53 protein-coding genes and 1 pseudogene (1 of these 54 running past the window's edge) are annotated in these 57671 nt (G+C 72.2%); 41 read left to right on the top strand and 13 right to left on the bottom strand.

What is annotated here, in order from left to right:
* The 8 genes from AB0C25_RS21410 to AB0C25_RS21375 all read left to right on the top strand — a co-directional run.
* Positions 1-1377 carry the 3' portion of an ammonium transporter gene (locus tag AB0C25_RS21410; RefSeq protein WP_357375683.1) on the top strand. Its footprint begins 36 nt before the window's first position, so only the last 1377 of its 1413 coding nucleotides appear in the window; its start codon lies beyond the left edge, outside the window; the stop codon is at positions 1375-1377.
* A 25-nt stretch (positions 1378-1402) separates the two neighbouring features.
* A complete protein-coding gene (locus AB0C25_RS21405) occupies positions 1403-1741 on the top strand; it encodes a P-II family nitrogen regulator (protein ID WP_208648869.1) in 339 nt (112 codons plus the stop codon).
* 19 nt (positions 1742-1760) lie between these two features.
* Positions 1761-4037, top strand: a complete 2277-nt coding sequence (locus AB0C25_RS21400; protein ID WP_357375681.1) for a [protein-PII] uridylyltransferase — start codon at positions 1761-1763, stop codon at positions 4035-4037.
* 147 nt (positions 4038-4184) lie between these two features.
* The gene (locus AB0C25_RS21395; RefSeq protein ID WP_357375679.1) at positions 4185-5336 is read left to right on the top strand and encodes a sensor histidine kinase; all 1152 of its coding nucleotides are present in this window, start codon (positions 4185-4187) and stop codon (positions 5334-5336) included.
* Positions 5333-5989, top strand: a complete 657-nt coding sequence (locus AB0C25_RS21390; RefSeq protein WP_357375677.1) for a response regulator transcription factor — start codon at positions 5333-5335, stop codon at positions 5987-5989. Before AB0C25_RS21395 ends, AB0C25_RS21390 begins: the two co-directional genes overlap by 4 nt.
* A gap of 114 nt (positions 5990-6103) precedes the next feature.
* Positions 6104-7663, top strand: a complete 1560-nt coding sequence (gene ffh, locus AB0C25_RS21385; RefSeq protein WP_357375675.1) for a signal recognition particle protein — start codon at positions 6104-6106, stop codon at positions 7661-7663.
* Between the two features lie 48 nt (positions 7664-7711).
* The gene (locus AB0C25_RS21380) at positions 7712-8149 is read left to right on the top strand and encodes a Uma2 family endonuclease (protein ID WP_357375673.1); all 438 of its coding nucleotides are present in this window, start codon (positions 7712-7714) and stop codon (positions 8147-8149) included.
* Positions 8150-8308: 159 nt separating this feature from the next.
* Positions 8309-9388, top strand: a complete 1080-nt coding sequence (locus AB0C25_RS21375; protein ID WP_357375671.1) for an amidohydrolase family protein — start codon at positions 8309-8311, stop codon at positions 9386-9388.
* Between the two features lie 447 nt (positions 9389-9835).
* Here AB0C25_RS21375 and AB0C25_RS21370 read toward each other — a convergent pair whose 3' ends face one another.
* Together AB0C25_RS21370 and AB0C25_RS21365 are read right to left on the bottom strand one after the other, a co-directional pair.
* On the bottom strand, positions 9836-10432 hold the full coding sequence (locus AB0C25_RS21370) for a TetR family transcriptional regulator (protein WP_357375669.1): 597 nt from the start codon (positions 10430-10432) through the stop codon (positions 9836-9838).
* A 21-nt stretch (positions 10433-10453) separates the two neighbouring features.
* Complete coding sequence (locus AB0C25_RS21365) at positions 10454-11011, bottom strand: hypothetical protein (RefSeq protein WP_357375667.1); 558 nt, start codon at positions 11009-11011, stop codon at positions 10454-10456.
* 69 nt (positions 11012-11080) lie between these two features.
* On the opposite strand from AB0C25_RS21365, the gene proS reads away from it, so the two are divergent.
* From proS to AB0C25_RS21275, 18 genes and pseudogenes are all read left to right on the top strand, one after another.
* Positions 11081-12487, top strand: coding sequence for a proline--tRNA ligase (gene proS / locus AB0C25_RS21360; RefSeq protein ID WP_357375665.1), 1407 nt, complete (start codon positions 11081-11083; stop codon positions 12485-12487).
* Between the two features lie 13 nt (positions 12488-12500).
* Positions 12501-13148: a DUF402 domain-containing protein gene (locus tag AB0C25_RS21355; protein WP_357375663.1), complete on the top strand. Its 648-nt coding sequence runs from the start codon at positions 12501-12503 to the stop codon at positions 13146-13148.
* Positions 13149-13250: 102 nt separating this feature from the next.
* On the top strand, positions 13251-13832 hold the full coding sequence (locus tag AB0C25_RS21350; protein WP_357375661.1) for a hypothetical protein: 582 nt from the start codon (positions 13251-13253) through the stop codon (positions 13830-13832).
* Between the two features lie 106 nt (positions 13833-13938).
* On the top strand, positions 13939-17700 hold the full coding sequence (locus AB0C25_RS21345) for a PKD domain-containing protein (RefSeq protein ID WP_357375659.1): 3762 nt from the start codon (positions 13939-13941) through the stop codon (positions 17698-17700).
* On the top strand, positions 17693-17929 hold the full coding sequence (locus AB0C25_RS21340) for a hypothetical protein (protein ID WP_357375657.1): 237 nt from the start codon (positions 17693-17695) through the stop codon (positions 17927-17929). Before AB0C25_RS21345 ends, AB0C25_RS21340 begins: the two co-directional genes overlap by 8 nt.
* A gap of 33 nt (positions 17930-17962) precedes the next feature.
* Positions 17963-19543 (top strand): hypothetical protein, encoded by a 1581-nt coding sequence (locus AB0C25_RS21335; protein WP_357375655.1) that lies wholly within the window; start codon positions 17963-17965, stop codon positions 19541-19543.
* On the top strand, positions 19540-20529 hold the full coding sequence (locus AB0C25_RS21330) for a polyprenyl synthetase family protein (RefSeq protein WP_357375653.1): 990 nt from the start codon (positions 19540-19542) through the stop codon (positions 20527-20529). Before AB0C25_RS21335 ends, AB0C25_RS21330 begins: the two co-directional genes overlap by 4 nt.
* A 1-nt stretch (position 20530) precedes the next feature.
* Positions 20531-22618: a geranylgeranyl reductase family protein gene (locus AB0C25_RS21325; protein WP_357375651.1), complete on the top strand. Its 2088-nt coding sequence runs from the start codon at positions 20531-20533 to the stop codon at positions 22616-22618.
* A gap of 219 nt (positions 22619-22837) precedes the next feature.
* Positions 22838-23326 (top strand): 30S ribosomal protein S16, encoded by a 489-nt coding sequence (gene rpsP, locus AB0C25_RS21320; RefSeq protein WP_357375649.1) that lies wholly within the window; start codon positions 22838-22840, stop codon positions 23324-23326.
* Positions 23301-23561: an RNA-binding protein gene (locus AB0C25_RS21315; protein ID WP_172862164.1), complete on the top strand. Its 261-nt coding sequence runs from the start codon at positions 23301-23303 to the stop codon at positions 23559-23561. Before rpsP ends, AB0C25_RS21315 begins: the two co-directional genes overlap by 26 nt.
* Positions 23561-24121: a ribosome maturation factor RimM gene (gene rimM, locus AB0C25_RS21310; protein ID WP_357375647.1), complete on the top strand. Its 561-nt coding sequence runs from the start codon at positions 23561-23563 to the stop codon at positions 24119-24121. Before AB0C25_RS21315 ends, rimM begins: the two co-directional genes overlap by 1 nt.
* Before the next feature lie 10 nt (positions 24122-24131).
* Positions 24132-24904, top strand: a pseudogene (gene trmD / locus AB0C25_RS21305) (tRNA (guanosine(37)-N1)-methyltransferase TrmD).
* Between the two features lie 143 nt (positions 24905-25047).
* Positions 25048-25404, top strand: coding sequence for a 50S ribosomal protein L19 (gene rplS, locus AB0C25_RS21300; RefSeq protein WP_030335223.1), 357 nt, complete (start codon positions 25048-25050; stop codon positions 25402-25404).
* A gap of 183 nt (positions 25405-25587) precedes the next feature.
* A complete protein-coding gene (gene lepB / locus AB0C25_RS21295; RefSeq protein ID WP_357375645.1) occupies positions 25588-26457 on the top strand; it encodes a signal peptidase I in 870 nt (289 codons plus the stop codon).
* Between the two features lie 10 nt (positions 26458-26467).
* Complete coding sequence (gene lepB / locus AB0C25_RS21290; protein WP_357375643.1) at positions 26468-27103, top strand: signal peptidase I; 636 nt, start codon at positions 26468-26470, stop codon at positions 27101-27103.
* Positions 27104-27150: 47 nt separating this feature from the next.
* On the top strand, positions 27151-27690 hold the full coding sequence (locus AB0C25_RS21285) for an NUDIX domain-containing protein (RefSeq protein ID WP_357375641.1): 540 nt from the start codon (positions 27151-27153) through the stop codon (positions 27688-27690).
* Complete coding sequence (locus AB0C25_RS21280) at positions 27684-28496, top strand: ribonuclease HII (protein WP_357250378.1); 813 nt, start codon at positions 27684-27686, stop codon at positions 28494-28496. The genes AB0C25_RS21285 and AB0C25_RS21280 overlap by 7 nt, the downstream gene beginning before the upstream one ends.
* Entirely contained in the window at positions 28493-28816 is a 324-nt protein-coding gene (locus AB0C25_RS21275) for a DUF2469 domain-containing protein (RefSeq protein ID WP_007075222.1), read from the top strand. Before AB0C25_RS21280 ends, AB0C25_RS21275 begins: the two co-directional genes overlap by 4 nt.
* A 73-nt stretch (positions 28817-28889) precedes the next feature.
* Here the strand turns inward: AB0C25_RS21275 and AB0C25_RS21270 are convergent, their stop codons facing one another.
* Positions 28890-30017, bottom strand: a complete 1128-nt coding sequence (locus AB0C25_RS21270; protein WP_357375639.1) for a sulfite oxidase — start codon at positions 30015-30017, stop codon at positions 28890-28892.
* 327 nt (positions 30018-30344) lie between these two features.
* Between AB0C25_RS21270 and AB0C25_RS21265 the strand changes: the two genes are divergently transcribed.
* Positions 30345-31031 (top strand): M23 family metallopeptidase, encoded by a 687-nt coding sequence (locus AB0C25_RS21265; RefSeq protein ID WP_357375637.1) that lies wholly within the window; start codon positions 30345-30347, stop codon positions 31029-31031.
* On the opposite strand, the gene AB0C25_RS21260 is transcribed toward AB0C25_RS21265, so the two are convergent.
* Together AB0C25_RS21260 and AB0C25_RS21255 are read right to left on the bottom strand one after the other, a co-directional pair.
* Positions 30952-32133, bottom strand: coding sequence for an aminotransferase class V-fold PLP-dependent enzyme (locus AB0C25_RS21260; RefSeq protein ID WP_357375635.1), 1182 nt, complete (start codon positions 32131-32133; stop codon positions 30952-30954). The genes AB0C25_RS21265 and AB0C25_RS21260 overlap by 80 nt on opposite strands.
* A gap of 92 nt (positions 32134-32225) precedes the next feature.
* Positions 32226-33311: a tyrosine-type recombinase/integrase gene (locus AB0C25_RS21255; protein ID WP_357375633.1), complete on the bottom strand. Its 1086-nt coding sequence runs from the start codon at positions 33309-33311 to the stop codon at positions 32226-32228.
* A 224-nt stretch (positions 33312-33535) separates the two neighbouring features.
* Between AB0C25_RS21255 and AB0C25_RS21250 the strand changes: the two genes are divergently transcribed.
* Positions 33536-34120 carry a hypothetical protein gene (locus AB0C25_RS21250; RefSeq protein ID WP_357375631.1) on the top strand — a complete coding sequence of 195 codons (585 nt, stop codon included), beginning with the start codon at positions 33536-33538 and terminating at the stop codon, positions 34118-34120.
* Here AB0C25_RS21250 and dprA read toward each other — a convergent pair.
* Genes dprA through AB0C25_RS21235 form a run of 3 tightly spaced genes read right to left on the bottom strand, consistent with a single transcriptional unit; the run spans position 34095 to position 37202 of the window.
* Entirely contained in the window at positions 34095-35294 is a 1200-nt protein-coding gene (gene dprA / locus AB0C25_RS21245; RefSeq protein WP_357375629.1) for a DNA-processing protein DprA, read from the bottom strand. The two genes, AB0C25_RS21250 and dprA, sit on opposite strands and share 26 nt — an antisense overlap.
* Complete coding sequence (locus AB0C25_RS21240; RefSeq protein ID WP_357375627.1) at positions 35291-36811, bottom strand: YifB family Mg chelatase-like AAA ATPase; 1521 nt, start codon at positions 36809-36811, stop codon at positions 35291-35293. Before AB0C25_RS21240 ends, dprA begins: the two co-directional genes overlap by 4 nt.
* A gap of 31 nt (positions 36812-36842) precedes the next feature.
* Positions 36843-37202 (bottom strand): YraN family protein, encoded by a 360-nt coding sequence (locus AB0C25_RS21235; RefSeq protein ID WP_357375625.1) that lies wholly within the window; start codon positions 37200-37202, stop codon positions 36843-36845.
* A 245-nt stretch (positions 37203-37447) separates the two neighbouring features.
* On the opposite strand from AB0C25_RS21235, the gene AB0C25_RS21230 reads away from it, so the two are divergent.
* The 5 genes from AB0C25_RS21230 to frr all read left to right on the top strand — a co-directional run bounded on the left by AB0C25_RS21230 (position 37448) and on the right by frr (position 42388).
* Positions 37448-38560 carry a hypothetical protein gene (locus tag AB0C25_RS21230; protein WP_357375623.1) on the top strand — a complete coding sequence of 371 codons (1113 nt, stop codon included), beginning with the start codon at positions 37448-37450 and terminating at the stop codon, positions 38558-38560.
* A gap of 367 nt (positions 38561-38927) precedes the next feature.
* Positions 38928-39860: a 30S ribosomal protein S2 gene (gene rpsB, locus AB0C25_RS21225; protein ID WP_357375621.1), complete on the top strand. Its 933-nt coding sequence runs from the start codon at positions 38928-38930 to the stop codon at positions 39858-39860.
* 130 nt (positions 39861-39990) lie between these two features.
* On the top strand, positions 39991-40818 hold the full coding sequence (tsf, locus tag AB0C25_RS21220) for a translation elongation factor Ts (protein ID WP_357250343.1): 828 nt from the start codon (positions 39991-39993) through the stop codon (positions 40816-40818).
* Between the two features lie 161 nt (positions 40819-40979).
* Positions 40980-41747, top strand: a complete 768-nt coding sequence (gene pyrH / locus AB0C25_RS21215; RefSeq protein WP_030487501.1) for a UMP kinase — start codon at positions 40980-40982, stop codon at positions 41745-41747.
* Positions 41748-41830: 83 nt separating this feature from the next.
* On the top strand, positions 41831-42388 hold the full coding sequence (gene frr / locus AB0C25_RS21210) for a ribosome recycling factor (RefSeq protein ID WP_357375619.1): 558 nt from the start codon (positions 41831-41833) through the stop codon (positions 42386-42388).
* Between the two features lie 52 nt (positions 42389-42440).
* On the opposite strand, the gene AB0C25_RS21205 is transcribed toward frr, so the two are convergent.
* Positions 42441-42884, bottom strand: coding sequence for a hypothetical protein (locus AB0C25_RS21205; protein ID WP_357375617.1), 444 nt, complete (start codon positions 42882-42884; stop codon positions 42441-42443).
* A 372-nt stretch (positions 42885-43256) separates the two neighbouring features.
* Here AB0C25_RS21205 and AB0C25_RS21200 point away from each other — a divergent pair, with 372 nt between their 5' ends.
* From AB0C25_RS21200 to AB0C25_RS21190, 3 genes are all read left to right on the top strand, one after another.
* Positions 43257-44735, top strand: coding sequence for a phosphatidate cytidylyltransferase (locus AB0C25_RS21200; protein ID WP_357375615.1), 1479 nt, complete (start codon positions 43257-43259; stop codon positions 44733-44735).
* A 104-nt stretch (positions 44736-44839) separates the two neighbouring features.
* A complete protein-coding gene (gene rlmN, locus AB0C25_RS21195) occupies positions 44840-45997 on the top strand; it encodes a 23S rRNA (adenine(2503)-C(2))-methyltransferase RlmN (protein ID WP_357250332.1) in 1158 nt (385 codons plus the stop codon).
* Positions 45998-46028: 31 nt separating this feature from the next.
* Positions 46029-47348 (top strand): DivIVA domain-containing protein, encoded by a 1320-nt coding sequence (locus tag AB0C25_RS21190; RefSeq protein WP_357375613.1) that lies wholly within the window; start codon positions 46029-46031, stop codon positions 47346-47348.
* Between the two features lie 76 nt (positions 47349-47424).
* Here the strand turns inward: AB0C25_RS21190 and AB0C25_RS21185 are convergent, their stop codons facing one another.
* Complete coding sequence (locus AB0C25_RS21185; protein ID WP_124776315.1) at positions 47425-47646, bottom strand: DUF2631 domain-containing protein; 222 nt, start codon at positions 47644-47646, stop codon at positions 47425-47427.
* A gap of 290 nt (positions 47647-47936) precedes the next feature.
* On the opposite strand from AB0C25_RS21185, the gene AB0C25_RS21180 reads away from it, so the two are divergent.
* Positions 47937-49517, top strand: a complete 1581-nt coding sequence (locus AB0C25_RS21180) for a Rieske 2Fe-2S domain-containing protein (protein ID WP_357375610.1) — start codon at positions 47937-47939, stop codon at positions 49515-49517.
* A gap of 136 nt (positions 49518-49653) precedes the next feature.
* On the opposite strand, the gene AB0C25_RS21175 is transcribed toward AB0C25_RS21180, so the two are convergent.
* The 3 genes from AB0C25_RS21175 to AB0C25_RS21165 are packed head-to-tail and all read right to left on the bottom strand — an operon-like array spanning position 49654 to position 53832.
* The gene (locus AB0C25_RS21175) at positions 49654-51249 is read right to left on the bottom strand and encodes an NAD(P)/FAD-dependent oxidoreductase (RefSeq protein WP_357375608.1); all 1596 of its coding nucleotides are present in this window, start codon (positions 51247-51249) and stop codon (positions 49654-49656) included.
* 11 nt (positions 51250-51260) lie between these two features.
* Positions 51261-53141 carry a HAMP domain-containing sensor histidine kinase gene (locus tag AB0C25_RS21170; RefSeq protein ID WP_357375606.1) on the bottom strand — a complete coding sequence of 627 codons (1881 nt, stop codon included), beginning with the start codon at positions 53139-53141 and terminating at the stop codon, positions 51261-51263.
* Entirely contained in the window at positions 53131-53832 is a 702-nt protein-coding gene (locus AB0C25_RS21165; protein ID WP_357375604.1) for a response regulator transcription factor, read from the bottom strand. Before AB0C25_RS21165 ends, AB0C25_RS21170 begins: the two co-directional genes overlap by 11 nt.
* Before the next feature lie 112 nt (positions 53833-53944).
* Between AB0C25_RS21165 and AB0C25_RS21160 the strand changes: the two genes are divergently transcribed.
* From AB0C25_RS21160 to AB0C25_RS21145, 4 genes are read left to right on the top strand one after another with little or no spacing between them, the layout of a single operon-like run.
* Positions 53945-54559 carry a hypothetical protein gene (locus AB0C25_RS21160; protein ID WP_357375602.1) on the top strand — a complete coding sequence of 205 codons (615 nt, stop codon included), beginning with the start codon at positions 53945-53947 and terminating at the stop codon, positions 54557-54559.
* Positions 54546-55679 (top strand): peptidoglycan-binding domain-containing protein, encoded by a 1134-nt coding sequence (locus AB0C25_RS21155; RefSeq protein ID WP_357375600.1) that lies wholly within the window; start codon positions 54546-54548, stop codon positions 55677-55679. Before AB0C25_RS21160 ends, AB0C25_RS21155 begins: the two co-directional genes overlap by 14 nt.
* Positions 55680-55684: 5 nt before the next feature.
* Complete coding sequence (locus AB0C25_RS21150) at positions 55685-56374, top strand: ABC transporter ATP-binding protein (RefSeq protein WP_357376005.1); 690 nt, start codon at positions 55685-55687, stop codon at positions 56372-56374.
* Positions 56371-57582 carry an ABC transporter permease gene (locus AB0C25_RS21145; protein ID WP_357375598.1) on the top strand — a complete coding sequence of 404 codons (1212 nt, stop codon included), beginning with the start codon at positions 56371-56373 and terminating at the stop codon, positions 57580-57582. The genes AB0C25_RS21150 and AB0C25_RS21145 overlap by 4 nt, the downstream gene beginning before the upstream one ends.
* Positions 57583-57671: the final 89 nt, after the last annotated feature.

Genomic DNA, 57671 nt, shown 5'->3' with positions numbered 1-57671 from the left:
ACGTGGCTGCTGGTTTCGACCGCGCTCGTGCTGCTCATGACCCCCGGACTGGCGCTGTTCTACGGCGGCCTCAACCGGGCCAAGGGCGTACTCAACATGATGATGATGAGCTTCTCCGCCATCGGGCTCATCTCTATTCTGTGGTGGTTCTACGGTTTCAGCGTCGCCTTCGGGACCGACGTGAACGGCTTCTGGGGTGACCCGGGCGCGTACCTCGGCACCAAGACCTTCCTCGCCGAGACCGACCTGTGGGGTGCCACGGCGGAGAACCCCAGCGGCATCGGGGTTCCGCTCTACGTGTTCATGGCCTTCCAGATGGTCTTCGCGGTGATCACCGTCGCGCTGATCAGTGGTGCCATCGCCGACCGGGCCAAGTTCGCCGGCTGGCTGCTGTTCGCCTTCGGGTGGGCCACCCTGGTCTACTTCCCGGTCGCGCACTGGGTGTGGGGCGGCGGCATCATCGGCGGTGACATCCACGCGCTGGACTTCGCCGGTGGCACCGCGGTGCACATCAACGCCGGTGCGGCGGCCCTGGCCGTGGCGCTGGTGCTCGGTAAGCGGCTCGGTTGGCCGCGCGAGGGCATGAAGCCGCACAACATCCCGCTCGTCGCGCTCGGTGCGGGTCTGCTGTGGTTCGGTTGGTTCGGGTTCAACGCCGGTTCGGAGTTGACCGTCGACTCCGTCGCCGGTCTCGCCTTCATCAACACCCAGCTCGCCACGGCGGCGGCGGTGCTCGGCTGGATCGCGGTCGAGTGGGTCAAGGACCGCAAGCCGACGATGGTCGGTGCCTCGTCCGGCGCCGTCGCCGGTCTGGTCGCCATCACCCCGGCCTGTGGTTTCATCGCACCGTGGGCGTCCGTCCTGCTCGGCATCGTCGCCGGTGTGGTGTGTGCGCTCGCCGTCAGCCTCAAGTACAAGCTGGGCTACGACGACTCCCTCGACGTGGTCGGCGTGCACTTCGTCGGTGGTTGGATCGGCTCGCTCTGGCTGGGCCTCTTCGCCACCAACTCGGTGAACGCCGCGATCACCGACGTGGTGGGTGGCTCCGACGGCCTCTTCTACGGCGGCGGCGTCACCCAGCTCGGGCGGCAGGCCCTCGCCGGCCTGATCGTGACGGCATGGTCGTTCGGCATCGCCTGGGTGCTCGCCTTCGTCATCGAGAAGACGATCGGGTTCCGGGTGAAGGCCGAGGCCGAGGTCGAGGGCATCGACATCGGCGAGCACGCCGAGAGCAGCTACGACCTGTCCCCGGCCGGTGGCGGCACGGGCGGCGCGTTCGCGATGGCCGGCATCGGCACCCCCGGTGGCGGCACGACGAGTGGCGCCAAGCCGGAGGCGGAGCCCGCCGAGCCGGTAAGCGAAAAGGTCGCCGGTTAACGTTCCAGGGATGGAGGGGTTGGACATGAAGCTGGTGACCGCGGTCATCAAGCCGTACCAGCTGGACGCGGTGAAGGAGGCCCTGCACGCCCTCGGCGTGGCCGGGCTGACCGTCAGCGAGGTTCAGGGGTACGGGCGGCAGAAGGGGCACACCGAGGTCTACCGGGGTGCCGAGTACACGGTCGAGTTCCTGCCCAAGATCCGGGTAGAGGTGCTCACCGACGAGATCGACGTGGAAAAGGTGGTGGACGCCATCGTCGGGGCGGCCCGCACGGGCAAGATCGGTGACGGCAAGGTCTGGGTCACCGGTGTCGAAGAGGTCGTCCGGGTGCGTACCGGCGAACGCGGCCTCGACGCACTCTGATCTGGAGACCACGACCGACATGACCTCGTTGATCAAGAAGGACGCGTCAGGCAACACCGGTGACGGTGACGCGAACCCCTTGATCAACGAGGTCGTCGGCGTTCCCGGGGGGATCGGCGAGGCCGCCCGGCTGGCCCGGGCGGCCTCGTACGACACCTTTCTGCGCGGGTTGCTGCCGGCGCAGGACGGAGTGGCACTGCTGGCGGTCGGGGGGTTGGGTCGACGCCAGTGCGCCCCGTACAGCGACCTCGACCTGGTGTTGCTGCACGCCGGGGTGCCCGGCACGAACGAGTTGGCCGCCTCGATCTGGTACCCGATCTGGGACGCGGGCCTGCGACTCGACCATTCCGTACGCACCGTCGCCGAGGCGCTCTCGGTTGCCCAGGACGACGTCAAGGTCGCCCTCGGGCTGCTCGACGCCCGCCTGGTGGTGGGTGACCAGACGCTGGCCGACGCGCTCAGCCGCACCGCCGCCGATCACTGGCGGCGCACCGCCGTACGGCACCTGCCCGGCCTGCGGGAGGTCACCACCGCGCGCTGGCAGGCGCACGGTGAGCTGGCGTTCCTGCTGGAGGGCGACCTCAAGGAGGCCGCCGGGGGGCTGCGCGACGTGGGCCTGCTGCGGGCGATCTCCGCAGCCGGTATCACCGATGCGCTACGTCCCGCCGTGCGTGCCGCCCACCTTCGCCTGCTGGACACCCGGGACGCCCTGCACCAGCAGGTCGGCCGCCGGGTCGACCGGTTGGTCGCCCAGGAACGCGACGGGGTGGCCGCCCTGCTCGGTCTGGAGGACGGCGACGCCCTCCTGCGCCGGGTCGCCGGTGACGCCCGCACGGTCAGCCACGCTCTGGATGACGCGTTCCGCGCCGCCGACCGGTTGCGCTCCGACCGGTCCCGAGGCGGCAACGGCCGCTCGGCGCGTCGACCGGTGGCACGTGACGTGGTCGAGCACGACGGCGAGCTGGTGCTGGCCCGGACGGCGATCGGGGCACGCCCCGACCCGAGCCTCTCGTTGCGGGTGGCCGCCGCGGCGGCCACGACCCGCCTGCCGATCGCACGGGCCACCTGCGAGTGGCTGGCGGCGTACTGCCCGCCGCTGCCCGCGCCCTGGCCGGCCGAGGCCCGGGCCGCGCTGACCACCCTGCTCGGCGCCGGTGCCGGCCTGGTGCCCGCCTGGGAGACCTGCGACCGGTACGGCCTGGTCGACGGCTGGCTGCCGGAGTGGACCCGACTGCGCAGCCTGCCCCAGCACAACCCGGTGCACCGTTACACCCTCGACCGGCACCTCGTGCAGGCCGCGCACGAGGCAAGCCGGCACGCCCGTGAGGTGGAGCGCCCCGACCTGCTGCTCATCGGTGCTCTCCTGCACGACGTCGGCAAGGGCCTTCCCGGCGATCACAGCACCGTCGGGGTGCCACTGGCCCAGGCGGTGGCGACCCGGATCGGTCTGCCCCCCAGCGAGGTGGAGCTGATCGGCACGCTGGTCCGTCTGCACCTGCTGCTGCCCGACGTGGCCACCCGCCGGGACCTGTCCGACCCGGTCACCATCGCCTCGGTGGCCGAGGCGGTCGGTAACACCGGCACCCTCGACCTGCTGCACGCACTGGTCCGGGCCGACGCGGCGGCGACCGGGCCGGCGGCCTGGTCGGACTGGAAGGGTCGACTCGTCGCCGAGCTGGTCGCCCGGGTCCGCACCGCACTCGACACCGGCGTACTGCCCGAGCCGCCGGCACCCGATCCGGCACTGCTGGCCGGGCCACTGCCGGTCGTCCACCTGACCGGCGACCGGGTGTCGGTCGCCGCAGCCGACCGGCGGGGCCTGCTCGCCACGGTTGCCGGCTGCCTGGCCCTGCACCGGCTGGAAGTGATCTCCGCAGACGCGTCGGTGGTCGACGGCCGGGCGCTGGTCGAGTGCCGGGTGCAGCCCCGCTACGGCCTGCCGCCGGATCCGGTACCGCTCCGTGCCGACCTGCGCCGGGCGGTCGGCGGTGACGTGTCGGTCACCCAGCGACTGCGCGGCCGTGCGCTCGCCGCCCGGGGCAGCGGCGCCGCTCCCCGGGTTGTCTGGCACCGCGAGGCGGCCACCGACGCCGTGCTGCTGGAGCTACGCGCGGCCGACGCGGCCGGCCTGCTCTACCGGGTCGCCTGCGCGCTCGACGAGGCGGGCGCCCTGGTCCGCGCGGCGCGCATCTCCACTCTCGGCGCCGACGTGGTGGACGCCTTCTACCTGGTCGGCGGTTGGCCGGACGACGAGACCCGAGCGCGCCTGGAGGAAGCGGTCCTGGCCGCCGTCTGACCACGGCTGCCGTCTTGGCTGGCGCTGTGGTTTGGGGATTGGGGTTCTCACCTGGGGGTGGGAGCGGGCGGGTACGTCCGGGGGCGTAGGGGCGGTGTCGCTCGTGGGCGCACGTCGGGGGGCGTCGGCGCGGGCAGAATGACGGCCATGCGCTGGGACGGGCAGTGGGCGAGGCGAGCGGCTCCGGATGCCGTGCTCGCCCTGGCGCTGCTCGGGTTCGGACTGCTGGCCACCGATCTGGCCGGGGACAACCAGCCGGGGTCGAGGACGGTGGACGGGGTCTGCCGGGTGCTGATCGTGGTCGCCGCGCTCGTCCTGCTGGCCCGTCGGCGCGCCCCGGTCACCACCCTCGCCCTGGTCGGCGTGGTCACCGCGACGTACCTGGTGCTCGGCTACCCGTACGGGCCGATCCTGCTCACGTTCCTGGTCGCGGTGTACACGGTGGCGGTGCGGCTGCCGGTGCGTCCGGCTGCGCTCGCCGCCGGTGGCGCGTTCGTGGTGTTGCTGACGCACGTCTTCTGGTCCCGGGGTCCGGCCCCGGGCTGGACCGGGGTGCTCCCGGCGTCGGCCTGGGTCGCCGTACCGTTCGCGGTGGGCGTTGTGGTGCGGGTCAACCGTGAGGTGGCGGCGCGCAGCCGGGCCGAGGAGGCCCGCGGTCGCGCCGAGGAGGCCCGGCGGCGGGCCGACGAGGAGCGGTTGCGGATCGCGCAGGAGGTGCACGACGTGGTGGGGCACGGGCTGGCCGCGATCAGCATGCAGGCGGAGATCGCCCTGCATCTGCTGCCGAAACGACCCGAGCAGGCCGAGACCGCGCTGACCGCGATCAGCCGGACCAGCCGTGAGGCGCTGGACGAGCTCCGGGTCACGCTGGGCGCGGTGCGGCAGGGGGCGGAGCGCGAGCCGGTACCCGGCCTGGCCCGGCTGCCGGCACTACGCGATCGGCTCGCCGGGGCCGGGCTCGCCGTCGACGTACGCGTCGTCGGTGCCCCCCGGGAGCTGCCGGCCGCGCTGGACCTGGCCGCGTACCGGGTGGTGCAGGAGGCGTTGACGAACGTGCTGCGCCACGCGGGGGTGGCGAACGCGGAGGTGACGGTGGACTACCGCGCCGACGAGGTGACCGTCGAGGTCGTCGACCAGGGAAGGGGCGCCGGGGCGGCGCCGGCCGACGACGAGCGCGGGCACGGTCTGGCCGGGATGCGGGAGCGGGTCGCGGCGCTGGGCGGGTGGTTGACCACCGGGCCGCACGCCGGTGGCGGCTTCCGGGTGTACGCCCGGCTGCCCGCGGAGGAGACCCCGTGATCCGGGTGCTGATCGCCGACGACCAGGACCTGGTCCGGCTCGGTCTCTGCGCGCTCGTGGAGAGCGAGGACGACCTGGCGCTGGCCGGCGAGGCGGCCGACGGGCTGCGGGCGGTCGAGCTGGCGCGTCGGGAGCGACCGGACGTGGTGCTGATGGACATCCGGATGCCCGGCATCGACGGCATCGAGGCGACCCGGCGAATCGTCGCGGACCCCGAACTGACAGGTACGCGGGTGGTGGTGCTGACCACCTTCGAGCTGGACGAATACGTCTTCGACGCGCTGCGGCACGGCGCGAGCGGGTTCCTCACCAAGGACACCCGACCGACCGAGCTGCTGCGCGCGATCCGGCTGGTCGCCGAGGGGGAGGCACTGCTCTCGCCGTCGGTGACCCGTCGGGTGGTGCGGGAGTTCGCCACCCGACCGTCGCGGGTGCCGCGCCCGCACCCTCGGCTGGACACGCTCACCGACCGGGAGCGCCAGGTGGTCGGCCTGGTCGGTGAGGGATTGAACAACGAGGAGATCGCCGCCCGGCTGGTGGTCAGTCCGGCGACCGCGCGCACGCACGTCAGCCGGGCGATGGGCAAGCTGGGAGCCCGGGACCGGGCCCAGCTCGTCGTGTTCGCGTACCAGTCGGGGTTGGTGTCGGGGTGAGGCCCGGGCCGGGCGACAGCGGCCTTGCGGCGGGGCGGCTACCCTAGCGGTGGCCGGACTCCGCAGTGCCGGCCGCGTTGTGCCCGCCGGAACACTGACAAACGGGATGTTCGCGTGTTTGACACCTTGAGTGACCGCCTGTCCGGGATCTTCACCAAGCTCCGCGGCAAGGGACGGCTCACCGACGCCGACATCGACGCCACCGCGCGCGAGATCCGCCTCGCGCTGCTGGAGGCGGACGTCGCGCTGCCGGTGGTCAAGGGCTTCATCGCGGCCGTCAAGGAGCGGGCGCGCAGCTCCGAGGTCTCCCAGGCGCTCAACCCCGCCCAGCAGATCATCAAAATCGTCAACGAAGAGCTGATCACCGTGCTCGGCGGCGAGGGTCGGCGGCTCCAGTTCGCCAAGCAGCCGCCGACCGTGATCATGCTGGCCGGCCTCCAGGGTTCCGGTAAGACGACCCTGGCCGGCAAGCTGGCCCGCTGGCTCAAGGGTCAGGGGCACCAGCCGCTACTCGTCGCCGCCGACCTCCAGCGCCCCAACGCCGTCGGGCAGCTCCAGGTGCTCGGTGGCCGGGCCGGTGTCGAGGTGTACGCCCCGGAGCCCGGCAACGGCACCGGTGACCCGGTGCAGGTGGCGCGCGCGTCGATCGAGCACGCGAAGCGGGCGGCCCGCGACATCGTCATCGTCGACACCGCCGGCCGGCTCGGCATCGACGCCGAGATGATGCAGCAGGCCGCCGACATTCGCGACGCGGTCCAGCCGGACGAGGTCATCTTCGTCATCGACGCGATGGTCGGTCAGGATGCCGTCCGCACCGCCGAGGCGTTCCGCGACGGCGTCGGCATCACCGGTGTGGTGCTCTCCAAGCTCGACGGCGACGCCCGTGGTGGCGCCGCCCTGTCGGTGCGCGAAGTGACCGGGCAACCGATCCTGTTCGCGTCCACCGGCGAGAAGTTGGAGGACTTCGACGTCTTCCACCCCGACCGGATGGCCAGCCGGATCCTCGGCATGGGCGACGTCCTCACTCTGATCGAGCAGGCCGAGCAGGCCTTCGACTCGGATCAGAAGGAGAAGATGACCGCCAAGCTGATGGGCGGCGAGCAGTTCACCCTGGACGACTTCCTCGACCAGCTCATCGCGGTGCGGCGGATGGGTCCGATCGCCAACGTGCTGGCCATGATGCCGGGCATGGGGCAGATGAAGGACCAGCTCTCCGAGTTGGACGACAGCCACTTCGACCGGGTCACCGCGATCATCCGGTCGATGACCCCGGGCGAGCGCACCAACCCGAAGATCATCAACGGTTCCCGCCGGGCGCGCATCGCCAACGGCTCCGGGGTCACCGTGATGGACGTCAACCAGCTGCTCAACCGCTTCGCCGACGCGCAGAAGATGATGAAGCAGATGGGCGGCATGATGGGTCTGCCCGGCGGTGGCCGCCGCAAGGCGACCAAGTCGCCGAAGAACAAGCGCAAGGGCACCAAGGGCGGCGGTCGTCCGCGTACCGGGGCCGGTGCCGGAATGCCGGCCGGTTTCCCGGGTGGCATGCCGCAGCTCCCGCCGGGGATGGACCCGAACGACCTCGCCGGTGGCCAGGGCCTTCCGCCCGGCTTCAAGCTTCCGAAGATCGACTTCAACAAGCTCGGCAAGGGCGGCGACAAGGGCCCGCGCTGACGCGTGTCGGTGACGGCAGGCGACGTCACCCTTTCTTAGGGTGACGTCATGGTTGCAGCCCCGATCCTGCCGGAGCGGCACGAGTGGACGGTCGACGATCTCGGCGAGCTGCCGAAGGACCTTCCGTACGAACTGATCAACGGAAGGTTGATCCTGCCGTCGCCAACTGCCGTGCACCAGGATCTCTGCGTCCGACTGTTACTCACGCTTCGTCTCAGCTGCCCGCCGGAATACCTGGTCAGCATCGACCTGTCGATGCGCGTTGACCGGCGCAACGAGCCACGCCCCGACGTGGTGGTCATCCGCCGCAGGCACGCCGGCCGGTCGCCCGTCCCGGTCGAGGACACCCTGCTCGCCGTCGAGGTCGTCGCACCGCCCTTCAGCTTCCGCGACATGTACGACAAGGCGAAGGTCTACGCGCACGCTGGCGTCCGGTCGTACTGGGTGGTGGACCCGCTCCAGGAGCGCGTCATGCTCACCGAGTAAACCCTCGGGGCCAACCGGGAGTACGAGCAGGTCGCCCACACCGAGGACCTGTTCGTCACCGAGTGGCCATGGAAGGTCTCCGTCGACCTGCCCGCCCTGACCTCTCGGAAGAACGACCTGCTCGCCCCCGACGAGGAGTGATCGGGTAGGACTGTGCGCATGGCTCTTCACGTGCGCGGCGTACTGCTCCCCGACGACGAGGTCCGGGATCTCTGGCTGGTCGGCGACCGGGTGACCTTCACCCCGGTGCCCGGCGCGGAGACCGTCGTGGACGGCGGGTTCGTCCTGCCGGGGCTTGTCGACGCGCACTGCCACATCGGCATCGCCCGCGGTGGCGCCCCGATCACCTCGCTCGACCAGGCCCGCGAGCTGGCCCACGTCGACCGGGACGCCGGTGTGTTGGCGATCCGCGACGCCGGCTCGCCGTACCCGTACCCCGAACTCGACGACGAGCCGGACCTGCCGCGACTGGCCCGCGCGGGCCGGCATGTCGCCCCGCCGAAGCGCTACCTGCGCGACATCGGCGTGGAGGTCGACGCGACCGAGGTGGCCGCTACGGTGGCCGCGCAGGCGAAGACCGGCAACGGCTGGATCAAGCTGGTCGGCGACTGGATCGACCGGGGCGTGGGTGACCTGGCGCCGGCCTGGGACGCGGACACCCTCACCGCCGCCGTGCGGGCCGCGCACGACGCCGGGGTACGCGCCGCGGTGCACACCTTCTCCGAGTCGGCCGTCGAGATCATGGTGCGTGCCGGGGTGGACTCGGTGGAGCACGGCACCGGCCTCAGCCTCGACCTGATCGACGAGATGGCCCGACAGGGCACCGCGCTGATCCCCACGATGATCAACATCGCCACCTTCGGCGGCATCGCCGAGCAGGCGCGGGGCAAGTTCCCCGGGTACGCCGACCACATGCTCGCGCTGCGCGACGGGTTCCCCGAGGTGGTGCGCGCCGCGTACGAGGCGGGCGTGCCGATCTACGTGGGTACCGACGCCGGCGGCGGCATCGATCACGGACTGGCCGCCGAGGAGATGATGCTGCTGCACGAACGAGCCGGCATGGCACCGATCGACGTGCTGGCCGCCGCCTCCTGGGCCGCCCGGGAGTGGCTCGGCTTCCCCGGCCTGGTCGAGGGTGGCCTCGCCGACCTGACCGTCTACCCCGAGGACCCCCGCCGCGACCTACGGGTGGTCCGCGCCCCGTCCCGCACGATCCTGCGCGGCCGAGTGCTGCGCTGATCCGGCGCCCGCGCCCCGCGCCGGGTTGTCGTGGTGAGGCCGGGCTGTCGTGGTGAGGCCGGGCTGTCGTGGTGACGGCGGGTCTTCGCTTCCCTGCGCCCCAGGTCTTCGTGCTCCCGCGGCTCGCCGCCTGGGACGTGTCGGCCCGCAAGATCGCGCTCGATCCTGGATCCGGTGGTGTCCGACAACGTTGACTCCACTACATCCCGGATCGAGCACGATCTTGGACGGGCGAGCGGCTAGCGGGCGGCGGACGGGCGAGCGGCGGGCGGGCGGCGGACGGGCGAGCGGCGGGCGGGGGCGGGCGCAGGACGGCGGGCGGCGGGCCCGCCTTGGCGAGGAAGATCCGCGCAACATCGGGGCTGTTGCTGCCTCCCGTGCCCCGGAGGCAGCAACAACAGGGAAGTTGCGGGGTGGGGCAGGGGCTCAGGGGTCCGGGAGGTTGGGTCAGGGGGCTGGGCGGACGGCGGCGCTGAAGAGGCGTACGGCAAGGTCGGCGAGCGCCTCGGCGGTGTGGTCGATCGGGGAACGGGGGAGCACGATGTGGCTCACCACCAGCCGGACGATCGTGTCGGCGGCGAACGCCAGCGCCGCCTGGTCCGCTCCGGGCAGGTGGTCGTCGGCCCACTCGACCAGCGCGCCGGACGCCTCGTTGAGCACCACCTCGGCGCGGGTGGTGAGGTACGGCAGTAGCTCGTCCGAGCCACCACGGGTGCTGGTCAGGATGGCCTTGACCAGGGGGTTTTCCGCCGCTGTGGTGAGGGTGTGCGCGATAGCCGCGTACGCGCCGGCCCGTACGTCGGTGCCGTGGGCGAGCAGAGCGGCCCGGACGGCGCCGACGAACCGGTCCACCTCGGCGCGGGCGAGCGCCTCGGCCAGCCCTGCCTTGCTGCCGAACTCGTTGTAGACGGTCTGCCGGCTCACCCCGGCGGCGTTCGCGACGGCACCCATCCGGACGCCGTCCCATCCGGTCGCGACGGTCAGCGAGCGGGCGGCGTCGACGATGCCGGTCCGTACCGGCGTGGGGCCTCTCTGCTCAATCATGGTGGCCGAAGTGTAGGTCGTTCAGCGCACCTCGATCTGGTACTGCGCCTCGACCCAGAACCGCCCGCCGTCGGTGCCACCGAAGTGCAGCTTGTGCCGGCCGGGGCCGGGCGGCGGGATCAGCGCCCACAGCCCCCAGCAGGAGACCGGAACGGACCACGGCCACATGGTGACGACGTTGTTGAAGAAGCCGCGGACCGGGAACGGCTCGGCCGAACCGGCCGGTGTCAGCGCGATCGGCAGTCCGTCGAGCTGCGCGTGCCCGGTCGCGCCGAGGTCGGCCTCGGCCGGGCCGGTTCCGCCGCCGACCTGCCACCAGCAGAACGCCGGGAAGAAGAGCGGCCGTCCGGAGGGAACCACGCAGCTCCGTTGCACAGAGCCACCGTGCGTACCCGCGAGGAACCACACGTCGGCGGGCTGGTGACGCCCGGCGTGCCGGCCGGACCGGTCGGCGATCGGGCTGGTCGGCTGCCGGTGTCGGGCCACCCAGCGCACCCATCTCGCGGCCAGGTGTGCCAGGTCTGGGGCCTCGGGCTCGGGGGTGGGAGCCGCTCCGGTGGGCGGATTGAGGAAGGTCATGGCGGCAGATGCTAACGATGCCGCGCCCGAGCGCACTGCCCTGAGGGAGGGCGCATAGGATGTGCGGTCATGGCTCGTGTGCTCACTCCCCGTGCGGAGGATTTCCCCCGCTGGTACCAGGACCTGATCGCCAAGGCGAAGCTGGCCGACAACGGCCCGGTTCGCGGCACCATGGTCATCCGACCGGCCGGCTACGCCATCTGGGAGCGCATGCAGCTCGAGATGGACGCCCGGATCAAGGCGGCGGGTGCGGAGAACGCGTACTTCCCGCTGTTCATCCCGGAGAGCTACCTCAAGCGGGAGGCGCAGCACGTCGAGGGCTTCTCGCCGGAGCTGGCGGTCGTCACCCACGGTGGTGGCAAGCCGCTCGCCGAGCCGGTGGTGGTGCGTCCCACCAGCGAGACGGTCATCGGCGAGTTCATGGCCAAGTGGATCGACTCGTACCGGGACCTGCCGCTGCTGCTCAACCAGTGGGCGAACGTGGTCCGGTGGGAGCTGCGTCCGCGGATCTTCCTGCGGACCAGTGAGTTCCTCTGGCAGGAGGGGCACACCGCGCACGCCACGCGTGAGGACGCCCGGGCGTACGCGCGGCGGATCCTGCACGAGGCGTACGAGGATCTGATGGTCAACGTGATCGGCATTCCGGTCGTGGTGGGCCTGAAGACGACGCGTGAGCGGTTCGCCGGGGCGACGGCCACGTACACCTGCGAAGGCATGATGGGCGACGGCAAGGCGCTGCAGTTGGGCACCAGCCACGAGCTGGGCCAGAACTTCGCCAAGGCGTTCGACATCAGCTACTCCTCGAAGGAGGGCGGCCGGGAACACGCCTGGACCACCTCCTGGGGCACGTCCACGCGGATGCTCGGCGGCCTGATCATGGCGCACGGCGACGACAACGGTCTGCGCGTGCCGCCGAGGTTGGCCCCGATCCAGGCGTACGTCATGATCGTCAAGGACGGCGAGGGCGTCGCGGAGGCGGCGGCCAAGCTGCGCGACGGCCTGCGCGACACCGGTGTCCGGGTCGCGCTCGACGACCGGACCGACACCCCGTTCGGCCGCCGGGCCGTCGACGCCGAGCTGCGTGGTTATCCGGTACGCGTCGAGGTCGGCCCCCGTGACCTGGCCGCCGGTAACGCGGTGGTGGTGCGTCGTACGGACGGCTCGAAGTCCCCGACGCCGGTGGCGGACGTGGTCGCCGCGGTGCTGGCCGCGCTGGAGACCGACCAGCAGGTGCTGCACGACCAGGCTCTGGCCAACCGCGAGTCGCGCACGGTGGAGGTGGCGACCTTGGCCGAGGCGATCGAGGCCGCCGCGACCGGCTGGGCCCGGGTGCCGTGGTCGGCGGTCGGCGTGGCCGGCGAGGCCGAGGCGAACGGGCAGGGCGTCACGGTGCGGTGCCTGCTGCGCGCCGACGGTTCGGTGCCGGACTCGGAGGACGAGCCCGACCTGGTCGCCATCCTCGCCCGCGCCTACTGAGCGTAGGAAGGCAGTGCGCTTCGCGCCGGGTCGGCTGGTCATGGACCGCAACGTGCGGCACGGTCGGATCGGGTGGGTCCGACCGGGCCGCGTGGTCAGCGACGACGAGCGTGGTCTGCTGGTGTGGATCGCCCGGGACTCGCCGGTGGCCCACGAGGTGACCGAGGCGGGGCTGGGGATGCGGGCGATGCCGTTCGCCCAGTGGGTCTCGTCGTCGTACCGGTTGGCGCACGGCCGCTGGAACGGGCCGCCGCTGCTGAAGTTCCTGCCCACCGGGGCGGCGCACTCCGTCTGGTGGTTCCGCGACGCGCAGGGGCGCTTCCTGAACTGGTACGTCAACCTGGAGGAGCCGGGCGTCCGCTGGGACGACGGCTCGGTGGCCGGTGTCGACGTGGTGGACCAGGACCTGGACGTGGTCGTCCACCCGGACCTCAGTTGGCAGTGGAAGGACGAGGACGAGTTCGTCGAGCGGCTTGCCTTCGGTGCCGACTACTGGGTGACCGACGAGAAGGCGGTCCGTGCCGAGGGGGAGCGGGTGATCGCGCTCGCCGAGACCGGCGCGTTCCCGTTCGACGGCACCTGGTGTGACTATGCCCCGCCGTCGGACTGGGGCGTACCGGACGGGTTGCCCGCCGGCTGGGATCGTCCACCAGTCCGCTGACCTCCCGCGATTACTCTGTGTCGTCCTGCGGACATCGGGCGTGCGTGCGCGGCTTGGCGGCCTAGGGTTCAGGCAACGTCACCACCAGTAATGGGAGGCCCGATGGCCGACCAGATCAACACCTTCGCTGACCTACAGGCCCGCGCCGGCGTGATCCTCGCCAGGCTGAGTGCCGCTCCCGCCGTCGCGATCGCGGCAGCCACGAATCCGCTGCTGGCTGTCGAGCACCTCGGCTACGAGTTCAACCCCGACACCCGTACCGGCATCGGCGACCGCATCCGACTCGGACCGTCCGCCGCCGAGAAGCTCGCCGAGCTGCGTACCGCGATCGCCCGGCTGGTCGATCGCCAGGTCGACCCCGACGATGGCCACGCCGTCCGTCGGCTCCTGACCGACCTGGGCGTGCTCCCGCCCCGCTCCGACGACGATGAGCCGGACACCGACCCGCCGCGCTGGCAGCCCGGCGGTGCCGGCCCCGACCCGCTGGAACCGTTCCGGGACCGGCACCCGGTAATGGAGCCGCTGCTGGAGTATCGGCGGATCTCCGCCCGCCGGCCGAGGTTCGCGCCCCCGCAGGCCTTCGCCGCGATCCTCAGCGGTGCGGTGACCACACCGTTGACGGCCGTGCGTGGCCGGCTCCAGGCACCACCGTCGGACCCGCAGCCCGACGCCCATCCTCGCTGATCAGCCGGTGGCCCGTCCCGCGGCCACGAACACCTCCTGACGTCCGGCCCGGCAACCGGCGTCCCCACCCTCCGGCCTCCACCACACCGGCCCCGAAGGGGGACCAATGGCCGACACCCATGGCTTCGAGGTCGTCATCGAGGCGACCCCACCCGTCCTCCGCAAGGCCCTCCAGGGTGCCTGGAAGTCGGCCGAATGCGGCGACACCAGCACCGACGAGGGACGGATCCCGCAGTACCTGCCGGTCCCCGCCGGCCTCGGCATCGGCGGGTTCACCACGGCCGGCGGCCAGGTGGAGATCCCCCGGGACCAGCTCGACGCCACTCCACGACCCGACATCGACGGGTGCGACCTCACCTTCGGCCTGGTCATCCAGGTGATCGTCGCCGATCCGCCGGTGCCATCCGCGCAACTGCTGGACCTCACCGCCACCGCGCATGCCGTCGCGCCGATCGGGGTGCTGCCCGGAACGAAGAACGTGGGGTTGCGTTTCGACGGCCTGCCCCGCAGTGCGGTCACCGCGACCCTGACCAGCGGCGACCCTCTCGCCCCGAAGCTCGTCCAGATCCTCGGCGAGTACGTCCACTTCGCCTACGAGAACGGCGGCCTCGGGGGCGTGCTGCATCCCGGTATCCCGGCGATCCCGCACGAGCAGGACGACACCGGGCTGGTGCTGGGCCTGGGCGTCGGCAGTTACACCCTCGACACCCACCTGGAGATCTACGACGACCAGGCCGACCCGGCCCACCGGATCGACGTCAGTCAACCCGATCCGGGGCATGTCCTCATCAGCATGCCGATCTACCTGCGGATGTTCCACATCGTGGGTGGTGGCGCGGCGCCTTCGCTGGCCGACCCGATGGCTGTGGAAACCCGGCTCGCCATCACCGTGCCGTTGGAGACCCCGCCGGGGTCGTACACGTTGCGGTTCGACACGGCGACCGTGGTCGCGGGACCGATCGACCCGGCGCCCGGCATCGAGGGCGCCCACTTCACCACCAACAACGCCACCCTCTTCGGGTTCCTCGACAACGCGCTGCAGGCCCAGCTCAACCAGCAGGGGGCGGCGCTGGTGCACGGCTTCGGGGCGCAGAGCATCGTGGTGCCGACCGTGGCGCAGATCGAGACGGCCATCGGCGACCTGCTCTTCGACAACCTGGCCGGGCGGGGCTTCCTGGCACTGTGGACGCCGGAGGTCGGGGGCGAGGTGTTCGAGGCCGACAACGTCGCCACCCGGGTCTTCGCGGATCTGCTGGTGATCGCGATCAACGCCGGCGCGGGCGCCGACATCGGGGCGATGACCAACGTCGTACCGGCCGGTCGGGACTTCGCCATCCTGCTCGACGGGACGATCGTGCAGGAGAACATCGACTCCGCCCGGGTCACCAACGGTTGGGCGGACAGCGACCTGCCGCGCCGCGTCGACCAGGGCGACGACGAGGCGGACGTCCGTGAGTTGGACGTCGTACTTCGCGACGGGTCGATCCGGATGACCGGAGAGCTGACCGTCATCGACGCGATCCTCGGCAGCATCGACGTCGATGCCAGCTTCCGGGCGGACGTGGGACTCCACTGGACCCCGAGCGGCGACCTCGATCCCGACGGTGTCCAGCGGATGGACAACCACCTGATCGGCGAGCCGGACGTCGACCCCGAGGAGTCGGTCCTGTTCTGGGTCATCGCCATCATCTTGGCGATCATCAGCTTCGGCGCCGGGAGCATCCTGATCGGGATCATCATCATCGTGGTCGCCGCGGTGATCACGGCCGTGGTCAACAACATCGGCGGGGCGCGTCTCGTCGACCCGATCACCGGAGCGGTCAGCGGCATCACCGGCTGGCCGCCCGAGTTGGCCCGCATCGGTCGGGTCAGGGCGGTCTTCTTCGACCCGATCGTGATCAACGCCGACGGGCTCCTCCTCAGCGGTGACCTGGAGGTGCTCAGCTCCTGCGAGAGCACCGAGGTGCTCGCCGCCCGCAGCAGTGGGCCGTACACCGGGACGGCCCAGTCGGCCCTGCTGTTGGCCGCTGGGCACACCAGCGCCGCGGCCGGCTACACCTGGCTGACCGGCGACGGCGCGGCACCGGCCGCCACCGCGGACGTCAACCACGTCTACGCGGCCAGCGGCACCTACCTGGCGGCGCACTCGTTGACGATCAACCAGCCCGGCGGCGCCACCAGCCGCCACTTCGCGCTGGTGTACGTCGCCAACGTGCCGCCCACGGTCGACGCCGGCCCGGACCTCACCGTCGACGAGGGTGAGGTGGTGACGCTCGTGGGGCGGTTCAGCGACGTCGAGTACGTCGACACCCACGAGACCACCTGGAACTTCGGCGACGCCCAACCCACCGAGCCGGGCACGGTCGTGGAGACCAACACCCCGCCCCGGGCCGAGGGCACCAGCACGGTGCGCCACGCCTGGTGCGACAACGGTGTGTACGAGGTGACCCTGCGGGTCCGGGACCAGAACGGTGGGATGGCCACCGACACCCGGACCGTGACGGTGCGCAACGTCCCGCCCGTGGTCGATGCCGGCCCCGATCTGTTCACCTACCCCTGCACGGTCCTGACCCTCACCGCCCGGTTCACCGATCCCGGCTGGTGCGACACGCACACCGCGGTCTGGGATTTCGGCGACTGCACACCGCCGCTGCCGGCCGTGATCGACGAGACGCACGAGCCGCCGGCCGGCCGGGGGACCGCTGTGGTGTCCCACCGTTACCCGGACTGCGGAACGTTCCTGGCCCGGTGCACGGTGATCGACGACGACGGCGGGACAGGTGTCGACGAGGTGGTGGTCCGTGCCGTCGACGTGGTCAACCGGCATTTCGAGGACGGGTTCGCCCAGCGCACCACCGGACAGGTCGCCAACGGCTGGGAGCCGTACGTGCTGGCCGGCTCGGCGGCCGGCGGCACCGGCCAGCACGCCGCGAGCAACTTCGTGGTGCACGGTGGTCGTCGGGCACAGGGGCTGGTGCCCGGCCCGCAGCAACGGATCGGCGTCCGGCAGCAGATCGGGGCCAACCCGGGCTGGGCCTACCAGCTCACCGCCTGGTACGACCTCGACCAGGCCGACCCCTCGACCGCGCGACTGGGCGTCGACCCCACCGGCGGCACCGACCCGACCTCCGCCGCCGTCGTCTGGAGCGACGGCACGAGCGCCCAGCGGTGGAGCCCGCTGACGGTACGCGTCACCGCCCAGGCTGCCGCGCTGACCGTCTTCCTGGAGGCGGCACCCGACGGGCGTGAACCCCGAAGGGGCGGCGGGCGGGTGTGGTTCGACGACGTGGACCTGCTGGCCGTGCAGCCGTACTGCCCGGCGGAGCCGCCGCCACCACGGCCGCGCGACTGCCTCGACTTCGCCGGCCGTCAGCCCGGTACGCAGTTCCCGGCGGAGTGGACGGACCACGGGTTCCTCATCCGTTCCGTGGACGGCGTCGGCCGGGTGGTCGTCGCGGTCGGGCCGCCCACCGGAGGTGCGGCCCTGCAACTCGGCGCCGGCGTCCAGGTCGAACTGCCCCACCCGGCGGACCGGGTCGTCGTCACCCTGGTCAACCAGGGCGGTAAACCGGTCGGGCTGACCGCGCTCGACGACGACGGTGCGTCACTCGACCACGTCGACGTGCCGGCGAACTCACCACCGGATGCGGCGACGGTGACTCTCACCGGTCCCGGCATCGTCTCCGTCCGGATCGTCGGGCGGTCGGCGGAAGGGCTGCTGGTCCGGCTCTGCGCCGAGTACGCCGACGACACCGGGCCGGACGGCGAACGCGGCGAGCCCACGTCGCACCCGGTTCCGATCGACCCCGGTGCCACCGGCCCGACGCGCCGATCCGACCCGCCGTTTCGTGGTGGTTGCTGTGGCTGAGCCCGGCTCGCTCGACGCCGTCCGTGCCGTGCTGGCCGCGCACCGAGCCGACCTCACCCGGCGGTTCACCGCCGTCGGCACCGGCATCGGCCGGCCCGACCCGGCGGGCCCGTACGTCATCACCGTCTACGTCACCGACCCCGGGTTGGTGGCCGTCACCAGCGAGCGCGTCGACGGTGTCGCGCTGCGCTTCGTGCTCACCGGGCCGTTCGAGGCCCGCCGAACCTGATCCATCACCCCGTTCCACCGGCAGGAGGCGGCCATGTCCAATCCAATCGACGACAGTTACGTCAAGGCCCGTGCGTTGGCCCGGGCGGCCCGTCAAGGACCACTGGCCGGGCTGCTCGGCGACCCGAACGTCAGCGGGCTCGCCTACGGCCGACGGGAGGTCAGCGGCCGCCGCACGGAGGAGCCGGCCCTGGTGGTGTACGTGGTCCGCAAGGTGCCGAGGCAGTTCCTACCGACCACCCGGCTGCTGCCGCGGCGGGTCTACTTCGGGTCCGACTTCGTCGAGGTCGACGTGGTGGAGACCGGCCCGTTCTTCGCCCAGGAGTTCACCGCTCGGGAACGCCCGGCGCCCAACGGGGTGAGTGTCGCGCACATCGACGTCTCGGCCGGCACGCTCGGCGCGCTGGTCACCGACAACACCGACGGGTCGCTCTGCATCCTGAGCAACAACCACGTGCTGGCCAACTCCAACGCCGGGGCGATCGGCGACGCGATCGTGCAGCCCGGCCCGGCCGACGGCGGCACCGCGCCGGCCGACACCATCGCCACGCTCAAGCGATTCGTCATGATCAACGCGGCCGGCAACCGGGTGGACTGCGCGATCGGCCAGGTCTCCCAGCCCAACGACGTGGTCGACCGGGTGAAGGACGACATCTTTCCGGTGGCCAACAGCGGCCACCCGGCAATCGGTCTGCTCTTCGCCGGCTCGTGCAACCGGACCCTGATCAACCCCATCGACGACGTGCTGGGCCAGCTCGACGTGACGTTCCTGAGCGGTGCGAATGCCATCGCCGGTGTCGACATCGGCAGCAACGTCGAGAAGGTCGGCCGGACCACGGAGTACACCACCTCCACGGTGACCGAGGTGGATGTCAGCGCGAGCATCGACTACGGCCCCGGCGTCGGCGTGTTGAGCTTCGAGGGCCAGATCGCGACCGCCCACATGTCCGAGGGCGGTGACTCCGGGTCGGTCGTCTACCTGGGCGGCGAAGGCGGCAACGAGAGCGCCTGCGGCTGCGCCTCCAGCAGCACCGCCCGCCGGGTCCTGGACCGGGACGTCGACCTCGACGTCGCGGTCGAGAAGGAGTTCCGGCAGCGCTACCTGCAGCAGACCCGGGTCGGCCGGTTCGCCGTCGACACCTACTTCGCCAACGAGGACCGGCTGGTCGCGAGGGCCCGGTCGACGAAGCTCTCCGACGCCGACCGGCGGCACCTGCAGAAGCTCTACGACACCTACGCCGAGACGGCCCGCGCGGCACTGCTCCAGCCGCAGCGGTCCGAGGCGACGCTCACCAGCGAGCACCTCGACGAGGCGCGCAAGACGCTGCGCCGCTTCGCGGACCGGTTGACCGCCGAGGAACTCTCCGCCGCCGAGGAGGTGCTGGCGCTGGCGAACGACGCTGTTGGTCGTACTCCCGTGGAGATCCTGCGGATGCTCGACGACGAGCAACTGCTGCACAAGGCACAGGAGTTGGTCGAGCGGGTGCCCACTCTGTGCGCTCCGGGCAGTGGGCGGCGCGGCGACGGTGGCTGTGGCTGCGGTGGGAGCAGCGGTGACGCCGGCCAACCGGCGGCCGAGAAGCCCACCAAGTCGAAGCCGAAGCGGAAGCGGTGACGGTGGACAACGCACCCGATCCGGACTGGCTGGCCAGCGCCCGTACCCGGGAGGCGCTGGCCGGCCTGGACCGGCGGATGCGGGAGGCCGTCGCCGCGTCGGACCCGGCGTTGTGGGCGATGGCGACGGCGCTGCAGCGCCGGGGCGGCAAACGGATCCGTCCCGCGCTGCTGCTGGTCGCGGCGGAATTCGGCACCGTCCGTCCGGCACATCTGCTCGACGCCGCCGCGGCGTTGGAGCTGCTGCACCTCGCCTCGCTCTACCACGACGACGTGATGGACCGGGCCGTCACCCGGCGGCACGGCCCCAGCGTCAACGCCGAGTGGGGCGAGCCGGCGGCCGTGGTCGCCGGGACCTTCCTGGTGGCCCGGGCGATCGCCCTGCTCGCCGCCTTCGACGACAGGTACGGCCGGGAGGCGGCCGCCGCGCTTGTCGCGCTCTGCACCGGGCAGCTCCGCGAGACGGAGAACGCGTTCTACACCGGCCTGACCGAGGCGGAGCACCTGGAGATCATCGCGGGCAAGACGGCGACCCTGTTCGAGTTGCCCTGCCGGTTGGGCGCGCTGCTCGCCGGGGCGCCGCCGGCGACCGTCGAGGCGCTGGCCGGGTACGGCCACGACCTCGGTGTCGCCTTCCAACTCGCCGACGATGCGCTCGACGTGCGCGGCAGCTACGAGGCGCTCGGCAAGCGGCCGCTGACGGACGTGCGGGAAGGGGTCTACACCCTGTCGGTGCTGCGGCTGCTGGCCCGCGACACACCGGCCGCCGGCCGGCTACGCGACCTGCTGGAGGTACGCGAACCCACCCCGGTGGAACTGGCCGAGGTGGCCGAGCTGGTCGTCGCCTCGGGAGCCGTGGACGAGGTCCTCGCCGAGGCCCGCAGCCGGGCCGCCCAGGCCGCCCGACGGCTGGACCCGCTGCCTCCCGGGCCGGCCCGGGACTCGCTGGTCCGGCTCGCCGACTACGCCGTCACCAGGGCGGGTTGAGATGGATACGCCGGACCCGCCGATGGTCCCGGACCGGCTGGACGGCTTCGACGCGGTCGTCGTGGGCGCCGGCCCGGGTGGCGCGGCCGCGGCCTACCGGCTGGCGACGTTGGGTCGCCGGGTTCTGCTGGTGGACCGGCGCGAGTTCCCCCGCGACAAGTGCTGCGGCGACGGCCTGACCCGCAGCGCCGTGCGTCTGCTCGCGGAGCTGGGAGTGCTCGACGAGCTGACGGGTGCCCAGCGGGTCGGCGGGGTGCGGATTCGGATGCGTGGGCGCGGCGGTCGCGACTTCCACTACGAGGACCCCGACGGCACCGGGTACGGCATTGTGGTGCCCCGGCTCGAGTTGGACGCGGTGCTGTGCCGGCGGGCGGTGCGCGCCGGTGCGGTCCTCTGGACCGGGGCCCGCGCCACCGGGCTGCTCGGCGGCCCCGCCGGGGTCCACGGCGTGCAGGTCGAGTACGCCGGCCGACGTTTTTCGCTGCGTACCCCGGCTGTGGTCGCCGCCGACGGGGCCTCCTCGCGGCTGGCTCACCAGGCCGGGTTGCGCAGCCCGGACCGGGAGTGGACCGGGTTCGCCGCCCGGGGCTACTTCACGCACATCGCGGACCTCGACGAGTTGCTGGAGATCCACCTTCCGCTGGCGGATGTCACGGACCGGCGGGTGCTGCCCTCCTACGGCTGGGTGTTTCCGGTCGGCGACGGGACGGCCAACGTCGGCGTGGGCCTCTTCGACCCGGCCCACCGGGAGAACGTCCGACTGCTGTACGAGCGTTTCGTCACCGACCTGATGGCGACCGACCACCGGTTCCGGGCGGCCCGTCCGGCCGGACCGATGACCGGTGCGCCGCTGCGGCTGGACTTCGACCCGTCCCGGTGCGGTGTGCCAGGGCTGCTGCTGGTCGGTGACGCGGCGGGGCTGGTGAGCCCGTTCACCGGCGAGGGCATCAGCTTCGCACTGGAATCGGGCCTGCTCGCCGCCGACCGGATCGACACGGCACGTCGCCGCACCGAGACGGGACCGGTGGACCCGGCCCCGTACGCCCGGCAGTTGGCCGCCCGGCAGTCCGGCTACTTCGAGACCGGCCGACACTCCGTGCGCCGATACCTGCTCGCCTGGCGGGTGCTCGACGCCACCTTCGACGACGACCGGCCACTGTTCGCCCTCTGCCGCCGGCTGGCGCTCTTCCCGGACGGGGCACGGGCGGGTGTCCTGCTGGACCCGTTGCCCCAGCCGGCACCGGAGCTGGCCCGCGACCTGCGGCGCGATCTGATGGCGGTGGGCGAGCTGCTCGCCGGCTGCGTACGCGAGGACTGGCCGATGTTCGTCCGGCTCGGCGGGGTGGACGAGGACCTGTCGACCCTCTCGCTGCGTCCGGCGGTGCTGCTGCTGGTCGCCGCGGCGGTCGGGGGCCGTGAGCATCCGCTTCGGCACGCCCTCGCCGCGGCGGTCGACCTGGGTCTGCTCGCCGGGCTGGCGGTGGACAGCGCCCGGGAGGAGCCCCGGTCCACCGGGCCACGACCGACGCCGTGGGGCAACCGGTTCGCGGTGCTGGTCGCGGACTTCCTGTTGGCCCGTGCGTACGAGTTCGCGGCTCAGGGCGGCGGCCCGGTGGTCGCCGAGTTCGCCGAGGCGTTGACCGTGGCCTGTGAGGGGCGGGCTCAGGAGTTGCGCGACGATCCGTCGTCGGGCGGCGGAGCCGGCGGCGCCGTCCTGGTCGGGCGCGCCGCCATCGCGTTCGAGTTGCCGTGTCGGCTCGGCGGCCGGCTCGGCGGCGCCCGGGTTCCGGTGGTGAACGCGCTGGCCACGTACGGTCGTGAGGTCGGCGCGGCCCATGCCCTCGGCGAGCAGCTTCGGGAGCTGGCCGGGGCATCCCGGTGGGGTGGGTCGACGCAGCCCGGGGCGGTCGCGCCCGACGACCCACGGGTGGCCGGTCTGCTCGGCCTCATCGCCGAGCACGCCCAACGGGCGCGAGAGGCGTTGCGGATCGTGCCCGCCGGTCCGGCCCGCGAGCTGCTGGCTCGGCTGGCCACCCCCGGGTTGCCGGGCACCGTGGATCCCGACGGCAGGGTGATGTCGGTCACGTAGTGGCGACGGGCGGGCGGGTCCGGGGCTCCGGTGTGAGTGATCGGCGCTTCATCTGGCAGAATGGGTCGCTGGTATCCGGCGCGCGTCCGGCGCCCTCTAACCCGGGCACGTCGCTAGTCCACCGAGTAGTCTCCGGCCCAACCCCACGGGTCCGGTCGGCGCTCACCCATGCACACCGCCCGCACGGGCCGGTGAGATCGCAACAGGAGCGAAACAACTGTGGCCGTAAAGATCCGGCTCCTGCGGATGGGCAAGATCCGCAACCCGCAGTACCGCATCGTCATCGCCGACTCGCGCACCAAGCGCGACGGCCGGGCGATCGAGTTCGTCGGGATTTACCAGCCCAAGGAAGACCCCTCGATCATCGAGGTCAAGTCGGAGCGGGTCCAGTACTGGCTGTCGGTCGGCGCTCAGCCGAGCGAGGCGGTGCAGCGCCTGCTGGAGCTGACCGGTGACTGGCAGAAGTACAAGGGCCTGCCGGCCCCGCCGCCGCTGCTCGTCGCCCCCGAGCGGGCCGACCGCAAGGCGACGTACGAGGCTGAGGCGAAGGCCGCCGCCGGGCTCGCCCCGGAGACCCCGGCCAAGCCGGCCAAGAAGGCCGCCAAGGCCGCCGAGGCTCCGAAGACCGAGGCTGCGGCCGAGGCGCCGAAGACCGAGGCCCCGGCCGAGGCTCCCGCCGCCACTGCCGACGCCGGTGAGCAGGCCTGACATGCCTCTGCGTCCGGCGTTGGAGCACCTGGTCAAGGGCATCGTCGACCACCCGGACGACGTCCGGGTGCGGATGGTCGATTCCCGTCGGGGCAAGCGGCTCGAAGTCCGCGTGCACCCGGAGGACCTCGGCACGGTGATCGGGCGGTCCGGCCGGACCGCCAAGGCGCTGCGCCAGGTGATCGGCTCCATCGGCGGGCGCGGGGTACGCGTCGACATCGTCGACTCGTACTGATGCAGCTCGTCATCGGAAGGATCGGCAAGCCGCACGGCGTCCGCGGTGAGGTCACCGTGGAAGTGCGGACCGACGAGCCCGAGGCACGGTTCGCCCCGGGTTCGGTGCTGCGCACCGAACCCGGGGTGACACCCCCGGCTCCCGCCACGGCGGACGAGCCCGGGGTGCCGTTCCGGCTCCCGGCGGAGCTGACCATCGAGGAAGCCCGCTTCCACCAGGGTCGGGTGCTCATCGCGTTCGAGGGCATCCTGGACCGCAACACCGCCGAGGCGCTGCGCGGGACGCTGCTCGTGGTGGACAGCGCCGACGTGGACCCGCCGGATGACCCGGAGGAGTTCCACGACCACCAGTTGGTCGGGCTGGCCGTGGTGACCCCGGCCGGCGAACGGCTGGGCGACGTGGTCCGGATCGACCACGCACCCTCCTCGGACCTGCTGGTGCTGCGACGCCCGGAGGGGCGCACCGCGTTGATCCCGTTCGTCCGGGCGATCGTTCCGGAGGTCGACCTGGCCGGTGGACGTGTGATCGTCGACCCGCCGGCCGGACTGCTCGATCTTTAGGAACACCCCCATGCGCGTCGACGTCGTGTCGATCTTTCCGGAGTACTTCGCCCCGCTCGATCTGTCGCTGATCGGGCGGGCGCGGGCCAACGGCGTACTCCAGCTTGCCGTGCACGACCTGCGGACCTGGACCCACGACGTGCACCGCACGGTCGACGACACCCCCTACGGTGGCGGGCCGGGAATGGTGATGCGCCCGGAGCCGTGGGGTGAGGCGCTGGACGCCCTCGCGCCGGTCGACGCCCCGCCACCAAGGCTGCTGGTGCCGTCGCCGGCCGGTGCCCCGTTCACGCAGGCCATGGCTCACGAGCTGGCGGCGGAGTCGCATCTGCTCTCGCCTGCGGCCGGTACGAGGGCATCGACCAGCGGGTGTTGGCGCACGCCGCCACCCGGATGCCGGTCACCGAGGTGTCGCTCGGTGACTACGTGCTCTTCGGCGGCGAGGTCGCGGTCCTGGTGATGCTGGAGGCGGTGACCCGGCTGCTGCCGGGGGTGCTGGGCAACGCGGGCTCGCTGGACGAGGAGTCGCACGCGCACGGGCTGCTGGAGGCCCCGATCTACACCAAGCCGCCGAGCTGGCGTGGGCACGAGGTGCCGGAGGTGCTCCGCTCCGGTGACCACGGCAAGATCGCCCGCTGGCGGCGCGAGGAGGGTCTGCTGCGGACCGCCGCCCGGCGTCCGGACCTGCTCGCCGCGCTGCCCGCCGATCGGCTCGACAAACGGGACATCACGGCCCTGGACCGGGCCGGATTTCAGTCGCCACCGGGGGATGTGGCAAAGTAGGGGGGTTGCCGCATCCGTCCGCTCCCGCGGGCGGCTGCGAGGATCACCGACCGGGGTCGGTCCGCCGACCACCACCCGGGGATCAGAATCACCCACCCGCGCACCGAGTGACGGTGCGCCGTGAGCCTTACGAGGACGCAGCGATGAACATCCTGGACGCCCTTGACGCCCAGTCGAAGCGGACCGACCTTCCCGACTTCCGGGCCGGTGACACCGTCAAGGTGCACGCCCGCGTCGTCGAGGGCAACCGCTCCCGTGTCCAGATCTTCCAGGGCGTCGTGATCCGCCGCCAGGGTGACGGTCTGCGCGAGACCTTCTCGGTCCGCAAGGTCAGCTTCGGTGTCGGTGTCGAGCGGACCTACCCGCTCAACGGCCCGGGCATCGACCGGATCGAGGTCGTGACCCGCGGTGACGTGCGTCGCGCCAAGCTGTACTACCTGCGCGAGCTGCGCGGCAAGAAGGCCAAGATCAAGGAGAAGCGGGAGAAGCAGCCCAGCTGACTTCCCGCTCGCCACGCCGCCTGAGCTGCGCGTATGCCGTAACGACCAGACCGCACTACCCTGGTCGTCACGGGCGCAGCGCGGCGGCGGACCCGCCCACGTGGGCGGGTAGCCGTCCACTGCCGCCCGTGGAGCCTCGACGAGGCTCCCGGGCGGTGGTGTTTCTGCGGACCGGGGAGTGGCGTGGTGCAGACGCTTGACGAGGACGGCACCGTCGATCCGTGGCGCCGACGGGCTCGCCGCACCCGCCGGCAGATGCCGCTCTGGCAGGAGCTTCCGCTGCTGCTGGTGGTGGCGTTCTGCCTCGCGGTGCTGATCCGCACCTTCCTGCTCCAGGCGTTCTACATCCCGTCCGGCTCGATGGAGGACACGCTTCTCGTCGATGATCGGGTGCTGGTCAACAAGGTCGTCTACGACGTCCGTGACCCGGTCCGCGGCGAGGTGGTGGTCTTCCGGGGCACCGACCGGTGGGCGCCGCAGGTCGACGAGCAGCCGGAGCCGGGCTTCGTCGGCAAGGTGACCCGGACCGTCGGCGACCTGATCGGGGTGAGTCGTCCCGGTGAGAAGGACTTCATCAAGCGGGTGATCGGTCTCCCCGGCGACCGGGTCAGGTGCTGCGACAGTCAGGGCCGGGTGACTGTCAACGGCACGCCCCTCGACGAGCCGTACGTCCTGCGGGACTCCCCGCTGGACCTGCCGCCGAACCCCTCGGAGTGCCGCTCCCGGCGCTTCGACGAGGTCGTCGTACCGCCAGGTCAGATCTTCGTGATGGGCGACCACCGGGAGGTCTCCCAGGACGCGCGTTGCCAGGGCCCGGTGCCGATCGACAACGTGATCGGCCGGGCCTTCATGGTGGTCTGGCCCTCGTCGCGGTGGCACTCGCTGCCGGTGCCGTCGACGTTCGACGACGTTTCCGGGCCGAGCGTGGCGTCCTCGGGGGTGCCCCCGGCGCGACCGACCCCGCAGGGCGGTGTGTTGCTGATCCTCCCGCTGGCGGCCGCTCTCCGTGGTTCCCGCGCGTTCCGGTCGATGACGTCCAGTTCGGCAACGTAGGCTCCTTGGCGTGATTGACGAGCAGACCGACAAGCCGCGCAGCTCCTTCTGGAAGGAGCTGCCGATCCTGCTGGGTGTGGCGATCCTGGTCGCGGTGCTGGTCCGCGCCTTCGTGCTGCAGACCTTCTTCATCCCCTCCCCGTCCATGGAGAACACTCTCAAGATCGACGACCGGGTGCTGGTCAACAAGCTGGTCTACGACTTCCGATCACCGCACCGGGGCGAGGTGATCGTTTTCAAGGCTCCGATCGAGTGGAGCGGCAACCCCGAGGGCGAGGATTTCATCAAGCGGGTGATCGGCGTTCCCGGTGACCACGTGGTCTGCTGCGACCCGCAGGAACGGCTGATGATCAACGGCAAGTCGTTGGACGAGCCGTACATCTTCTCGATGGACGGGGTCCGCGACAAGCCGGCCGACCAGGAGTTCGACATCACCGTGCCGAAGGGTCGGCTGTGGGTCATGGGTGACCACCGCTCGGCCTCCGGTGACTCGTTGGAGCACTGGCAGCAGTCCGGGCAGAACATCACCGAGGCCACCATCGCCGAGGACGACGTGGTCGGGCGGGCGTTCACCGTCTTCTGGCCGGTCAACCGGGCCACCTGGCTGACGGTGCCCGACGGGTTCGACGGTATTCCCAAGCCGTAGGCGGACGGGGCGTGGGCGATCCGCCGTCGGTCTGGCAGGCTGGTGCGGTGACCGTGAGCGCGAGGAGTGAGCTTGCGAGCCCCGCAGGCGCCAACAGTGCCGACCGTGTCTACACCCCTCGACGCGCGGCGCGCGTGCTGCTCGTCGACGCGGCCGGCCGGGTGCTGCTCTTCGAGGGCTTCGACCCGGCCCGACCAGGGCACCGCTACTGGTTCACCCCCGGCGGTGGGCTCGACCCGGGCGAGGCGCCGGCAGTGGGCGCCGCCCGGGAGTTGGCCGAGGAGACCGGCCTGCGGCTCGACCCGGTCGAGTTGGGCGAGCTGGTCTGGTCCGACGCGACCGAGTTCTCCTTCGACGGCGTCTGGTACCGCCAGGAGCAGGATTTCTTCCTCGTCCGGGTGGAAACCTGGCGGGTGGACACCACGGGCTTCAACGACATCGAGCGGCGCAGCATCGCCGACCACCGCTGGTGGCTTCCCACCGAGTTGGTGGCCAGCGGCGACCGGTTCTACCCACCGGAGCTGCCCGCCCTGCTGACCCGGCTGGGGCTGTCGACCACCGCCGGCCAGGGCGGGGCGCCGTGCTGACCCCGCCGCGCACGGTGGTGCGCCGTGAGGCCGGCCTGTACGCCCTGGAACGGGCGCTGCAACGGCGCGGCTTCCGTCACGTCGCCGGAGCCGACGAGGCGGGCCGAGGCGCGTGTGCCGGTCCGCTCGTCGCCGCCGCCGCGGTGTTGCCCGAAGGTCGGCGCGGCGAGATCGAGGGGCTGGCCGACTCGAAGCTGCTCACCCCGGCCAGCCGGGAACGGGTGTACGCCGAGGTGGTGGACCGCGCGCTCGCGTACGCCGTGGTCGTCATCCCCGCCGAGGAGGTCGACGCCCGGGGGTTGCACGTGTGCAACCTGGCCGCGATGCGCCGGGCGCTCGCCTCGCTCACCACCCGCCCGGAGTACGTGCTGACCGACGGCTTCGGCGTGGACGGCCTGGGCGTGCCGGGGCTCGCGGTGTGGAAGGGTGACCGGGTGGCGGCGTGCGTCGCGGCGGCGAGCGTCCTCGCCAAGGTCACCCGGGACCGGTTGATGGTGGAGTTGGACGGGGTGTTCCCGGCGTACGGCTTCGCCGAGCACAAGGGTTACATCACCCCGGAGCACTCGGCGGCGCTGCGCGAGCACGGACCGTGCCGGGAGCACCGGTTCTCGTACGTCAATGTCGCTACGGTCTCCGGTCGGGACGGACGGCCGCCGCGTGCCAGACGTCCCGGCGGTCCCGGCCGGGACGAGCCGATGGAGCGCTCCGGGGCGTCAGGGGGTACCGTCGGCGTGGCGTTGGGCGAGCAGCCTCGGCCTCCGACGCCGGTGGGGGAAGATGTGGCCATGGAAGGCGGAGTGCGATGAGCGCGGAAGATCTCGAGAAGTACGAGACCGAGATGGAGCTGCAGCTCTACCGGGAGTACCGCGACATTGTCCGCCAGTTCTCGTACGTGGTGGAGACGGAGCGTCGGTTCTACCTGGCCAACCAGGTCGACCTGCACGTGCGCAACTCCGACGGCGAGGTCTACTTCGAGGTCGAGATGCACGACGCCTGGGTGTGGGACATGTACCGTCCGGCCCGTTTCGTGAAGAACGTCCGGGTGATGACCTTCAAGGACGTCAACGTCGAAGAGCTGGAGAAGCCCGACATCTCGTTGCCCGCCGACTCCGGCTTCGGCGGCTGACCGCGGCCACGCCGCTCAGCCCTACCGCTCGGCCGCACCGCGGGTCCCCCACCCGTGGCGTGGCACCTGCCGGTCACTCGGCCGGCACCACGACCTCGACCCGCTGCACCAGATTGTTGGCGAAGCCGCCACGGTTCCACGGCTGCTCGACCGGCTGGGTCCGCCCGGACGCGTCGGTCGCCCGCGCGCCGAGCACATACCGCCCCGGGCTGGCGGTCCACTCGTACCGCCAGCGCCGCCAGGCGAAGTCGCCCCCGCCGGCCGGGTCCAGCTCGGCCGGAGCCCAGCTCTGCCCACCGTCGGTGGTGACCTCCACGGCGACCACCGGCGCGTGCCCCGACCAGGCCCGACCGTCCACCGTGCACGCGCCGGCCCGCACGACCCGGCGACGGGACATGAAGTCGGGAAAGCCGGGCGGCCGGACCAGCGCACGTGGCTCGATCCGGGTCACCGGCACGCCCGGGTCGTCGGCGTCGGTGCGCACCCGGTAGGCGACCGCGTTCTGATAACCCTCGAACGGCTCGGTCCGCACGTCGACGGAGTGGACCCACTTCACGTGCGCCATGCCGTACCAGCCCGGCACGATCAGCCGCAGCGGCGCACCGTGCTGCGGCAGCAGGGGAGCGCCGTTCATCTCGTACGCCAGCAGCACCTCCGCACGCAGCGAGTCGGCGACCGGAAGCGCCCGCTGGTAGTCCTGCTCGATCCCGCGCTCGACGCCGTGGTCGGCGCCGGTGAAGACCACGTCCACCGCGGCCGGGTCGAGGCCCGCCTCCCGCAGCAGCGGAGCGAGGGGGGTGCCGGTCCACTCGGCGTTGCCGACCGCCTCGACCAGCCACGGCTGGCTGACCGGCCGAGGGTGCAGCAGGGCTCGGCCGTTTCCGGCGCACTCCAGCGTCACCTGGTGGGTGACCCGCGGTCGCTCGCGTAACTCGGCGAGCGTGACCGTCAGCGGCCGGTCCACCGCCCCGCCGATGGTCAGCGTGTGCGTCGCCGCGTCCAGCTCCGGGATGTCGTAGTGGATGAGCAGGTAGTGCAGCCCGGCCGGGGTGACGTCGTAACGCAGCGCCTCCAACGGGATGCCGTGGTTGCGGGCGGCGAGCTGCAACTCCTCGGCGCTGATCGCCTCGTCCGGCCCCGCGAGCCGGGACGGGCCGCTCACGTCGGCCACCGTCGGCGTCCGGTCATCGACAGTGGTCATGCCTGGGCCTCCCCGGTCCACACGGCGTCATCCGCCGTACGCGGCCCAGCCTAGGCCCCTGCCTGGCGGCCCGGAAACGGCACCGAGGGGTACGGCGGTGTGTCCCCTCCAACGCCTACCAGAAGGCGACCGGGGAGGAGTGGGAGCACGTCGAGGAGTACGACTACGAGACCGGCTCCAACGAGAAGTGGTGGTGAACTGGTCCGGTAGGTGTCGGGCATAGCAGATCATCGAGGGCGTTGGGTGCTCGTCCACAGCATCCCCGGTTGTCCACAGCCGCACCGGTCGGGCTGGCGGACTGCCTCGCCTCGGCCGGAGGCTGCCAGCATGCGACAGCCATCCGCCCCCCACCGCGCCCTGCCGCTCCACGCCGCGCCCGCCCTGGCGCTGATCGTCCAGCTCTGCGGGCTGGTCGTGCTCGTCACGGCGGCGCCCCGCCGAGCACCGGCGCCGGCCGTGCCGGTCGCGGCCCTGGCGTCCGTCAGGGCGTCCGCCCCGGCTCCCGTCGGGCGGTTCCGCTGGCCGGTCGACGGGCCACCCCGTCCGGTGCGGCGGTTCGACCCGCCGCCCCAGCCCTGGCTGCCCGGCCACCGGGGAGTCGACCTGGCAGCCCCGGCCGGCGCGGTGATCCGCAGCGCCGGGTCCGGCACCGTGCTCTTCGCCGGTCTGGTGGCCGGCCGACCGGTGGTCACCGTGGGGCACGCCGACGGGCTGCGGACCACCCACGAGCCGGTCCAACCGGCGGTACGCCCCGGTCAACAGGTCGTCGCCGGCACGCCAGTGGGTGAGCTGCTGGCCGGGCATCCGGGTTGCCCCGCCGATGCGTGCCTGCACTGGGGTCTGCGCCGGGGCACGGACTACCTGGACCCGTTGGCCCTGCTCGGCCTCGGCCCGGTGCGCCTGCTCCCGGTAGGTGGAGCCGGCCCCGGCCCGGTCAGCGCTGGGCGAGCAGCGCCGGCAGGCGCACGGCCAGCCGCTCGTACTCGTCGGCGGTGTTGTAGACCTGACCGGTGAGCCGCAGCCACCCCCGGCCGTTCCAGCTCATCACCGCGACCTCGGCGGCGAGCCGCTCGCCGATCCGCGCCTGCAACGCCCGCGCCGCGTCGATCGTGGTGCCCGTGCCGGGCGGCAGCGGGATGAGGCGCAGAGACACCCCCGGCCCGCCGGGGTCGGGCAGGTCGGCGGGGGCCACCCCGAGCGCGTCCCCCACCACCCGCTGGCCGTACGCGGCGAGCGCGGCGTTGTGTGCCCGCACCCGGTCCACGCCGAGACTGCGCAACGTGAACAGCCCCGCCGGGGCGGCCAGCCAGGACGTGTAGTCGAGGGTCGCCTGCCACTCGATCCGGGCCGGGAAACCCGACTCCTGCTCCCAGGAGACCACAAGCGGTTCGATCCGGTCCCGCCACCGCGGTGCCACCGTCAGCAGGGCGGTCCCGCGCGGGGCGTACGCCCATTTGTGCAGGTTGCCGGCCCAGAAGTCGGCACCGATGCCGCTCACCGGGGTGGCCAGCATTCCGGGGGCGTGTGCGGCGTCCACCAGGACCGGCACGCCCTGCTCGTGGGCCGCCCCGACGATGGCGGCGGTCGGGAAGAGCTTCGCGGTGGCCGAGGTGAGCTGGTCGACGACGAGCAGCCGGGTCCGTCCGGGGCGCAGGCCGGCGCGGATGATCTGCACGATCTGTTCGTCGGTGGCGTCCAGTGGGATGGGCAGGACGCGGCTGACCGCCCCCGTGCGGCGACACTCGCGCTGGATGGCCAGGCTCACCGCCCCGTACCCGTGGTCGGTGCTGAGCACCTCGTCGCCGGGTTGCAGGCCCAGCGACTGGAGGACCACGGCGACACCGGTGGTGGTGTTGCCCACCAGGGCGCTGCCGTCGGGGTCGGCGCCGAGGAACCCGGCGAGGTGCCGGCGGGTGTGTGCGATCCGGTCGACCAGGCCCTGGGTGAAGAAGCGCAGCGGGTTGGCCTCCATCTCGTCGCGCACCCGCTGCTGGGCTCGCTGCACGGCGATCGGGACCGCGCCGAACGAGCCGTGGTTGAGATGGCTGACCGCCGGGTCCAGGGAGAACAGCAGACGGGCGCCCGGGATCGGCTCAGGGGGCTGCGGGACGCTCACCTGATGATCGTAACCGTCGGACTCGTTCGCCTCCGGTGCTTGATCGGGCGAGCGGGTGGGCCTGCCGGTGCACGGCGCGTTGCCGCTCGACGTCAGGCGCGCGGGTGGGCCTGACGGTAGGCGGCACGCAACCGCTCCACCGACACGTGCGTGTAGATCTGCGTGCTCGCCAGCGACGAGTGGCCCAGCAACTCCTGGACGGCCCGCAGATCCGCACCACCCTCCAACAGGTGGGTGGCCGCCGAGTGGCGCAGACCGTGCGGGCTCGTCCGGGGCAGGCCAACGGCCTCGGCGTACGCGCCGACGATCTGACGCGCCGTCGTCGGGTTGAGCCGACCGCCCTTGGCACCCAACAGCAACGCGTCCCCGGAGCGACTGCCCACCAACGCCGGGCGGCCCCGGCGCAGCCAGTCGTCCAACGCTCGCTGCGCGGGCACCCCGTACGGCACCGCGCGCTCCCGTCCGCCCTTGCCGAGAACCCGGATCACCCGCCGGCTGTGGTCGACGTCGCCGACGTCCAATCCGCACGCCTCGCTGACCCGTACTCCGGTCGCGTAGAGCAGCTCCAGCAGCACCCGGTCCCGCAACGGCACCGCCTCCGTCGCGGTGTCCTCCGCTGCTTTCGATGGCAGCGCGGTTGCGAGCGGGGCCTGCCGGGCTGGTGCCTCGACCGACCGTGGCGCGGCCGCGAGCGGGGCCTGCTCGGCCGGTGCCCCGACCGATCGTGGCGCGGGCGTGCGCGGGGCCGGCCGGGCCGGTGCCTCGACCAGGGTGGCGGCCTGGTCGGCGCGCAGGACGGTGGGCAGCTCCCGGTGCGCCCGAGGGCTGGCCAGCGCAGCCCCCACGTCGGCGGGGAGCAGCCCGGCCCGGTGCGCCCAGGCGCTGAAGGCCCGCGCCGACGCTGCTCGCCGGGCCAGCGACGTACGGGCCGCCCCGGTGGTGCGTTGCCGCGCCAACCAGCTGCGCAGCACCGACAGGTCCAGGTCGGCGAGGTCGACGCAACCCATCCGTACGGCGTGGTCGAGCAACGAGACGAGATCGGTGACGTACGCGCGGACGGTGTGCGCCGACCGGTTACGCACCCCGGACAGGTGCGCGGCGAAGTCGTCGACGGCGTCGCGCAGCTCGGGCGGCAGCGCCTGGTGCATGGCCTGGGTGCCTCGGTCGGGTCTACTCATCGTGGCCGCGCCGGTTCGCGGACCGGTCTCCCGGCCCAGGCACCTTCACTGGCAGCTGGCACGGCACCAGCCTACGGCCGAGCGACGAGAGATAGGGTCACCTGGGCGGGGGTGGAGATCGATGAATACGACGGCCAGCACTGGCCGACTGCTGATCCCAGGAAACGCGGCGTCGACCCTGTCGGGAGGCGTCGGCGCTGGCGGGAAGCTCGGTGGCTGTTCCGGTGACTGCTGACTGGGCGCAGGTGACGCGGCTCGACCGGTCGAGCCTCGTCACCTGGCTCCGGTCATCCGAGCCCCACGACGTCCGATGGACGGGCAACGAATGGCTGGGCGTGCTGCAACTGTTCACCATGCGACTCACCCAGGAGGGCGCCGAGGTCGCGCCGGCCGAGTGGCCGGCTCACTCCACCGCCTTTGACGTGCTGCTCGATGGGACACAACGTGCCGATGGCATCGACGCCCGGGAAGCGGTCGTCCGACGGCTGCTCCTGACGGCAACCGCTCTCACCCACACCCGCCCGACCCGAGAGGTCGCGCTGCTGGACCCCCGGCACGCGATCACCGCGTTCAACGCCGTGCTGCCGGTGCGGACGGCGGAGGCAGCTCGGGTCGCGCCGCGGTGGCGTTCGTTGGCCCCCGAAGACATGCGCGGGCTGTTCCGGGCTGCCGGGTTGGTCACCGCGGCCCGCGCGCTCAAGCCGTACCTCGACGAAACCGACGCCGGTAACAGAGCCTTCGCCGCAGACCTGGCGGCCTGGGAGCGCGACGTGCTCGTCCATCTCAGGTCCGAGCCTCTTCCGTCTTGACGGTGGGTCGGGGGGCAAGGGCGTAGCCGTCGTCTCGACGGACCACCATGGACAGCTCCTCGAGCAGGGACAGTTTGCGCAACGCGGTCCGTACGTCGACACCGGCGCGGGCGGCGAGCCGGTCCACGCCCATCGCGCCGCGGCGGGGCAGCGCCTCCAGCAGTGACCGTGCATCGTCGTCGAGCGCGTCGGTGGGCCGCTGCGGTCCGCGCGCCAGCGGGGCCAGATCGGCGCCGATCCGTCCCACTTCCTCGAGCACGTGCGCCACCCCGGTGACCAGCCGAGCCTTGTCCGGGTACTCGCGCAGCAACTCGTGCGCGCCGACGGACATCGCCGAGGTCACCGGGCCAGGCACCACCATGGCGACCCGATTGGTGTAGATGGCCCGCCGGGCGGTCTGCGTCGCACCGCTGCGCGCCGACGCCTCCACCACGACGGTGCCGAGAGTGGCCCCGGCGATGACCCGGTTGCGGATCAGAAACCGGGGACGTAGCGGCTCCGCGCCCGGTGGCCACTCGCTGACCAGCAGCCCGGTGTCGGCGATCCGGTCGAAGAGCGCGGTGTTGCCCATCGGATATGGCCGGTCCACCCCACAGGCGAGCACCGCGACGGTCAGGCCGCCCGAGTTGAGGGCACCCCGGTGCGCGGCGGCGTCGATGCCGAACGCGCCACCGGAGACGACCGTCCAGTCCCGCTCGGCCAGCCCGTATCCCAGTTCGGTCGCGACGTGCTGGCCGTAGCCGGTGGCCGCCCGCGCCCCGACCACGGCCACCGAACGATCCAGCGCCTCACCCAGCGGCCAGGCCCCGCGTACCCAGAAGCAGAGCGGTGGGGCCGTCTCGCCGTCCACCCGGCGGCTGACGTCCGGCAGGCGCAGCGTGGACAGGCTGGCCACCCGTGCCGGCCACTCCTCGTCGTCGGGTGTGACCAGCCGGGCGCCGAGCCGGTCCGCCCGGTCCAGCGCCTCGGCCGCCACCGCCCGGGCGTCGCCGGCCACCGACCGGGCGGCCACCGCGGTACGCAGCCGGCCGTCCGGGCTGCCGCCGTCGAGCAGCAGGGCCAGAGTCGCCACCGGGCCGAGCCGTTCGACAAGTTGGTGGACCACGCGGGTGCCCGGCTCGGCCAGCCAGGTCAGTGCGATCCGGGCCAGCCTGCTGTCGTCATCGGCGCTCACGTCGTCTCTCCCGTCCGTAGTTGCAGTGCCTCCCGAACGTCGTTCAGGTCTGGTCGGTCCCGGCCGTCCAGGTCAGCGATGGTCCACGCCATCCGGATCACCCGGTCGAAGCCGCGGGCGGACAGCGAGCCGGAGTCGAGGCGGCCCCGCAACTCGGCGGTGACCCCGGCGGGCAGCCGCCACGGCGGTCGGCGCAGGTGTGGGCCTTCCACCTCGGCGTTGAGCCGCCGGCCGAGGCCGGCCCAGCGGGTGGCCGCCGCCTGCCGGGCCGCCGCGACCCGGGCGGCGACCGTCGCCGAGGACTCGATGCCGCCGTCGGATGCCAGCAACTCCGCCGCCCGCACCGGCATCAACTGCACCTGTACGTCGATCCGGTCGAGCAGTGGCCCGGAGAGCCGGCCCAGGTAGCGGCGGCGGACCAGCGGGCTGCACTCACAGCGGGCGTCGCCTGCTGGTTGGGCACACGGGCAAGGGTTGGCGGCCAGCACCAACTGGGTTCGGGCCGGATAGACCGTGCCGCCCCCGCTGCGGGTGAGCCGGATGCGGCCGTCTTCGAGCGGTTGGCGCAGCGCCTCCAGCGCACCCTTGCTGAACTCGGGGGCCTCGTCGAGGAACAGCACGCCGCGATGCGCCAGCGACACCGCGCCGGGTCGGGCCAGCCCCGAGCCGCCACCGACGAGCGACGGCACGCTCGCGGTGTGGTGCGGCGCCTGGAATGGTGGGCGACGCAGCAATTGACCGCCCGGCGGTAGCAGCCCGGCGACCGAATGCAGGGCGGTGACCTCCAGTGCCGCCTCGTCGTCCAACTCGGGCAGGATCGACGGCAGCCGCTCGGCGAGCATCGTCTTGCCGGCGCCTGGCGGCCCGAGCAGCGCCACGTGATGCCCGCCGGCCGCGGCGACCTCCAGTGCGCGGCGGCCGAACTGCTGCCCGGCGACGTCGACGAGATCCGGCCCGTCGACGGCCGGCGTCGAGGTGGCCTCCGGCGGCTCGATCAGCGGGGCGCCGTCCCGAACGAAGGCGACCAGCCGGTGCAGGGAGTCCACCGCTCGCACCCGTACTCCGGGGATGACCGCGGCCTCGGCGGCGTTGCCGACCGGGACGATCACCCGTGCGATGCCGGCCTGGGCCGCGGCGGCGACCATCGGGAGTACGCCGCGCACCGGCCGTACCGTGCCGTCCAACCCCAGCTCGCCGAGGATCACCACCCCCTCCAGTGGGAGCAGCGGCAGCTCACCCGAGCCGCCCAGGAGAGCCGCGGCGATGGCCAGATCGAAGGCCGAGCCGGATTTCGGAAGCGTCGCGGGCAGCAGGTTGAGGGTGATCCGCCGGTTGGGCCAGCGCTGGCCGGAGTTGACCACTGCCGCGCGGACGCGGTCGCGGGCCTCGTGCAGGGCGGTGTCCGGCAGGCCGGAGATCACCACGGCGGGCAGGCCGGCGGCCAGGTCGGCCTCCACCTCGACCAGGTGGCCGGTGACCCCGACCAGCCCGACGCAGAGCACCTTCGCGTAGCTCACGGCGCGTCACCGATCCTTCGGGTCGCGCATCTCAGAACGCGCCCTTGAGGTGGTCCACCTGTGCTGGACCGGCGTCGGGCAGCCGCACCGACAGCACGTCGAAACGCACCTCGTCGGCGGTCGTGCCGGTCTCGGACAGCCAGCGCGCGGCGAGCCCCCGCAGGCGACGGGCCTTGGCCGGCACGACCGCCTCGGCCGGGGTGCCGAAGTCGTCGCTCCGGCGGGTCTTCACCTCGCAGAAGGCGAGCACCGGCCCGTCCCACGCGATGATGTCGATCTCCCCGGCCGGGCAGCGCCAGTTTCGGGCGATGGGGCGCAGACCCGCCTCGGTCAGGTGCCGGGCGGCGCACCGCTCGCCATACGCGCCGACCGCCTGGTTCCGCTTCGTCATGGTCGGAACCGTGCCCGCCCGGGTACCACCGGGGCTACTCCGACAGTGGCCCACCTGTGGACAACGGGGTCGCTGTGGACAGTCGGACGATCATGCCCACGGTGTGCTAGCGGCGCTGATCACGATGCCGGCCCGCGTCCGCGCCACCTCGACGCGACTCCTGCCCGGCGCTCCGGGGAACCGGTGGCGGGTGGCCGACCGGGCTGAGATGGCGCGGGCGTGGCCGGTCGCATACGGTGCCTGACGTGGACGGACGACGGAGTTTTCCGGAAGATCAGGAGTCGCGCTGGTACCCCGACGAGCGGGGTCGCGGTTACGGCGAGTCGGAGTGGCGTGGCGCGGGCGAATCGCGATACCGGGACGGCGAGATCCCCGAGCAGCGTGGCGCGGAAGACGGTCGCTCCGTCGAGGACACCGGCGTCGGCCGCCGCCGCGAGCCGGACTCGGGACGCTTCGGCGCCGTCGACGCCAGCCGCCTCGGTACGCCGGAGTCGGACTCGGGTCGGCTGAGTGCGGTGGACGCACCTCGCTTCGGTGCGCCCGAGTCGGACTCGGGTCGCTTCGGCGCCCTGGACGATCAGGCCGGTCGGTTCGGGACGAGTGAGGCAGATTCGGGGCGTTTCGGTGCGGTCGACCCGTTGGGCGCCGCACGTCCGGAGGTGGACGGTTATCGGGCCACCCGCTCGCGGCGGGCGGATCGGGACCCCTCGGAGATCTCCGGTGAGCTGCCCGGTCGTCGGGCCGCCCGGGAGGCCACCGCCGCGACGCCCCCGCTGACCGGCCCCCCGCTGACCGGCCCCCCGCTGAGCGGTCCCGCGCTGACCGGTCCCGCGCCGGAGGCCGCCCGCGACAATCCGTCGGCGGCCGTCCCGCCGGGCGGTGTGTTCGCCGAGCAGGCTCGTCCCGCTCCGCTCGGTGGTTACCCGATCGTCGAGCCGACCCGGGCCGGCGACACGCCGCACCCCCTGGAGATGCCGACCGGCCCGATGCCGGGGATCGGCCCCCGGCCCGACCTGCCCGCCGCGGAGCCGCCGACCTACGCCCCGGTGGCCGACGGCGTCTACCGGACCCGACGGCCGGTGCTGGCCGTACTCTTCGCTCTGCTGGTGTTGATCTTCGAGATCCCCGCGCTGCGGGTGCTGCTGGCGGGCGTGACCGGCGATCCGGTGGACGCCGGGAACGTGGTGGTGGGTATCGCCCTGGTTGCCGGGCTGCCGATCTTCGCGACCGGGCTCTACGGGCTGCGAACCGGAGGTCTGGCGCTCGCCGACGGTGGTCGGGGTTGGCTGCGCCCACCCACTGCCTATTTGACCGTCGGCCTGGTGCTCTTCCTCGCCGCCGCACTCGCGGCCGGCTGATCCGGCGCCGGCCTCGCGCGCTGTCGGTGCGGACAACAACCAGGAAATAGTGGCCACCGGCGACGCGGAGACCACTATTTCCGTGAACCAGTGCGATCTTCCCGGCAACTCGCGCGACAGAGCCGAGCGGGCTGGGCGGCACACCCGCGCACCCCGGGGCGGCTGGACGGGTCATGGGCGTACACTTGCCAACTGGCGACCGCCTCGTGCGGTCGACCTCGCGCGCCCTCTTCACGAAATCGTCGTGGAGCGACGGCCTCCCTGGTCCCGATCTTGATCGGGTCCACCATGGGTCGGCGACCAGGCGCCAGGACGCCCGGCCACCGGCCGGGCGTGACAACCAGGGATCTTGAGGAGTACCCCAACCATGGCCGTCGTGACCATGCGCCAGCTGCTGGAGAGCGGTGTCCACTTCGGGCACCAGACCCGGCGCTGGAACCCGAAGATGAAGCGCTTCATCATGACCGAGCGCAACGGCATCTACATCATCGACCTGCGCCAGACCCTCGAGTACATCGAGAAGGCGTACGAGTTCGTGCGTGGGACCGTCGCCGAGGGTGGCAGCATCCTGTTCGTCGGCACCAAGAAGCAGGCCCAGGAAGCGATCGCCGAGCAGGCGACCCGGGTCGGCCAGCCGTACGTCAACCACCGCTGGCTCGGTGGCATGCTGACCAACTTCCAGACGGTGTACAAGCGGCTTCAGCGGATGAAGGAGCTGGAGGGCCTGGGTGACCTCAGCGGCACCGCCGCCGGTTACACCAAGAAGGAGACCCTGCAGCTCTCCCGCGAGAAGATCAAGCTGACCCGCACCCTCGGTGGTCTGCGGGACATGCAGAAGCTTCCCGCCGCGGTCTGGATCGTCGACACCAAGAAGGAGCACATCGCCGTCGACGAGGCCCGCAAGCTGGGCATCCCGGTGATCGCGGTGCTGGACACCAACTGTGACCCGGACGAGGTCGACTTCCCGATCCCGGGCAACGACGACGCGATCCGCTCGGCCGAGCTGCTGACCAAGGTCGTCGCCGCCGCCGTCGCGGATGGTCTGATCGCGCGTTCCGGCCGTCGCCGGGGCAACGACGAGAAGCCCGAGGGTGTCGCGAGCGACGAGCCGCTGACCGAGTGGGAGCGCGAGCTGCTGGAGCCGAAGAAGGCCGACGAGTCGGTCGCCCCGGCCGAGCAGCCGGCCGCTGCCGCCGCCGAGCAGCCCGCCGCCACGGCGACCGAGCAGCCCGCCGCCGCCCCGGCCGAGCAGCCGGCCGCTGCCGCCACCGAGCAGCCGGCGGCCGCTACCGCGGAGTGATCGCATCGCCGCTGCCCGTCCGTTTTCGCAGACGGCGGGCAGCGGCGGTACGCCGGGCACGATCTGCCCGGATCCGGGTAACCGGCACCTCTGACCATCCACACGCCGTCTCAACACCGAAGAGAGAGCCATGTCCCAAATCACCGCCGCGGACGTCAAGAAGCTCCGCGACCTCACCGGCGCCGGCATGATGGACAGCAAGAAGGCGCTGACCGAGGCCGAGGGCGACTTCGACAAGGCCGTCGAGATCCTGCGCGTCAAGGGCGCCAAGGACGTCGGCAAGCGCGCCGGCCGTACGGCCGCCAACGGCCTGGTCGCCCACTCCGGCAAGGCGCTGCTCGAGCTCAACTGCGAGACCGACTTCGTCGCCAAGACCGAGTCGTTCATCGCGCTGGCCCAGCAGCTCGTCGAGCACGGCGAGCGCGCCGGCGTGAACACCGCCGAGGAGCTGCTCGCCACCGAGCTCGACGGCAAGGTCGTCGCGGACCTGATCCAGGAGCAGTCCGCCAAGATCGGCGAGAAGCTGGTGCTCAACCGGTTCGCCCGGGTCGAGGGCACCACCGCCGTCTACCTGCACCGCAAGGCGCAGGACCTGCCGCCGGCCGTTGGTGTGCTGGTGTCGTACACCGGCAAGAGCGACGAGGCGGGCGACGCCGACGCCCGTGGTGTGGCCATGCAGATCGCCGCGATGCGGCCGAAGTACCTCACCCGGGACGAGGTTCCGGCCGAGGTCGTCGAGTCCGAGCGGCGCATCGCCGAGCAGACCGCCCGCGAGGAGAACAAGCCCGAGGCGGCGCTGCCGAAGATCATCGAAGGTCGGGTGAACTCCTTCTTCAAGGACTACGTCCTGATCGAGCAGGCGTCCGTCGCCGACAACAAGAAGTCGGTGAAGCAGCTGCTGGCCGAGGCCGGCATCGAGGTCACCCGCTTCGTGCGGTTCGAGGTCGGCCAGGCCTGAGCCGCCACCGGGCGCCACGTGCGCCCGTGGGCAGAAGACGTCAACGAGGAGGCCGCCGGTGTACGTGACAGGCACCGCGGCCTCCTCGTCACATAGGGTCGGCAGCGGCAGGTTCGCGGTACGCGCCGCACGGGGCGTGCGCGTGGGGAAGGGCGGGGCGGATGACGCAGGTTGTGAGTGACCGGACGCTGGAGCTGGACGATCCGACGGCGCCGCCGCCGGGGCGCGCCCGCCGAGTGGTGCTGAAGCTCTCCGGTGAGGTGTTCGGTGGCGGCGCGATCGGCGTCGACCCGGATGTCGTCCAGGCGATCGCCCGGCAGATCGCCACCGTGGTCCGCCGCGGCGTGCAGGTCTCCGTGGTGGTCGGCGGCGGCAACTTCTTCCGGGGTGCGGAGCTGCAGAAGCGTGGGATGGACCGGGCCCGCGCCGACTACATGGGCATGCTCGGCACCGTGATGAACTGCCTCGCCCTCCAGGACTTCCTGGAGAAGGAGGGCATCGAGACCCGGGTGCAGAGCGCCATCACCATGGCCCAGGTCGCCGAACCGTACATCCCGTTGCGGGCGATCCGGCACCTGGAGAAGGGCCGTGTGGTCATCTTCGGTGCGGGCGCCGGCATGCCGTACTTCTCCACCGACACGGTGGCCGCCCAGCGGGCTCTGGAGATTCGGGCCGATGTGGTGCTGATGAGCAAGAACGGCGTGGACGGCGTCTACACCGCCGACCCGCGGATCGATCCCACCGCCAGCAAGCTCGACTCGATCACCTTCTCCGAGGCGCTGCGCCGCAACCTGCGGGTCGCCGACGCGGCGGCGTTCAGCCTCTGCATGGAGAACGGCCTGCCGATGCTGGTGTTCGGCGCGCAGGGTGACGACACCATCATCCGCGCGGTGGGTGGCGACAAGATCGGCACCCTGATCACCGCCTGAGCCCCGCCGACGGCGACGGCAGCGGCGGTCCTGACGACTTTCAGCAGAGCCCACCACGAGCACAGAAGGAGGCGAGGAGACCGGTGATCGACGACACCCTCCTCGAGGCCGAGGAAAAGATGGATCGTGCGGTTGAGCACGCCAAGGAGGAGTTCGGCGCCATCCGTACCGGTCGCGCCAACGCCGCCATGTTCTCCAAGGTCATCATCGACTACTACGGCACGCCCACGCCGCTGACCCAGATGGCGTCGATCGCGGTGCCCGAGCCGCGGATGGCCATCATCAAGCCGTACGACAACTCGCAGATCAATGCGATGGAGAAGGCGATCCGCGACTCGGACCTCGGGGTGAACCCGAACAACGAGGGCAACCAGCTGCGCATCCTGCTCCCGCAGATGACCGAGGAGCGCCGCCGCGACATGATCAAGGTGGCCCGGCACAAGGGCGAGGAGGCCAAGGTGGCCATCCGTAACGTCCGCCGCCGTGGCAAGGAGGAGCTGGACCGGATCGTCAAGGACGGCGAGGCCGGCGAGGACGACGGTCGCCGCGCCGAGAAGGAACTCGACGACCTGACCCAGCGCTACGTGGCCACCATCGACGACCTGGTGAAGCACAAGGAAACCGAGCTGCTCGAGGTCTGATCCATGCTTCGAGGCCCGTTCCCGACGTCGGGAACGGGCCTCGTGTCGTATCTCAGCAGGGAATCCAGACGGTCCTGGTGCCCTCGGCGAACTCCTCGTTGGTGGTCGCGTCGCGCAGCGAGAAGTGGGCGGTGGCGCGACCGGGGTGCAGTGCCGGAGTGATCCGGGCGAAGGCCATCGCGAGCTCGACCGTGCCGCCGTCGCAGAGGATCTCGCCGGCGCCGTGGCCGCCGGTGGCCCAGAGGGTCGGCAGGCCGTCCTGCACCAGCGAGGCCGACATGAGGACGATGCCGGCCGGGCAGTGCCGGGCGGTCGCGGTGACGGCGGTGGCCGGGTACGTCACTCCCGGCTCACCGACGGGCGGTTCGAACGGGAACAGTTCGCTGGCGTGCCGATCGATGGTGATCCTGGTCGGCGCGGTGGTCGCGGCGGCTGGTGCCCCTGCTCCGAGGACGATTGCCGCAGCCGCCAGCACCGCCAGACTGATCTTGTACATGTGTGTGTGCCCTTTCCCCGTGGTCGCGTCGGCGGAGACCGGCGCGACCCCAGCGGACCACGTCCGGCGGGGCCGGCTCAGTACCTGATCGTGCAGCGCACGAGTCGGATCGATGGCTGCGGATCCGCGTACCGGATGGGTGGGTTTCGGTCCGCGACGGCCTGCCGGCCAGGGGCGACGCCGGTCGCCATGCCTCGTCCGCCGTGCCGGTCCGGCGGGTGCAGTAGGCTCGGCAGGATTCCCGGCCACCGGGCGGTGAACACCGGGGATCGACCGACCGTCGGGGCGGTCAATCGGAGGAACATCGCACGTGTAGGGGATGCTTGTGGTCTTGCGTCATGTGGTGGTTCTCGCGCCCCGTCGCGGTGCGTGATGTCCCACCCCGACCCCTACGGCAGCGAGCCTCGCGGCTGGGACCGCCCGGAGCTCCCAGTGGCACTGCCCTGGCCCGAGCAGGACCTGGACGCCGGCCAGCGGCACCGCCGACCCGCCGCCGGCCCTGAGCTGTACGCCGACCCGCGCACCCGGCCACACGCCGACCCGCACCCGACGGACCCGTACGACGAGCGTGGCCGCGCGGTCCGCCCGGACGACCGCTTCGACGACCGCGACCGGCACGACCGTTTCGACGACCGCGACCGGTACGACGACGACCGGAACCAACCCGACAGGTACGACGACCGGGGTCGCGCCGGCCGGTACGGCGATCGTCCGCCCGCCGGCCCGGGCGGCGCCCCGGCCCACCCCGGTGACCCGGAGCGGCGCGACGAGCCCGGCCGGCGCGACGAGCCTGGCCGGCGCGACGAGCCTGGCCGGCGCGACGAGCCTGGCCGGTACGACGGCCCGCAGTCGTTCGCCGGGCCGGTCCGTTACGACGACGCCGCCGGTTTCCCGACCGCGCAGCTCGCGCCCATCGGGGCCGAGGTGGCACCGGACCTGCCGCCGGCGACCGAGCCGGATCCGCCGGGTGGCCGACGGCCGAAGGGCCGACGCCGGGCCAGCGTCGACCGACCGGCCACCCAGCAGGTGGGCAACGGGCGGGCCGGCCGTAACCTGCCGGCGGCGATCGGCGTGGGGCTCGGTCTCGGCGCGCTGATCGTGGTGCCGCTGATCTTCTACCCGTTGGCGTTCCTGCCGGTGATCGCCGCCGCCGTCGCTGTCGGCAGCTGGGAGATGGCCCGGGCGGTCCGCCGCAGTGGCGCGCACCCGCCGCTGGTGCCGTTGATCGCCGGCGGGGTGCTGACCGTGGGTCTGGCCTGGTTCGCCGGTCCAGATGCGCTCAGTCTCGGACTGCTGGTCACCGTGCTCGGCACCATGATCTGGCGGCTGGGTGACGGTCCGGCCGGCTTCCAGCGGGATGTCACCGCGGCCACCCTGATCGCCGTCTACGTGCCGTTCCTCGCCGGTTTCGCGGCGCTGCTCGCGGCGGCGCCCGACGACGGTTGGATGCGGATCCTGGCCACCCTGATCGCGGTGGTCCTCTCCGACACCGGCGGTTACGCGGCCGGCGTCTCGTTCGGTCGCCACCCGATGGCGCCGTCGATCAGCCCGAAGAAGTCCTGGGAGGGTTTCGCCGGTTCGGTCACCGCCGCGGCCGTGGGCAGCGCGCTGCTGCTGTGGCTGATGTTCGACCTGGAGCCCTGGTGGGGTGCCCTGTTCGGGGTGGCCATCTCCTGCGCGGCGGTCCTCGGCGACCTGGCCGAGTCGATGATCAAGCGGGATCTCGGTGTCAAGGACATGAGCAACCTGCTGCCCGGCCACGGCGGGCTGATGGACCGACTGGACTCGATCCTGTTCGCGGTGCCGACCGCGTACCTGCTCCTGGCGATCTTCGTGCCGGTGGTGAACTGAGGTATGAATCACGGCGTCCTGGTCATCCGGCTCCGGCGGCGGCGGCCCGTTCGACACCTCCGGACCGGCACCTGCCGCCGAGGGCGTGACACACTGGACCAGCCATGACGAGCCTGCCGTTGATCCCCGCCATCTCGGACGCCCCCGCCGCGCGCCGGGCCTCCATGCCGCCGAAGCACCTCGCCGACCTGGACCTGGCCGGCCGCCAGGCGCTGGTCACCGAGCTGGGTGAGCCCGCGTTCCGCGCCAAGCAAATCTCGAATCACTACTTCGGGCGGCTGGTCCGCGACCCGCAGGCCATGACCGACCTGCCCGCGGCGACCCGGGAGCGGCTGTCCGAGCAGCTCATGCCCACCCTGCTCACCCCGGTGCGCGAGCTGGCCTGCGACGACGGCGCGACCCGTAAGGCGCTCTGGCGGCTGCACGACGGCGCTCTGGTGGAGAGCGTGCTGATGGGCTATCCAGACCGGGTGACCGTCTGCATCTCCAGCCAGGCGGGCTGCGGGATGGCCTGCCCGTTCTGCGCGACCGGCCAGGCCGGGCTGACCCGCAACCTGTCCACCGCCGAGATCGTCGACCAGGCCGTGTACATGGCCGGCGTGGCGGCCTCCGGTGCGGTGGTCGGCTCCCCGCCGCGGCTGTCGCGTGTCGTGTTCATGGGCATGGGCGAGCCGCTGGCCAACTACAACCGGGTCATCGGGGCGATCCGCCGCCTGGTCAGCCCAGCTCCGGAGGGGCTCGGCCTGTCCCAGCGGCACATCACCGTTTCCACGGTCGGCCTGGTTCCGGCCATCCGCCGACTGGCCAGCGAAGACCTCTCAGTGACCCTTGCGCTGTCGTTGCACGCGCCCGATGATGATCTGCGCGACGAACTCGTGCCGGTGAACCAGCGCTGGAAGGTAGCCGAGGTGCTGGACGCGGCGTGGGACTACGCCGCCCGAACGGGCCGTCGCGTGTCGATCGAGTACGCGATGATCAGGGACGTGAACGACCAGCCGTGGCGAGCCGACCTCCTCGGGCGGCTGCTGGCCGGCAAATTGACCCACGTGAACCTCATCCCGCTCAATCCGACGCCGGGCAGCCGCTGGGACGCGAGCCCGAAGCCGGTTGAGCGGGAGTTCGTCCGGCGGTTGCGCGATGCCGGGGTGTCCACCACCGTACGGGACACCCGAGGTCGCGAGATCGACGGCGCGTGTGGTCAACTCGCCGCCGCCGAGGACAACGACACCTTCACCGACCGCGCCGGAGAGGCACCGGCGTGACCGGGCGTAGCGAACGAGACCAGGAGACATAGTGGCGAGTCAGGGTCAGCGTTTCCGGCGCAAGGCGCTCCGCCGGGGATACAAGGTCGACGAGGTGGATGCCTTCCTCGACCGGGTCGAGGCGACGCTCGACGGCCGCCAGGTCGGCGCGCCGGTGGCCTCCCAGGAGGTCCACGACGTCGTCTTCCGGGTCCGCTTCAACGGCTACGACGAGTGGCAGGTCGACCTGCACCTGGACCGGGTCGAGCGGCAGTTGGCCGAGCTTGAGGAGCGCACCGGCGCCGGTCGCGGTGGCGACCCCCGGATGGGTGACCGGATGGGTCCACCGGACCGCATGGGGCCGCCGATGCGCGATGACCGGGGCATGGTCCCGCAGCCGATGCCGCCGCGCCCGATGCCCGCGCAGGCTGGGCCGCCCGCCGATCGCTACGGCCGCTACGACGAGCCGACCGGTGCCTTCGCCGGTGGGTACGACGCCCCCCGGGGCGGCTACGACGCGCCGCGAGGCCCGGCCGGCCCCGGTCCGATGGGCCCTGGCGGTCCGATGGGTCCCGGCGCGGCGATGGGTCCCGGCCCGATGGCGGGCCATGGTGTTCCGCCGCGCGGCCTGCCCGCCGGCCCCAGTGGTTACGGCCCCGACGACCAGCGCGCGCCCGGCGGCTACGGTCCGGACGACCAGCGCTCTCCCGGTGGCTACGGTCCGGACGACCAGCGCTCTCCCGGTGGCTACGGCCCGGACGACCAGCGCTCTCCCGGTGGCTATGGCCCGGACGATCACCGCGCGCCCGGTGGGTACGGCCAGGACGATCACCGCTCTCCCGGCGGCTACGGTCCGGACGACAAGCGTTCGCCCGGCGGCTATCCCCCGGAGGAGCCGCGCTTCGACGGCTTCGAGGCCGGGCGGCACGGGCGTACCGACATGACCGCGGAGATCCGGATGCCGGAGCGGGACCTGCGCGACATGCGCCGAGGCCCTGCCGGTCCGCCTCCGCTGGCGCAGCCGGGTATCGGTGGGCCTCCGATGGCCGGTCCGCCCGCCGTGGCCGGTCCGCCGATGGGTGGCCCGCCGATGGTTGGCCCGCCGATGGCTGGCCCGCCCGGCAGCGATCTCTACCGGGTCGACCAGATCCGCCGGAGCTTCCAGGTGCGCCGGTTCGGCAGCGGGTACGACCCGGACCAGGTGGACCGGTTCTTCGACACCCTGCTCGGCGGCATGCAGCGTCGCAACCCGATGCCTGTCGACCCGAAGGACCTGGACACGCTCCGGTTCGGCCTGGTGCCCGGTGGCTACTTCGAGGCTGAGGTCGACGCGGCGCTCAAGGACGTACAGGACATCCTCTTCGGGCGCTGACCCCGACACGTACGGACGAGGGCCCGTCCCCCGGGTGGGGGCGGGCCCTCGGCGTTGTCGTCCGGTGCGGGTCGGGTCAGGAGCGCAGACCATTGCGCCGCAGCACGATGTCGCCGATCACGATGATCAGCAGCAGCGCGGCCAGGCCGATCAGCCAGATGTCCTCGACCTTGCCCTCGTGGTTGCCGCAGATCATCGCCAGCAGCGCCAGTGCGGAGAGCACGGCGCCGATCTGCCCGGCCTTGCGGTGCCCGGGCTTGTGCTGGTCTGGCGACGTTACCGGCTCGCTTCCTGCCACTGTCGGTCCTTCCCTCGCGATCGGATCTTTGGTTAGTCTGGCACGCCTCGTACCGGCCCCGGCGCAGGGTCCGACCAGAAGATCCCCCCGCTCCTGAACGGGTGGTGCGCGGCCCCGCGCCGGCGCGGCGGTGCGGGACGGCGTCGACCGCGCCCGGACGGGCGGTGCGCCGGTCGTCTGAGCCCTTCGCGGCTGGTCGAACGGCACTACCGGCGTCGCGGGGCGGCGGTCCGACCCACTCCGGTAGCGTTTGGCGTACACCTGATTGTCTGTTTGAGGGGGACTGTGCGGTGCGAGTGACCGGAACCGGGCACGCCAGCATGCGGATCGACACGGCCGCGGGCAGCATCCTGTGCGACCCGTGGGTCAACCCGGCCTACTTCGCGTCGTGGTTCCCGTTCCCGGACAATTCCCTGCTCGACTGGGGCAGCCTGGGCCAGGTCGACTACCTGTACGTCTCCCACCTGCACCGGGACCACTTCGACGCGAAGCACCTGCGGGATTTCGTCTCGAAGGACGCGACGGTCCTGCTCCCCGAGTTCCCGACCTCGGAGATGGAGGACGAGTTCCGGGCGCTGGGCTTCACGAAGTTCCTGAGGACGCCCAACGAGCAGGTGGTGGAGCTACCCGGCGGCCTGAAGATCATGATTCAGGCGTTGACCAGCCCGACCGACGGGCCGATCGGTGACTCCTCGCTCTGGGTCGAGTACGACGGGGTGCGGCTGCTCAACCAGAACGACGCCCGCCCCACCGACCTGAGCGTCTTCGCCGAGCTGGGGCACGTGCACGCGCACCTGCTCCAGTTCTCCGGCGCGATCTGGTACCCGATGGTCTACGAGTTGCCGCAGTCGGCGAAGACCGCGTTCGGCAAGCAGAAGCGGGATCGGCAGTTCGACCGGACGTGGCGCTACATCGACGACCTGAAGGCCGACCACGTCTTCCCGATCGCCGGCCCGCCGTGCTTCCTCGACGACGCGTTGTGGCAGTTCAACGACATCCACGGCGACGAGGGCAACATCTTCCCCGACCAGTCCGTCTTCCTCTCGGAGTACGCCAAGGTCGGCGGCACCAACGGCATCGTGTTGCTGCCGGGCAGCGTCGCCGAGGTCACCGCCAAGGGCGCGAGCACCACCCACCCGGTGCCGGTCGAGGAGTTCTTCGCGAACAAGGTCGCCCACCTGGAGGAGATGCGGGAGCGTAAGCGCCCGATCATCGAGGCGGAGAAGGAGTCCTGGCGGCACCCCGAGGTGGACGTGCTGGGCGAGATGAAGCGTCGCATCGAGCCGCTGCTCGACGAGTCGATCTACCTGGCCAAGGGGGTCGGCGGTCCGGTCCGCTTCGACCTGGTGGGCTACGACGGCGCGAGCGTCGAATCCATCGTGGTGGACTTCCCCGGCAAGGAGGTCCGGCCGTACGCGGACGAGAAGGTCCGCTACCGGTTCCGGACCGAGCGGTCGCTGATCGAGCACCTGCTCTTCATCGACGAGGTGGACTGGGTCAACTCGCTCTTCCTGTCCTGCCGGTTCTCGGCGGCCCGGATCGGCCAGTACAACGAGTTCGTCTACGCGTTCTTCAAGTGCCTCTCCGAGGAGCGACTCCAGTACGCCGAGGGCTGGTACGACGAGCACGAGCGCAGCACCGACGCCGAGGACATCACGCTTGGCGACTGGGTGGTGCAGCGGCGCTGCCCGCACCTGAAGGCGGACCTGACCCGGTTCGGCATCGTCGAGGGTGACCAGCTCACCTGCCAGCTGCACGGCTGGAAGTTCGACCTGCCCAGCGGCCGCTGCCTGACGAGCGTGGGCCACAAGGTGCGAGCCCACCGCGTAGACGCGGAAACCCCGGCCCCAGCCGGCGAGGCCGCGATCTAACCCCGCCCCCCCGCACCCCGCCACACCCCGCCGCACCCCTCACCCCGTTGATCATGGAGTTATAGCCGACCGCCCCGGCGTGTCGTGACAATAACCTCATGATCAACCGCCTCGGGCGGGGCGGGGGTGGGGGGCGTTAGGGGGTTAGGTCGGACAGGATGCGGCGGGCTGCGTTGTGGCCGGCTGCGCCGATGACGCTGCCGGCTGGGTGGCAGCCGGCGCTGCCCGCGTACACGCCGTCGATGCCGGTTGCGTAGGGCATCCGGTCGGTGAACGAGACGGTGTTGTCGACGTGGTGGATGTGCCCGCCGGTGATGCCGAAGTGCGCCTCGATGCCGGGCGGCGGGAGCGGCACCGCGTCGGCGATCAGGTCACCGGTGCCGGGCGCGTACCGTTCGACGATCTCGATCAGCCGGTCGACGTAGCCGGGCAGTTCCGCGTCCCAGGTGGTGCCGGCCAGCTCGTACGGGACCGACTGGACGAACAGCGCCGACGAGTGGTGCCCGGCGGCGTCGGAGAGCGACGGGTCGACGGTGGTGTGCAGGTACCACTCGATCGTGGGCTCCGCCGGCAGCCGCCCGGCCCGCACGTCCGCCCACATGTCGCGCAGCGCGGTCATCGGCGAGGTGGCGTCCCCGCCGACCAGCGACGCGGACCCGGGCAGCAGGTGGATGGTCGAGCCGAACGGGCTCGGCGTACCGTCCGGCAGGCAGGAGAACCGCGGCAGCCCGCTGAGCGCCAGGTTGAGCTTGAGGGTGGTGCCGGGGCGGCGGACCGCCGCCATCCGTTGGCCGAGTGGCGCCGGGAGCGCGCCGTCGGGCAACAGGTCCATCAGCCGGTACGGGTCACACGCGCCGAGCACCACCCGGGCGGCGACCTGCCGACCGTCGGCCAACACCACTCCGCTGGCCGCGCCGCCGTCCAGGGTTACCGCGCGCACCGGCGTACCGGTCAGAATCGTCGCTCCGGCGGCACGTGCGGCCTCGGCGAACGTCCGGGAGACGGTGCCCATCCCACCCTCGGCGATCATCCAGGTGCCGCCGGAGCCGGGCAGTCTGCACATGTTGTGCACGAGGAAGTTGTGACCGGTGCCGGGGTCGTCCGGGCCGGCGTTGAGCCCGGACAGGCCGTCGGTGACCGCGTACATGCTGACCAGCAGCTCGGAGCGGAACTCGAACCGGGCCAGGTAGTCGGCGACCGAGCCCCGTACGAGGTCGACGAAGACCTGCCGCAGCGCTGGGCGCACGTGCCGTTCGGCGGTCTCCTCGGCGGTCAGCGGCTCCGCCAGCCAGGCCGGGGCGAGGTCTTCGCGAAGTGCCGCCAACTCGGCCTGCATGGCGTCGTCGGCGGCCACGTCGGCGGGGGAGAAGAACTCCGCGAGCTGCGCCCGGGTGGCGGCGGTGTCACTGCCGAAGAGCAGGTACGGCGAGCCGAGGCCACCCGGCGTGGGTAGGAAGTAGTGCGGGTCGCGGCGCAGCACCGGGATCCGTACGTCGAGCGTGGCGAGCAGTTCCGGGGGCATCAGCCCGAGCAGGTACGAGCCGGTGGAGTGCCGCAGCCCCGGCACCTTCGGGAACGGGGCCTCGGTGCGGGCCGCGCCGCCGATCACGTCGGTGGCCTCCAGCACCAGGACGTCCAGGCCGGCGCGGGCCAGCAGCACGGCGGAGACCAGACCGTTGTGCCCGGCGCCGACGATCACCACATCGGCGCGGGCGGGAATCTCACTGCTCATGCCGCGGCAGCCTAGTCCGCGCCGCCGTCCGGGGCACCCCTTCCGTCACCGCCCAGGAGGTGGGGGAGGTGGAGAGTGAAGGTGGAGCCCTGGTTGGGGGTGCTGGTGACACCGATCGTGCCCCGGTGGGCCTCGACGAGTTTGCGCACGATGGCGAGGCCCAGGCCGCTGCCGCCGGTCTGCCGACTCCGGGACTTGTCCGCCCGCCAGAAGCGGTCGAACACCCGGGGCAGGTCCTCGGCGCTGATACCGCTGCCGGTGTCGGTGACGGTGATGACGACCTCGGTGTCCGTCGCGTCGGCGCTGATCGTCACGCGCCCGCCCGGCGGGGTGTGTCGTACCGCGTTGCCGACCAGGTTGCCGACGGCCTGGCGCAGCCGCACCGGGTCGGCGTCCACCTGCGGGTCGGCGTCGGTCCGCAGCAGAATGGCGACGCCGGCCCGGTCCGCCTGGACCCGGTACGCCTCCGCCACCTGGGCCAGCAGGTCGGCGAGGTAGACCTGCTCGCGGTGCAGCCGCAGCGCACCGGCGTCGGCCTGGGCCAGGTCCTGCAGATCGGTGATCACATGTTGGAGCAGGGTGGCCTCCTCCAGGAGGGAGGAGAGCAACCGGCGGTCGGGGGCCGCGACGCCGTCCTCGACCGCTTCGAGCCAGCCACGGATGTTGCTCACCGGTGTCCGCATCTCGTGGGCGATGTCGCTCACCATGGCGCGGCGTAGCTGCTCCAGCCGTTCCCGCCGTTCGGCCATGTCGTTGAAGACCTCGGCCAGCCGGGCGATCTCGTCGCGGCCGGTCACCCGGACCCGGGCTGCGCCGTCGCCGTCGCGCATCCGCTGGGCCGCCCCGGTCAGGGCGTGCAGCGGGCGGGTCAGCCGGATGCCGGCGAGGACGGTGAAGCCGATCGTCACCAGCAGGACGAGACCGGCGACCGCGACGATGCGGGTCTGGTTGGCCCGGGAGAGGTCGAAGGTGGTGGAGGGGCGACCGCCTGGGTCGGTGACGAAGAGGGTCGCGGCCGGGGCGACGTACGGCAGGAGTTGCTCGCGTCGACTGGTGCCGACGCAGGCGCTGATCGCACGGTTGTGCTCCTGGTCGACGCTGGCGGCGCTCCGGGAGTCGGGTGCGCTGGCCGCCGACCGCCTCGTCCAGGTCCAGTTCAGGTCCACCTGGACGGCGGGCAGGCGCCGCCGTGCCAGGCAGGTGTTCACCAGGGCGTTGAGCTGGGCGAGCGCCCTGCCCTCGGTGGGCGTGCGTGTCGCGAGGTCCTCCCTCGGCTGGATGCACAGGCCGGTGTCGGCGAGGTCGGTGCCGGGGGTCTCGATGCGTGGTCGGCCGGTGGGGCCGTCCACGGCCGTGGCCTCGATCTGCCCCCGACCCCGCAGGCACTGCACCGCCTGGACCGCCCGGGACCGCAGCGCCGCGCGCTCCTCCGGCGGGAGCAGGTACGGCCCGGCGGTGCGCGGGTCGATGCGGCTGGTGCCGCCGTCACCGCCGCCCGGCGGGGTGGTCCCGGGCATCAGGGCGGTGTCGACGGCGAGCGCGTCGACCGTCGCGGACGACGTCGTCGGCAACGGGCCCGCGCCGGGTGCCGAGTCCGCGATCGGCGCACCGGTGTCGGTGGTCAACGCGATCCGCCGGCCGACGTCCTGCGCGAGCGGCCGAACGACCGTGTCGACCCCGTCCCAGGTCGGGTGCGTCGCCCCGTACGCGAGCAGGGTGTCGTAGATGCGCGTGTCGTCGGCGAGCGCCTGGCCCTGCTCCTGCCGGATCGCTCCGGTGGTGGTGCGCACGGCCAGCCACGCGGTCGCCGCGATCGAGCCGACGGCGATGAGGACGGCCAGCGCCAGCAGCCGGAGCAGCAGACTGCGGCGCAGCGGCACCTCACGCGACACGGGACGACTCTTCGACCAACTTGTATCCGACGCCGTACACGGTCACCAGCCGGGCCGGCTTGCGCGGGTTCGGCTCGATCTTCCGGCGGAGGTTCATGACGTGCATGTCGACGGTCCGGCTGGTGATGTACCTGTCGAACCCGTGCAGGTGACCCAGGAGCTGATCACGGGTGAACGCCCGGGCGGGCTGGGCGGCCATCGCCTGGAGCAGCTGGAACTCGCCAGGTGTGCAGTCGACGAGGCGTCCGTCGCTGCGTACCTCGTGGCGCACCGGGTCGACGTGCACGGCGCCGACCCGCAGCACCGGGTCCGCCTGCCGCTGCGTCCGTTGGCCCCGACGTAACAGGCTGCGGGCCCGGGCGACCAGCTCACGTGGGCTGTACGGCTTCGTCATGTAGTCGTCGGCGCCCAGGTCGAGGCCGAGCAGCAGGTCGTCCTCGGTCGACCGGGCGGTCAGCATGAGCACCGGCAGGTCGGACTCCTGGCGCAGGATGCGACAGACGTCCAGGCCGTCGACCTTCGGCATCATCACGTCGAGGACCAGCAGGGCCGGCGGCCGTTGCCGGATCTGCTCCAGCGCGGCCCGCCCGTCGGCCACCACGAGCACCTCGTGTCCCTCGCGTTCCAGATACCGGCGCGCCAACTCGGCCTGCTTCTGGTCGTCCTCGGCTACCAGCACGTACGCACACACGGCAGCGACTGTACGTGGCCCCGGCCGGTCCGGCGGTGCCGCTGAGCTGGGACTACCGGATGACGACCGGTTCCTGACAGGTCTCTGACAGATCGGCGTGAAGCTCCACGCCATGACCAACCCAACCCATCGGCTCGCGGCCGGGCTCGCCGCGATCACAGTCCTCGCCGTCGCCCTCACCGGCTGCGGCGGCGGAGCGTCAAGCGCCGACAAGGGCACCGCCAGCGGTGACGTCGCCTCGCTCACCACCCCGTCGGCCTCGGCCAGCGCGACCCCCGCCGGGGGCGCCGCCAACGGTCGGCCGCAGCTGCGCCTGGACATGACCGACGAGGAGGAGGAGCAGCTCTGGGGGACGTACAACATCTGCCTGCACGACAACGGCGTGAAGCTGAACGACGGCCGGTCACAGCCCGGCCCGGTGGGGGACGGCACGGGCCTGTCCCTCGACCAGAGTGGGGAGCCGAAGGCGGCGTACGTGGCGTGCGCCAACAAGCTGCCGCTCCAGCCGCCGGAGCTGGACCCGGAGAAGAATCCGAACTACGTGAGCCAGTGGAACGACTACGTCCAGTGCCTGCGCGGGCGCGGCCTGAAGATCCACTCACTGCCGGACGGCTCCGGCTGGACCTACGACGACGGGGTCGCCGACCCGACGGGCGGTCTTGACGGTCCCGCGATGGACAAGGCCGAGCGGGAATGCACGATGGAGATCTTCGGTGCCAAGAAGTAGCCCGAGCGACGGTCCCGGCCGGCGCACCACCCGGCGTACCGCGATCGTGGTGGCGACGGTGACCCTGGTGACCGCCGTCGGCGCCGGCGTCGGGGTGCTGGCGCTGCGGCGGCACGCCGACGACGACGTGGCGAGCGCCCCGCCGTCGGTGACCACGACGACGGTGACCCGGGCCGACCTGTCCGACACCCGTTCGCTCAACGGCACGCTCGGCTACGGTCCGGAGCGGCCGGTGAAGGGTGCCGGGGAGGGCGTCGTCACCCGGCTGCCGAAGGTGGGCGACGCGGTGGCCCGGGGCAAGCCGCTCTACTGGGTCAACGACCGACCGGTGCCGGTGCTGTTCGGCGGGACTCCGCTCTTTCGCACCCTCGACAAGCCTGGACTGGTGGGCAGCGACGTACGGATCGTGTCGGACAACCTGAGGGCGCTGGGCTACCAGACCGGCTCGCAGCCGTCCCGGAGCGCCGACGGCACGAGGATCGGCACGGGGCAGGCCCTGCTCACCGCGAGCCTCGTCGCCGCGATCAAGAAGTGGCAGCAGGCCCTCGGCCTGGAGCCCTCCGGCACGATCGGGGCCGGGCAGGTCGCGGTGCTGACCGGGCCGGCCCGGGTCAGCGCGGTGCGGGCGCTGCCCGGTGACCCGGTCGACGGTGAGCTGCTGGCCGTCACCGAGAAGGTCAAGCTGGTCACCGTACCGGTCGGGGCCACCGAGGTCGGCACCATCACGGTCGGCGCCGCCGTGGTCGTCGCCCTGCCGGACAGCTCGGAGATCCCGGCCAAGGTCGCCTCGATCTCGCAGACGGTCCGCGGCGGTGGCCCGGACGGCGGCACGGGGCAGGGCAGCCCGCCGACGGTGGACGTCCTCGTCGCTCCGACCCGGGCTGCGGACGTGGCCAAGCTGGACGCCGCCGCGGTGCAGGTCCGGTTCACCACCGCCGTCCACAAGGGGGTGCTCGCGGTGCCGGTCGGCGCGCTGGTGGCACTCCGCGAGGGCGGGCACGCGCTGCAACTGCCCGACGGTGGGCTGGTGGCCGTGGAGACCGGGATGTTCGCCCGGGGTCTGGTCGAGATCAGCGGCACCGGTGTGACCGAGGGCCTCGACGTGGTGACGGCATCGTGATCGCCATCGCCGAGCCGGTGCTGAACGTCGAGGGAGTCAGTAGGACGTACCCCGGCGGGGTGACCGCGCTGGATGACGTCTCCCTGACCGTGCGCGCTGGCGAGATGCTCGCCATCGTCGGGCCGTCCGGGTCCGGCAAGTCCACGCTGCTGAACATCATGGGCACCCTCGACCTGCCGACACGTGGCCGCGTACGCGTGGCCGGGCAGGAGGTCACCGCCCTGTCCGACCGTCGGCTCTCCGCGCTGCGGGGTCGCTGGCTCGGTTTCGTCTTCCAGCAGTTCCATCTCACCGACGGGTTGGACGCCGCCGAGAACGTCGCCACCGGCCTGCTCTACGCCGGGGTGCCCCGCCGTCGCCGCCGCCGTACCGCGATCGAGGCGCTGGCCCGGGTCGGCCTGGCGCACCGGGTCGGCCACCTGCCCAACCAGCTCTCCGGCGGGGAGCGGCAGCGGGTGGCGATCGCTCGGGCACTCGTCAACGAGCCCGCGCTGGTGCTGGCCGACGAGCCCACCGGCGCCCTCGACACGGTCAACGGGGAGGCGGTGCTGACCCTGCTCACGAACCTCAACGCGGAGGGCACCACCATCGCCGTGATCACCCACGACCGTGATCTCGCCGCCCGTACGCCTCGGCAGGTGGAGATCCGCGACGGCCGGGTCGTCTCCGACACCGGTGCCGGGGGCCGGGCATGAGCGCCGCCCCGGGCGCTGGCCGGCCGACCCGACTCGCCCCCGCCGACGTACTCCGGCTCGGCCTGCTCGGGATCACCACCCGCCGGATGCGGGCGGTCCTCTCCGCCCTGGGCATCTCCATCGGCATCGCCACGCTTGTCGTCGTCGTGGGCATCCCGGCGTCCAGCCAACGTGACCTGATGAACCAGCTCTCCGCCCTCGGCACCAACCTGCTGCGCGCCGAGCCGGTACCGGACCAGAATCCGCAGGTGCAGCTGCCTGCGGACGCCGCCGCCATGGCGAAGCGGATCGGCCCGGTCCTGGCCGCGAGCGCTGTCGCGAACACCCACACGGTGGTACGCCGCAACGACCTGGTGGACAGGTACGACACCGCCGGGCTCACCGTGCTCGCGTCCCGGCCCGGCCTGTTGGAGACGGTCAACGGCCGGGTCCGCAGCGGCCGGTCCCTCGACGTGGGCACGGCTGGGCTTCCGACCGCCGTCCTCGGGTACGTCGCGGCGAGCCGGCTCGGGTTCGACACGGTGGATCCGGGGCAGCCGCCCCAGGTGTTCATCGGCGAGCGGTGGTTCACCGTGATCGGCATCCTGGACCCGCTGCCGCTCTCCCCGGATCTCGACCGCTCGGTGCTTGTCGGTTGGGAGGCCGCCACGGCCATGCTCGGCTTCGACGGTCATCCCACTGTCGTCTACCTGCGGGCTCGGGAGGACGCCCTGGAGGACGTCCGCGCGGTGCTGCCGGCCACCCTCAACCCGCAGCTTCCCGGGCTGGTGCAGGTCAGCCGCCCCTCCGACGCGCTCGCCGCCAAGCGGGCCACCGAGAACAGCTTCTCCGCGCTGTTCCTCGGCCTGGCGGCGGTCGCCCTGCTGGTCGGCGGGATCGGGGTGGCCAACACGATGGTCATCTCGGTGCTTGAGCGCCGTCGGGAGATCGGCCTGCGGCGGGCGCTCGGCGCGAACCGTGGCCAGATCCGGGTGCAGTTCCTCACCGAGTCGGTGCTGCTCAGCGTGCTCGGCGGTACGGCGGGGGCGGCCCTCGGAGTGCTCGCCACGGTCGGCTACGCCAGCTATCAGGGCTGGCCGCCGACGATCCCGCTGACGGCGGTGGCCGGAGGAATCGCCGGCGCCCTCCTGGTCGGTGTGGCAGCCGGTGTCTACCCGTCCATCCGAGCCGTCCGACTAACCCCCACCGAAGCCCTATCCACCCCCTAACTCGAAAATCGAACCGTGCGTAGACACGCGGCAGCATCCCGCGTCGCGAAGCGGCGTGGGATGGGTCGTGGTGTGGCGGTGGTTAGGCG

The sequence above is a fragment of the Micromonospora sp. NPDC048839 genome, assembly GCF_040649915.1.
Taxonomy (GTDB): Bacteria; Actinomycetota; Actinomycetes; order Mycobacteriales; family Micromonosporaceae; genus Micromonospora.
The sequence above is the reverse complement of the archived record's forward strand: the minus strand, read 5'-3'. Positions and strand labels throughout refer to the sequence as shown.

Coding starts and splice junctions, on each gene's coding strand:
- AB0C25_RS21405 (WP_208648869.1), top strand. CDS start 1,403: ATGAAGCTGGTGACCGCGGTCATCAAGCCGTACCAGCTGGACGCGGTG.
- AB0C25_RS21400 (WP_357375681.1), top strand. CDS start 1,761: ATGACCTCGTTGATCAAGAAGGACGCGTCAGGCAACACCGGTGACGGT.
- AB0C25_RS21395 (WP_357375679.1), top strand. CDS start 4,185: ATGCGCTGGGACGGGCAGTGGGCGAGGCGAGCGGCTCCGGATGCCGTG.
- AB0C25_RS21380 (WP_357375673.1), top strand. CDS start 7,712: ATGGTTGCAGCCCCGATCCTGCCGGAGCGGCACGAGTGGACGGTCGAC.
- AB0C25_RS21375 (WP_357375671.1), top strand. CDS start 8,309: ATGGCTCTTCACGTGCGCGGCGTACTGCTCCCCGACGACGAGGTCCGG.
- AB0C25_RS21370 (WP_357375669.1), bottom strand. CDS start 10,432: ATGATTGAGCAGAGAGGCCCCACGCCGGTACGGACCGGCATCGTCGAC.
- AB0C25_RS21365 (WP_357375667.1), bottom strand. CDS start 11,011: ATGACCTTCCTCAATCCGCCCACCGGAGCGGCTCCCACCCCCGAGCCC.
- proS (WP_357375665.1), top strand. CDS start 11,081: ATGGCTCGTGTGCTCACTCCCCGTGCGGAGGATTTCCCCCGCTGGTAC.
- AB0C25_RS21350 (WP_357375661.1), top strand. CDS start 13,251: ATGGCCGACCAGATCAACACCTTCGCTGACCTACAGGCCCGCGCCGGC.
- AB0C25_RS21345 (WP_357375659.1), top strand. CDS start 13,939: ATGGCCGACACCCATGGCTTCGAGGTCGTCATCGAGGCGACCCCACCC.
- AB0C25_RS21335 (WP_357375655.1), top strand. CDS start 17,963: ATGTCCAATCCAATCGACGACAGTTACGTCAAGGCCCGTGCGTTGGCC.
- AB0C25_RS21325 (WP_357375651.1), top strand. CDS start 20,531: ATGGATACGCCGGACCCGCCGATGGTCCCGGACCGGCTGGACGGCTTC.
- rimM (WP_357375647.1), top strand. CDS start 23,561: ATGCAGCTCGTCATCGGAAGGATCGGCAAGCCGCACGGCGTCCGCGGT.
- rplS (WP_030335223.1), top strand. CDS start 25,048: ATGAACATCCTGGACGCCCTTGACGCCCAGTCGAAGCGGACCGACCTT.
- AB0C25_RS21275 (WP_007075222.1), top strand. CDS start 28,493: ATGAGCGCGGAAGATCTCGAGAAGTACGAGACCGAGATGGAGCTGCAG.
- AB0C25_RS21270 (WP_357375639.1), bottom strand. CDS start 30,017: ATGACCACTGTCGATGACCGGACGCCGACGGTGGCCGACGTGAGCGGC.
- AB0C25_RS21265 (WP_357375637.1), top strand. CDS start 30,345: ATGCGACAGCCATCCGCCCCCCACCGCGCCCTGCCGCTCCACGCCGCG.
- AB0C25_RS21255 (WP_357375633.1), bottom strand. CDS start 33,311: ATGAGTAGACCCGACCGAGGCACCCAGGCCATGCACCAGGCGCTGCCG.
- AB0C25_RS21235 (WP_357375625.1), bottom strand. CDS start 37,202: ATGACGAAGCGGAACCAGGCGGTCGGCGCGTATGGCGAGCGGTGCGCC.
- rpsB (WP_357375621.1), top strand. CDS start 38,928: ATGGCCGTCGTGACCATGCGCCAGCTGCTGGAGAGCGGTGTCCACTTC.
- tsf (WP_357250343.1), top strand. CDS start 39,991: ATGTCCCAAATCACCGCCGCGGACGTCAAGAAGCTCCGCGACCTCACC.
- pyrH (WP_030487501.1), top strand. CDS start 40,980: ATGACGCAGGTTGTGAGTGACCGGACGCTGGAGCTGGACGATCCGACG.
- AB0C25_RS21205 (WP_357375617.1), bottom strand. CDS start 42,884: ATGTACAAGATCAGTCTGGCGGTGCTGGCGGCTGCGGCAATCGTCCTC.
- AB0C25_RS21200 (WP_357375615.1), top strand. CDS start 43,257: ATGTCCCACCCCGACCCCTACGGCAGCGAGCCTCGCGGCTGGGACCGC.
- rlmN (WP_357250332.1), top strand. CDS start 44,840: ATGACGAGCCTGCCGTTGATCCCCGCCATCTCGGACGCCCCCGCCGCG.
- AB0C25_RS21175 (WP_357375608.1), bottom strand. CDS start 51,249: ATGAGCAGTGAGATTCCCGCCCGCGCCGATGTGGTGATCGTCGGCGCC.
- AB0C25_RS21160 (WP_357375602.1), top strand. CDS start 53,945: ATGACCAACCCAACCCATCGGCTCGCGGCCGGGCTCGCCGCGATCACA.
- AB0C25_RS21145 (WP_357375598.1), top strand. CDS start 56,371: ATGAGCGCCGCCCCGGGCGCTGGCCGGCCGACCCGACTCGCCCCCGCC.